The organism is Allobosea sp. 10L422 (assembly GCF_056395345.1).
Genome location: NZ_JBFTJI010000001.1, coordinates 843,550 through 893,269 on the forward strand (window position 1 = coordinate 843,550; position 49,720 = coordinate 893,269).

Genomic DNA, 49,720 nt, shown 5'->3' on the forward strand with positions numbered 1-49,720 from the left:
TTCGTGAAGGGGCTGGTGGATAGCGGCAAGTAACCGACCAATAGGCAAGCAGGGCTCATCGACATGCGGATCATCGGTCATCGCGGCGCGCGCAACATCTGGGCGGAGAATAGCCTGAGCGGCTTCCGCAATGTCTGCGCCTTGAGCGTCGACGCGGTCGAGCTCGACGTCCACCTGTCCAGCGATGGCGAGATCATGGTGATCCATGACCCGCTGCTCGATCGCACCACCGATCACAAGGGGCCGGTCGCGAATCTCTCGCGCGAGGCCATCGCCAAGGTGAAGCTTGACGACACGCTCGGTGAGACGATCCCGACGCTGTCGGAGGTGCTCGACATCTTCGGTCCGACTGGGATCGAGCTCGAGATCGAGATGAAGATGGATGCCTTCGGCAATCCCTATCCCGGACTGGTCGACAAGGTCATCGCGCTGGTCGAAGCCCGCAAGATGGCGTCGCGCATCGTGCTGACCTGCTTCGTCCCGGAGGTTATCGAGGACATCAGGGCCAAGGCGCCCGCCATGCGCAGGCTCGCCTCGGTGGACCGCCGCTCCTGCGAGGCTTTCGGCGGCGTCGATCGCATCTTGCAGCGTTTCGTCGATCTCGGCTGCATCGTCGCGGTCGAGCAGTCGCTCCTGCGGCTGAGCGTCGATCGCGCCGTCGGCATCGTCGGCCGCGACAAGCTCGGCGCCTGGGTGCCCAATACCGTGGGCGAACTCGATTTCTGGCTCGGCCAGCCAATCTCGCAGATCACCAGCGACCGCCCCGATCTCGCCCTGCAATTGCGCGCTGCGAGGAAGGGCTGAGAGATGGCGGTGCGCCTGTCTCGCGCCACGCTCGGACAGCTCGGGCCGTCCATACGCGTCCCCCGCTACTATGCAGACGAGTTGAGCCCCGGCCTCGTCCATATCGGTGTCGGCAATTTCCACCGCGCCCATCAGGCCGCCTATCTCGACGAATTGTTCGAGTGCGGACTTGATCGTGACTGGGCGATCGTCGGCACCGGCGTGCGCGAAAGCGACGCCGAGATGGGCCGCGATCTCGCCGCGCAGGATTTCCTGACCACGGTGGTAACGCAGGAAGCCCAGCACTCGCAGGCGCGCGTCACCGGCGCGATGATCGATTTCGTGCCCCCCGGCGACAGTGCCGTGATCATCGAGCGCCTGGTCGATCCCCGCACGCGCATCGTCTCGCTGACCGTGACTGAAGGCGGCTATTATATCGACCCGGCGACGCAGGCTTTCGATCCCGGCCATCCCGACATCGTCGCCGATGCGGCGGATCGCCTTGTCTCGCCGAAGACCGCTTTCGGCCTGATCGCCGCCGGACTGCTAAGGCGGCGCGCGGCCGGCCTGCCGGCCTTCACGGTGATGTCCTGCGACAACCTGCCGGGCAACGGCCACGTCACTGTGGACGCCGTTGCCGGCCTCGTCGATCTCGTCACCCCCGACGGCGCGCGCTGGATCCGCGAGAACGTGGCCTTCCCGAATGGTATGGTCGACCGCATCACGCCGGCGACGTCAGAGCGCGAACGCAAGGCGCTGCGCGACGATTTCGGCATCGACGACAGCCGCCCGGTCTTCTGCGAGGATTTCCGGCAATGGGTGCTGGAGGACAATTTCCCGGCCGGGCGCCCTCGCCTCGAAGAGGTCGGCGTGCAGTTCGTCGCCGATGTCGCGCCGTTCGAGCTGATGAAGATCCGCATCCTCAACGGCGGCCACGCAGCGATCGCCTATCCCGCCGGCCTGCTCGACGTCCATTTCGTCCACGATGCGATGCAAGACGCCCAGATCGCCCGCTTCCTGTCCGCACTTCTCGACGACGAAGTCATTCCCGTCGTCCCCCCTGTCCCCGATACCGATCTCGCCGATTACAAGCGCACGATCGAACGGCGCTTCGCCAATCCGAAGATCGGTGACACCATCCGTCGCCTCTGCCTCGACGGCTCCAACCGCCAGCCGAAATTTATCCTGCCGACGCTGCGCGATGCCTTGCAGGCGGGGGGGCCAATTGACGGTCTCACATTGGTGAGTGCCCTGTGGTGCCGCTACTGCTTTGGCGAAACAGAAAGCGGACAAGCCATCGCGCCGAATGACCCCAGTTGGGCGCGGCTCAACGCCCAAGCACGACGAGCACGCCTCGAACCGGAAGCCTGGCTGCAGATGCCGGACATCTATGGAAACTTGCCGGACGATCGACGCTTCCGGGAAGCGTTCGGCCGAACACTGCAGAGAATCTGGCAATCAGGAACCCGCGCGAGCATCGATCACTATCTCGCATCGCGTAGTTCCCCTTAGGCATGTCCAGCTCGGGGCGGGATACCTTGCCACTGCGGGCCCTGGCCTATGTCGAAATTTGAAGGCGCTTCACCCTGGTGTCGTACCTTGAGCAGATCGTCTATTCGGGCCCGGAACTGGGCTTTCCCAATGTCTGAGGAGGGCACAACTGCCCTCCTCACTTCCATGCAAAATGCGCCACTTCCGAATATTGGCTGAATTCCCGAAAGCGGACATGCCCTTGCGATAGTTAGGCCATTCCGATTAGGCGGTCGATTTCGGCATCGTTTGCAGCGAGGTAGTCGATCAGTTGTCCAGCATGAGGCACGCGTTGCCCGGCGCCTGCATAGGGAACGGCGCGTCTGACGAACGCAAGGAGCTCAGAAGTTGCTAGGCCGAGTGGCTTGGCCCTTCGCATCTCGACGGCTTGCGCCGCCACCATGAGTTCCATGCCGAAGATGGAGCGGCAGAGTGTGGCCATGTCCGCCGTACGGCGGGCTGCAAGTCCAGCCATGCTGGCGCGATCGAGATTGCCGTTGGAATGACTGGAGCTCGCGATTTCGCTCACCACGGGAGCGCCGAGAAGCCGTGCCTCCGAGGTGATCGATTTGTGAAACTGCGCGAGGCCGTTGAAGCCCGGCAGGCCGACGCCGTCTTCCTCGATCAGGCCGACGCTCAAGCCCGACCAGAATGAGTCCGCCTGCTTGGCCAGCCGTTCGGTCGAGCTGGTTACCACCGGCACCATGGCGAGCCGGGCGGTATCCAGCGCCATCGCCAGCGCGACCATGTCGAAATTGGCGACCGAGACCAATTGGCGTTGCTCGATCGCCACGATCGGATTGGTCGGGCTCGCGCTCAGTTCGATGGCGAGTTGCCTGCCTGCAAAAGCGAGGCTGTCTGCAGCGTTCCCGTGAAGAAGCGGCAGCGAGCGGAAACTCAGCGGATCCTGGAGATGACGCGGCCCGCCGGGCTGCATCAGGTAGCTGCCGGCCAGATAGTTTCGGATCGCGCGGCCATGACGTAGCACGCCGTCGAAGGGACGCGAATTCAGTGCGGCTTCCGAAACGATCGAGGGATTGGCGGCGAAGCCCTCCATGCTGAACGCGCCGGCAAGCGTCGCGAAATCGAGCATGCGCGCGAGATCATGGAAAGCGAGAGCCGCCGTACCGATCGAGAGCGCACTGGAATTCAGCAGGGCAAGGGCTTCCCCGGCGGCGAAGTCATGGTCCTTGTAAATTTCCAGCGCGAGATCGGCGATGGGCGACATGTCGCTCTGGCCCATCGAGCCCCAGAGGTGGACGTCGATCCGGCGATCCGTGTTCAGCGCATCGACCAGCATCTCAGCCATCACCGGCCTGACGCCGAGATAGCCGGTCGCCATGCTGTTGAGCAGCACGACCATCATCGCCCTCACCGTCTCGTGCGCGGCAAGGGGGCCGTGCCCCATATTGTGGGTCAGGAGCAGGCGGCGATTGAATTCGGGAATGCGCTCAAGGGCGAGCACGGTGCCGGTCTTGGCTCCGACGCTGCTGGTGAAGCCGTAGATTTTCTCGCCCTTGCCGACAACCTCGTCGACGACCTCGCGGGCGCGGACGATGCGTTCCATCGCCTCTCTGTCGAGAGCCACCCGCGCCCCGAACCGGGCGACCTGGACGATCCCTGCCGGGTCCAGGTTTCGGCCGGAGATCTCGATGATATTCCGCATGATGATCCGTCCTGCATGCCAGCGACGACCAGCCATCCGGGCGCGAGCGTCATGCCGGGGCGAGCATCTAAAGGACAATAAGCTAGTTAATCGGATTAATATCGCGCCCCCGGCTCGTCAACTGCAGGGTATTGCGATACCCTGCCGAATATCTCAGGCCGCATTGGGAGCCGCATGATCGTCCGCAGCGTTTCTTCGAAGCCGTTGGAATTCAAACGAACGGGCATTTCCCGCTATCATCAGCTCGCCACGCTGTTTCGGCGCCGGATCGAGGCCGGGCAGTGGCAGGTCGGCGCGCAGATTCCAACCGTCGACGAGCTTTCGACCGAATGCGGGGTGGCGCGGGCGACAATCCGCCAGGCGCTCGACCTACTCGAAGACGAGCAGCTGATCGAACGCTACCGGGCGCGGGGAACGTTCGTGCGCCGGCGGCCGGCGGAGAACCTGTGGTGTGAGGTCGGCACCGACTGGTCGGGGCTGCTGCGCCCGAACTACGACGCGACGATCGAGATTCTCCATGACGAGCCCGATGCGATCCTCCATGGCTTCGAGGGGCAGATCGGGACCCTCGCTCCGGCCTACCGGCATGTCCGGCGCCGTCATTGGCGGCATGGGCAGCCCTTCCTCCTGGCCGATCTCCATATCGATGAACGGCTTCGCGACCGCATGGCCCAGCGTGATCTCGAATCGAAGACGGCCCTGCGCCTGGTCTCCGAAGTCGAGGGGGTCGAGATCATGGATGCGCGCCAAACGCTGACCATAGGCACGGCCGATATCGAGACCAGCGAGGCGCTCGGGATTTCCCTGGATTCGCCGGTCGCCTTCGTCCATCGGCAGGCCTTGGACCAGGACGGCATGCTGGTGCTCGATGCGAAGGGCATCTATCGCGGGGATGTCGTGAAATTCGATGTGAAGCTGCGCTAGCGCTCAGCTTCCCTTGAATTGAGGTGGGCGTTTTTCCAGAAAGGCACGCATTCCCTCTTTTTGGTCCTGCGTGTCGAAAAGCTGGACGAAGGCCTTGCGCTCCAGCGCGAGCGCCGTCTCGAGGGGTACGTCCTGCCCGAGCTGCACGACCTCCTTGATCGCCAGGACGGAGAGCGGCGGCATCGCAGCTACGGTCCTGGCAAGAGTCAGAGCCCGCTCGAGGGCGCTCCCGTCGGGCACGATCTCCGATAGCAAGCCTGCATCGAAAGCCTCTCGCGCGGTTAGGGGCTCTCCCGTCAGAGCCAGCCTCATGGTGCGGTATTTGCCGATGGTCCGCAGAAGACGCTGCGTCCCGCCTGCGCCGGGCATGATGCCGACACGGATTTCCGGCTGGCTGAAACGCGCGCCTTCACCGGCGACGATCATATCGCAGCACAAGGCCGTCTCGCAGCCGCCGCCCAGGGCATAGCCCTCGACGGCCGCGATCAGGATCTTCGGGCATCTTCGCAGCACCGTGAACATCCGGTCTGTTTCAAGCGCCTGATGTCGGGCCGGGCTCATCGACTCCATCTCGGCGATATCCGTGCCGGCGATGAAGTAGCCGCCAGCGCCGGTCAGCACGATGACGCGCACATTACTGTCGGCCTCGAGCGTCAGGACGGCGTCGGCAATGCGCGTCTTGATCTCGAGGTTCAGGGCGTTGCGACGCTCCGGGCGGTGCAGCGTGACGACCGCGACGCCATCGGAAACGTGCTCGACCGCTACGATTTCGGGCGTGCCCATCTAGCGGCCTCCGAAGACCGGCTTGCGCTTTTCGGCGAAGGCGCGCTGCGCCTCCTTCGTATCCTCGGAGGAAGCCAGCGCCACGGTCTGCGACTGCTCGAAGCGATAGCCGTCACGCAGTTCGAGACCCTCGGTGACGTTGAAGGAGCGCTTGGCAGCCTGGACGGCCGAAGGGCTCTTCGATGCGATCTCGCGCGCAATCTCCTGTGCCAGCCCGAGCAACTGCTCCGCCGGCACGCAATGCGAGGCGACGCCCATCCGGTAGAGCTCGGCGCCACGCACACGCCGCGCCGTGTAGATCAGCATCCGAGCGTCGGATTCTCGGAAGAACCGGCGGACATGGCTCACGCCGCCGGCCAGCCCGACATCGACCTCGGTCATCGCGAAGAAGCCTTCCTCCGCCACGAGGATGATGTCGCAGCACAGGGCCAGCACGCAGCCCGCGCCAATCGCGGCACCATTGACTGCGGCGATGACGGGCTTGTCGCACTCCATCACCGTATCGAAGGAGGCGCGCACGAGGCGGTTATGGCGCGGATAGGCGCCCGGCTCTTCCGCCAGACCGGGCCGCTCCTTCAGGTCGGCGCCTGCCGAGAAGGTCTTGCCGGCACCGGTCAGCACGATCGCCCGCACGTCGGCGCGGTCGCTGAGGCCATCGAAGACGGCGACGATCTCCTCCCGGAACTGGCGGTTCTGCGCGTTGACCGGAGGGCGGTCGATCGTCACCGTCGCGACGAAATCGCTGACGTCGACCGTCAGGCATTCAAGGGCGTTGGCCATCTGAAACTCCGTATCGAACGCGGCCCGGGGCCGGCATCAGAACCCGTAGAGCGCGCGGGGATTGTCGATGAGAATCTGGCGCCGCAATTCGGCATCCGGAACCCATTCCGCGAAGAGATCGAGCAGATGCCCGATATCGGGAGCCCGCTCGGCGAGGCGCAGATGTGGCCAGTCCGAGCCCCAGACCACGCGTCCGGGGTTTGCCGCGATGAGGGCGTCATGGAACGGCCGGACATCGGCGTAATCCGGAAAATCCTGCGAGCAGCGGCACAGCACGAGCTTGATCCAGAGCCAGCCCTCTTGAAGTGCGTCCAAGATCGCCCGGAACGACGGATCGCCCAGCCCGCGCGCGATCTGCAGGCCGGCCATATGGTCCAGCACGATAGGAATGCCGCTGGCGCGGTAGAGCGGCAGGTTCACGACGTGCCGGTCTATCCCGGCCCAGATTTCCGCATGCCAGCCCCTGTGCCGCATACCGGGAGCCATGGCCTCGAGATGTTCGGTGCCGACCGAGCCCGGGAAGGGACCCGTCCCACCAGGCACGGTCATGTCGTTGAAGCGCAGGCCGCGGATGCCCGCCGCGTGCCAGGCGTCGAGGTCGACCTGGGGAACCCGCTCGCTTGCAGCGGCGATGCCGCGCAGACTCCCCTCGCCTTCAGCCAAGGCATCGAGGATGGCGGAGGGGTCTTCGCCATAGGCGCCGGGCTGGACGAGGACGCCATGGGTCAGGCCGGTGCGCTCCTCCGTGTCGCGATGCGCTGCCGCCGGCGCCAGGGGCGCCGCATAATGCATCTGGTGCGATACCGGGAAACGCTCATAGGGCCCGAAGACATGCGCATGGCAGTCGCAGGCCCCGGCCGGAAGTTTCCAACCGGGGGCACGATGCGATCTAGGAGCAACTGTTTCAGTCACGGCCGGCGTCCTCGGCCACGCGTATGGAGGCAGGCAAGCGTGTCGGTCCATCCTGCAGCTCGGGCAGAGGCGGAGCCGCTCCGTCCGGCAGCGGGATTCCATGTGCATTCAGCGTCATCGACACCATCGTGTAGTAGCCGATCACGCCCGTGAGTTCGACGGCACCACGCGGTCCCCACCGATCGACGATTGCTTCATGCACGTCGTCGGGAACGGTGCCGGTCTGCACGAGCAGGCGGGCATATTCATAGATCTCCCGCTCCTCATCCGCGACGAAGACCGGCGCCTGGCCCAGCCGGATGGCCTCGATGCAGTCCGCACCCAGGCCCGCGACCTTCGCCGCTTCCGCATGGATGTGGAATTCGAGCTGGCTGTTCCAGTGGCGGCCAACGACGATGATGGCGAGCTCGTTGAGCTTGGCCGGCAACAGCGTCGAATAGCGCAGGAACTCGCCGAGCCTGGACCAGCGCGTGGCGAGTTCCGGGCTGTGAATCACCGCTCGCAGCGGCCCGATCAATCGCCCGCGCGGCCCGGATACGACCTCGTCATAGACCTTGCGCTGATCCGTCGTCAGCTCATCGACGGCCGGGAGGTGGAGGCGCCCCATTCTGTCTTCCATCAAGCTTGTTCGGCCAGGCCGATGTCACGGAGAATTTCGTCGGTATGCTCCCCCAGCAAGGGCGGGGGGCGATCGAACGAGAGGGGTTCGTTCTCGAAATTCAGCGGGCTGACGACCTGCGGGACCTTGCCACCCAGCGCGTGGGGCAATTGGCGTAGCATGCCCCGATGCCTGACTTGCGGGTCGTCGAACACTTCCGGCACCGTGTTGATGGGCGCGCAAGGAACCCCGGCAGCATCGAGCATGGCGATGAGCCTGTCGCGGTTGAAACGGCCAAAGGCCTCACGCAGCAACGGATCGAGCAGGGAATGGTTGGTCACGCGGGTCGGATTGCTGGCGAAGCGCGCGTCGCGCGCCCATTGCGGCTCGCCCAATACCTCGCAGAGCTTGGCGAACTGCCCGTCATTGCCGACCGCCAGCACGATGAAGCCATCGGCGCAGGGGAAGACGTCCTGTGGCTGGATATTGGGATGGCGATTGCCGCCGCGGACCGGCGCGCGCCCGGAGACCAGCCAGTTCATCGCCTGGTTGGCGAGGAAACCGGTCTGAACATCCAGCATGGCGAGGTCGATATTGTCGCCCTTGCCGGTCTCGTTGCGCCTCACCAGCGCGGCGAGCACGCCGACCGCAGTATACATCCCGGTCATGATGTCGACGATGGGAACGCCGACCTTCTGCGGCCCGGCGCCGGGCATGCCGTCGCGTTCGCCGGTGACGCTCATCAGGCCGCCCATGGCCTGGATTGCGAAATCATAGGCCGCAGCGGATTTGCGCGGGCCGCTCTGCCCGAAGCCGGTCACTGAGGCGAAGATCAGGCGCGGATTGATCGTCTTGAGTGCTTCGTAGTCGAGGCCGTAACGCTTGAGCGTCCCGACCTTGTAGTTCTCGACGACGATGTCGCTCTTGGCGGCCAGCCGGCGGACGACGTCCTGCCCCTTCGGGCTGGTGATATCGACGGTAATCGAGCGCTTTCCGCGGTTCACCGAAAGATAATAGCCGGCTTCGCTGGTCGGGTTTCCGGCCTCGTCCTTGAGGAAGGGCGGACCCCAGGAGCGCGTGTCGTCGCCGGCTCCCGGCCGCTCGACCTTGATGACGTCGGCGCCGAGATCGGCCAGGATCTGGGTCGCCCATGGCCCGGCCATGATCCGGCTGAGATCGAGGACGCGGACATGGCTGAGAGGGCCCTGGCGCCGGGTTTCAGCCATCGTCCCTGACCTCGGTGGCGACGGCCGACGGGCGCTGGCGGAAGGCTCCATGCCATTGCGCAAGCCTAGGATGACCCGCCCGCCAATCGAAATCCGCGTAGCGAAAGTCGAGATAGGACAGGCAGCAGCCGAGCGCGATGCCGGAGAGCTGCAGCGGTCCCGGCGCGATCGGCCCGGCCTCACTCTCGAAGCGCGCGAGAGAGGCCGCAGCCTTGGTGGCGAAGCTCGACAGCCACTCCTCCGTCTGCCGCTCGGCAGGCTTGTTGCGCTCGTTGCGCCAGAGGATGAGCAGGTCGAGAAGCCCGGTTGCGAGCGCGTGTCGGCTGAGCTCGCTCCAGCGCTCCGGCCCCTTGGCGGGAATGATGACGCCGCCACCGGCCAGGGAATCGAGATACTCGCAGATCAGGCCGGAATCGATCAGGACCGAACCATCGGCCAGGACCAGCGTCGGGATCTTGCTCAGCGGATTGTCGGGCAGCAGATCCGGGTTCGGCCTCGTCATCTGGACGACCGTGCGTCGCAGCGTCAGTCGATCGGTGAGGCCCAGCTCATGCGCGGCCACCATCACCTTTCGTACGAACGGCGATCGAGGAGACCAGTGAAGTGTCATGTCGCCCATTGCATGCTCTCGGCTCGATCGGCATCGATCTATTAAGTCAGCTTTATGGCCTATATCAACCACGATCTTTCCTGTCGAGCGCAGCGGCGGTGTCGCACAAAGGCAGAAAGCCGGGGAATCCCACTAAAATCGAAACTTATATCTCCTGAACCCACCGCGCTCCGGGGGTGTATCCTTCGGATTCGGCATTGGCCGCCCAGTTGACGGAGCGATAGGGTGACAATAGGCTAGTCTTATGGCCTTTTTAAAATGTTCGGGAGGAGAGAATGAAGGCACTGCATGTTGTTCTTGGGGTAGCGGCTGCCTTGGTATCGGCTGCGGCGGCTCAGGCCGGGACGCTCGAGAAGGTCAAGGAGCGCGGCGAGCTGATCTGCGGGACGAGCCCGGGCGTTCCCGGCTTCTCGCTGCCGAATGGGCAAGGCCAGTGGGGCGGGCTCGATGTTGATCTCTGCCGTGCCATCGCGGCGGCGGTCCTGAACGATGCCGGCAAGGTCAAGTACATCTCGCTCAACCCCAAGGATCGCTTCGCGGTCGTGCAATCCGGCGAGGTCGATGTGCTCTCGCGCCAGACCACCTGGTCGCTATCGCGCGACACGACGCTCGGCCTGTCCTTCTCGGCGATCACCTATTTCGACGGCCAGGCGCTGATGGTCAAAAAGTCGCTGGGCATCAAATCCGCGAAGGATTTGGGCGGCGCGACCGTCTGCGTCCAGGGCGGCACGACGACCGAACTGAACATCGCCGATTTCTTCCAGAAGAACGGGCTGAAGTACGAGCCAGTGAGCTTCGCCTCGGGCGATGAGGCCATCAAGGCGTTTGAGGCCGGCCGCTGCGACGTCTTCACCACCGATGCATCGGCGCTCTACGCCTACCGGCTGAAAATCGCCAACGGACAGGATTTCGTGATCCTGCCGGAGCTCATCTCGAAGGAGCCGCTTGGACCGGCCGTCCGTCGCGGCGACGAAGCCTGGGCCAATATCGTCCGCTGGACGCATTACGCGATGGTCAATGCCGAGGAGCTCGGCCTGACCTCGGGCAATGTCGACGATCAGCTCAAATCGGCCAATCCGGAGATCAAGCGCTTCCTCGGCGTCGAGGGCAATCTCGGCGACGGCCTCGGGCTGACGAAGGACTGGGCCTACCGGATCGTCAAGCAGGTCGGAAACTACGGCGAGAGCTACGAGAAATATCTCGGGCCGGCGTCGCCGCTGGGCATTCCGCGCGGCGCCAACAACCTCTGGTCGAAGGGCGGCCTGCAATACGCCCCGCCGGTTCGCTGACAGAGCACGCTGCTTCCTGAAACGCCCTGCGAAGGCAGGGCGCGATCACCCTTTCGCACCTGGTGGCGACGGGGCGCCGCGCCAAGTCGAACGCCAAGCCGATCCAAGAACGAAAACAGGAGGGGAAACGTGAAGATGAGAGCGTCGAGCTTGAAATTCCTGGCGATCATCGCCGCCTTGCTGGGCACCGCAGCGACGGAGGCCGCCGCCCAGAGCTATCCGACGAAACCTGTCCGCATGATCGTTCCTTTCGCGCCGGGCGGGCGCGTCGAGGCCGTTGCGCGCCTGATCGCGGATGCTCTCAGCAAGGATCTGGGCCAGCCCTTCCTGGTCGAGAGCCGCCCCGGTGCCGGAGGTGCCACGGGCGCGGACTTCGTCGCGAAGGCGCAGCCCGACGGCCATACGTTGCTCCTCTGCTCGGCCGGCGTGTTGTCGATCCTGCCCAATGTCGACAAGAAGCTGCCCTACGACCCCGTCAAGGATTTCACACCCGTGGCGCGGCTTATCGAAGGCTTTACCTTCATCGGCGCCTATCCCGGCCTCCCGGCCAAGTCGATGGCCGAACTCGTAGCGCTCGCGAAGCAAAAGCCGAACAGCATCGGCTATGCCTCCAGCGGCGTCGGAACCTACAGCCATCTGGCGGGCGAACTCGTCAGCATCGCATCGGGCGCTGCGCTCAAGCATGTCCCCTATCGCGGCAGCGGCCCGGCATTGAACGACATCGTGGCTGGGCATATCCCGCTGATGATCGGCGGCGAACTCGGGGAACTCGCCAAGGCCGGAAAGATCCGCATCCTTGCCACCACCAACGAGAAGCGCTCGCCGGAATTCCCGGATGTCCCGACGATGAAGGAGAGCGGCTTTCCGCAGTTCGTCGCTCATTCCTGGGTTGGCCTCGTCGGCCCTGCACACATGCCGGGAACAGTCGCGGACAAGCTGAACGTGACGCTGGCACGGGTCATGGCCGATCCTGCGACGCAGGAGAAGCTGCGCGGCCTCGGCGGCGAGCCGGCCTATCAGCCGGCTGCCGATTTTGGAAAGACGGTGGCGCAGGATCGCGACATCTATGCCGAGATCATCGCCAAGGCGGGGCTCAAATTCGATTGATCAACCGGCGCTTCACCCGTTGAACACGAGCCCCGTCCCGACACCATCCGGCACGGCGACTGTCCCCGCCTCCAGCTTCAGCCCCGAGAAAAGGTCGTTGTCCAGCAACGCCATCTCGGAGAATTCGTGCGGAAAGCGCGGAGGCGGCAGGCTCGCCGCGAGATGCAGCGTATGGGCATGAACGATGCTCGAGCCGAACACCGCGCCGAAGCGGAAGTCGACATTCGCGGCGCGGCAGATCGCGATCGCCTGTGCGGTGCGGCTCGGGCCACCATGGTTGAGAATGCGCAGATTGATCGACGCCACATGGCCGGCCTCGACGATCCTCAGGATCGACTGCAGATCCTGGGCGCTCTCATCAGCCTCGACGGGAATGTCGAGCGCAGAGGCCACCGCGATCAGGCTCCTGAAATCACGGGCCGAGGTGGGCTGCTCAACCAGTTCAAGGCCGAAGCGAGCCATGGCGTTGATGGTGCGCACCGCCAGCTTGGGTGGGTAGGACTCGTTGGCATCGATCATCAGCTCGATATCCTGCCCGACCGCCGAGCGCACATCGCGGACGCGTGCGATATCGAGTTCCGGCTCGCCGGAAACCTTGACCTTCAGGTGCCTGAAGCCGGCCTCCACCAACTCCACGGCAACCTCGGCCATGCGCTGCGGCGATTTCAGGGGAATGATCCGCGTATTGGCGAAGCGCTCCTGCCGCTTGCCGCCATACAGGTCGTGCAAGGGCACGCGGAGCGCACGGGCACGCAGGTCGAGCAAAGCGCACTCGATTCCGGCCTTTACCGGCAGCGCGCCATGCAGCCGTCGATCCAGCCCGTCCATGATGGCACCAATCGCGGTCTCGTCCTGTCCGACCAGGCCCTCGCAGAGATGATCGAAGCTCGCCTTCACCACGGCGACGGGCTCCGTCCATGGCGGCATCGCGCGGATGTAGCCATGGCCCTCCACGCCCCGCGCGTCCGTTATGACGATGGCAAAGCCCCGTATCCCCGCGAGCGGCCCCTGCGCAAAGCGCCATTCGGGATCCGTCAGCCGCTGGTCGATCGCGACCGTCCTGATTGTCTCAATGGGCATCTGGCCTCCCGAACGTTCCGCACGACGCATATGCCATCGAGTGGCTTGCCTGCCTAGCAATAGTATATAAAACTAGTCTATAGGCACAATGAGAGCAGGCGCCTTTTCCCGGAGCGAAAGGTCATGCAAGAGCAGAACGAAGTCTCCCCGCAGAGCTTGGCAGAGGCCAGCCCGGAGGCGGCGAGCTCGGGGAGCGATCTCGCGGCTGGGCTGATGCTGGGCCTATTGGGGCTCGCGGCGCTCTTCATCGGTCGGGACTATCCGGCCGGGAGCTCGCTCGACATGGGCCCCGGCTATATTCCGCGGGCCATCGCCGCGGGTTTGCTGGTCACAGGGCTCCTGCTCATTATCAAGGGAGCAGGATGGCGCCCGCGGGGATGGCCAGCCTTCCCGTTGCGCGCTGCGAGCGGTGTCTGCCTGGCGATTCTTCTGTTCGGGCTGCTGGTGGAGCGCGCCGGCCTGTTTGTCGCCTGCCTCGCTTGCGTCCTGGCGGCTGCACTCGGTGATCCGCAGGCGCGCTGGCGGGAGGTGCCAGTCGTCGCGGTGATCTTCGCAGGCGTTGCCGCTTTGCTCTTCGGTTACGTTCTCAGGCTCTCGGTTCAGGTCTGGCCGCTGTGAGCGATATCCTTTCCTCTATCGCCGGCGGGCTGGCCGTCGCGGCAACCCCGATCAATCTCTGGTACTGCTTTCTCGGCGCGCTGATCGGAACCTTGATAGGCGTCCTGCCCGGCCTGGGGCCGATCGCCACCATGGCGATGCTGTTGCCGCTGACCTATTATCTCGAGCCGACCGGCGCTCTGATCATGCTGGCCGGCATCTATTACGGCGCGCAATATGGCGGCTCCACCACGGCCATCCTGATGCGGTTGCCGGGGGAATCGTCGTCCGTGGTCACCTGCCTCGATGGCTACGAGATGGCGCGCCGAGGCCGGGCGGCCACGGCTCTGGCCACCGCCGCGCTCTCTTCCTTCCTGGCGGGGACGATCACGACGCTGCTGATCGCCTTCTTCAGCCCCGCCCTGACGACCGCTGCGCAGCGCTTCGGCCCGGCCGAATATTTCTGCCTGATGGTTCTCGGCCTGATCGCAGCCATCGTGTTCGCGCAAGGGTCGCTGCTGAAATCGATCGGGATGATCCTGCTCGGGTTGCTGCTCGGATCGGTCGGAGCCGACGTCAACACCGGCCTTGACCGCTTCACCTTCGGCGTTGGCGAGTTGCGGGACGGCATCGGCATCGCGGCGCTGTCCATGGGTGTCTTCGGCATTGCCGAGGTCGTGCTCAATCTGGCGCGGCCGCAGGAAGAAGGCGGGCGCACCCAGCCCGTCTCCGCATTGCGCCTCACCGCGGAGGATTGGCGCCGAACCTGGCCTGCCGCCCTGCGGGGCACGGGTATCGGCGCGGTGCTCGGCATCCTACCGGGCGGCAGCGCGATGCTGGCATCCTTCGCGGCCTATTCGGCGGAGAAGAAACTGTCGTCGTCGCCCGCGCAATTCGGCCAGGGGGCGATCGAGGGAGTGGCAGGCCCCGAGGCTGCCAATAATGCGGGCGCGCAGGCTTCGTTCATCCCGATGCTGGCGCTCGGGATCCCCAGCAATTCGGTCATGGCGATGATGGCCGGTGCCATGCTGATTCACGGTATCGCACCGAGTCCGAATCTGTCCTCAGCGCAACCCGCGTTGTTCTGGGGCTTGATAGCGTCGATGTGGGTCGGCAACCTCATGCTGCTCGTCATCAACCTGCCGCTCATCGGCCTATGGGTTCGCTTGTTGCAGGTGCCATACCGCCTGCTGTTTCCGGCGATCCTGCTGTTCTGCTGTATCGGCATCTACTCGGTGAACAGCAGCCCCTTCGAAGTCGCCATGCTGGCCGCTTTCGGCTTGGCCGGCATCGTGCTCACCCTCCTGGATTGCCCCCTCGCGCCGCTGGTGCTCGCCTTCATCCTGGGGCCCGCCATGGAGGAAAACCTGCGGCGCGCGATGCTCATATCCGGGGGAGAGGTTCAGATCTTCGCGAGCCCGATCTGCGTTGGTCTGCTTGTGGCGACCGCCGCATTGCTGGTGATGATTCTCGTTCCGTCGTTCAGGCGCACGCGATCGAGAATGGTCGACGCGTAACGAAGTGCCCATGCAAGGAGCGGAAACGCCAGCCGGTCAATCCGTCCTCCCGAACAGCAGCAGGCTGGTTTGGAGGCTGTGGATCATCGCTCGGAAGGTGGAGGGCCGCTTTCGCCCAAATTGGAGACAACGACATGACTAGCCCGTCTCTCTCCGCCAATCGTCTGGCGCCTCTCGCAGAGGACACGGTTGGCCCCTACTATCCCTATTCCTTTGTCGACGACGACCGGAGCGACCTGACGCAGCTCCATCACGGGCTCAGCGTTGGGCCGCAGGGCAAGCCGATCATCCTGCGGGGACGCCTTCTCGATTGCGAGGGACAGCCGGTCGACGACGCGCTGCTGGAATTCTGGCAAGCGAACGCGGCCGGAATTCTGCGGATGCCCGACGTGCTGGACCACCCTCTGCTCGACCCGTATTTCGACGGGTATGGCCGGCTAGTGACGACCCTGGAACCGTTCAGCTTCAAGACCATCAAGCCTGGCGCGATGGTCGCAGGAAATGGCATGGGCGCACGCGCGCCTCACATCACGCTGACGATCTTCTCCGACGGGATCACCCGGCTGGTCACACAGATCTTCTTCGACGACGAGCCCGAAGCGAACGCTCGCGACCCCCTGCTGGAAAGCCTCCCGGCGGAGCGGCGCGACCGACTCGTCGCCAGACTGACGGCCACACCGAATGACGGTCCCGCGATCTACGAGATCGCGATCGTGATGCGCGGTGCGGACGAGACCCCATTCTTCGACGACCTTTCGAGCTGACGAGCGGCGGAGCAAGCTCATGATCATGAACCGAGGACGCCTGATGCTGCCCGGACCGACCGACGGGGCGGCGGAACGGCGCGTGCCGATCGAACGCCTGCATCTCATTCCCCAGGCGGCGCGCCGGAGCTTCGTTCCGTGGGTCACCGATCTGCCGGGCCTCAAGATCGGCGAGAACGATCTGAGCCGCATCGCGCCCGGCCGCCCGCAGGCCGAAGGCGAGGTCATCGAGATTTCAGGCCATGTCTTCGACGAGTTTGGACGCCCCGTCCGCAACACGCTGGTCGAGATCTGGAACGCCAACAGATGGGGTCGCTACACCCATGTGAAGGATCCCGTCCGAGAACGCCTCGATCCGAACTTCCTCGGCTTCGGCCGAACGATGACGGACGATCAGGGACGCTACCGCTTCCGCACGATTCGGCCCGGCTCCTATCTGGCGCGCCCTGATATCGACCGCTGGCGGCCGTCCCATGTCCATGTCTCGGTCCGTGGCGGCTCGGCCCGCCTGATCGCGCAAATGTATTTCGAAGGCGACCCCCACCTCGCCCGCGACCCGATGTTCATTCTGCTTGGTGAAGCGCAACCGCGGCATTTCGGACAGGCCGCCGGGAAGGGCGTCGATGGCGAGGCTCTGTATCGATGGGACATCGTGATCGGTGGCCGCAACACCAGCTACTTCGAGAACTGACCGTGCGGCAGATAGCGGCCTGGCCCGGCCGCAGCAGTGTCAACCGAGCTCGTGCCCGCTCGGTTGACACTGGTTTCCACGTCTTGAACGCGACACTCGCCAGCGAAGACGTGATGGTCGGGCAAGCCCGACCATGACGCCAGGGAACCGGCGGCGGCTACACCGCCAGCCCCTTCGCCAATTCGCTGACCTGCTTTTCGAACAGCGCGCGATAGGCGCCGTCCTGACGGGTCAGCAGAGTCTCGTGCGGCCCCTCCTCGACCACCCGGCCGCGATCGAAGACCAGGATGCGGTCCATGGCCCGCACAGTCGAGAGACGGTGCGCGATCACGATCGTGGTGCGGCCTTCCATCAGGCGCTCGATCGCCTGCTGGATCAGCGCCTCCGATTCCGAATCGAGGCTGGAGGTCGCCTCGTCCAGGATCAGGATCGGCGCATCGGCCAGGAAGGCGCGGGCCAGCGCGACGCGCTGGCGCTCGCCGCCCGAGAGCTTGATGCCGCGCTCGCCGACGAGCGTGGCGTAGCCCTTGGGCAGGCGCATGATGAAGTCATGCGCGTTGGCGAGCCGCGCCGCCTGCTCGATCTGGGCTTGGCTGGCGCCGGGCCGTCCATAGGCGATGTTCTCCGCCAGCGAGCGGTGGAACAGTACCGGCTCCTGCTGCACGATCGCGATCTGCCGGCGCAGGCTGTCCTGCGTGACATCGGCGATGTCCTGCCCGTCGATCGCGATGCGGCCCGCAGTGACGTCGTAGAGCCGCTGCACCAGCTTGACGAAGGTCGTCTTGCCGGAGCCGGAACGCCCGACGAGGCCGACCTTCTCGCCGCCACGGATGGTCAGCGAGAAGTCGCGGTAGAGCGGATCGTGATGGCCTCCATAGTGGAAGGTCACGTCCTCGAAGGCGATCTCACCCGCCGTCACACCCATCTCCACCGCGCCTTTCCGGTCCGGCACGCCATAGGGAAGATCGTGCATCCAGACGAGCTCCTCCATGTCGTTGACCGAACGCTGCAGGTTGTGGACGTGCTGCCCGACGTCGCGCAAATAGCCATGCACCACCGCATAGGCCGTCAGCACGAAAGCTACATCGCCCGCGCTCGCCTGCCCGTTCAGCCAGAGCCAGATCACGAGGCCGATCACCGCAGCCCGCAGGAACAGCAGCACGATGAGCTGCCCGGTGCCGGACCAGGTGCCGCGCACCCAGGCGCGCTCCGTCCGGCGGCTCCATTTCGCCATCACGGCGGCGAGGCGATAATCCTCGCGCGCCTCCGCCCCATAGGCCTTTACCACCGGGTTGCAGGTGATGGCGTCCGCTAGCGCACCGCCAAGGCGGGTGTCCCAGGCATTGCCCAGCCGCGCTGCCGGTGCGACGAAGCGCAGCGAGAGCCCGAGCGTCAACCCGATATAGGCCAATGCTCCCAGCGCCACGACAAGCCCCATCACCGGCCAGTGCCAGGCCAGCAGTGCCGTCATGCCGAGCAGGATGACGAGCGACGGCAGGAGCGCGATCAGGACGGTGTCGCTGAGCAGGTCGAGCGCCCACATGCCGCGCGTGATCTTGCGGACAGTTGAGCCGGCAAAGTTATTGGCGTGCCAGTCGGTCGAGAAGCGCTGCAGGCGCGCGAACGCCTCCTGCGCCACGTCGCGCATCGTGCGCAGCGTCATGGTGGTGATGCCGATATAGGCGAAGTGCCGCCCGAACACAGTGACGGCGGCGAGCACCATCATCGCCCCCAAGGCCCACAGCGCCGCATCGGCAGCGTCGACGCCTGTCGCCACCGCATCGACGAGACGGCCGGCATAGACCGGCGTGAACAGCTCGGCGAGCGTAGCGACCACGGTGACGCCCGCGACCCAGGCGACCTGCCCGGGCTGACGCGCCCAATGACGGAAAGTGAAGCCGAGAACGGCCCGGAACGGCTCCCGCCGCCCGGTTTGATTATCAAGAGACATAGCGTCATTCGGCACCGAGGCGGCACCGACTCCGGATCAGGCGGAGACGACGACGCGCGCCGACTCCGGCAATGAAAGAAAATAGTCTGGAAAAGGCTCAGGAGACCGCCGGTTGGCGGGCCTCGTGCAAGACCGACCTAGTGTTTAGGTGGTCGCATGGGAGTGACAGCGGTGGTGACGATTACCATTCAGCCCTCCCTTTCTTGACTTGGAGCCAGATAGCCAAGATGCCTGATCTGTAGGCATGGCGCAAGCCGCCCTCCCATGCGCCGGCCGCACGGGGCACCCTCGCCCATTTCAAAACGGGCGACGGGCCGTCACCAGAACAGCGCGAGGAGCCGGGCTGCGATCACCAGAAGAAAAGCGGCGATGATCGTCGCCAGCACCTGCTGGCGCTTGCCGCGATTCGGAAATTGTCGCGCGAGCAGCTTTCCGAGCGGCTTGCGGAAGATAAAAGCCGCAACCAGCAGAACGATGACGATATGGGACAAGGCTCGAGACTCAGCCCTTCCGGTCGGCGGCGGAGGTCTCGACCGGCGCACCCGCCTTTTTCCAGGCCGAGAAACCGCCGGCGACATGGGCGACCGGCTTCAGCCCCATCTCCTGCGCCGTCTTTGCCGCCAGCGCCGAACGCCAGCCGCCACCGCAGAAGAAGACGAAGCGCTTGTCTTCCTGGAAGACCGGCTTGGCATAGGGGCTTTCCGGGTCGATCCAGAATTCGAGCATGCCGCGCGGGCAATGGAAGGCACCGGGCATGCGCCCTTCCCGCTCCAGCTCGCGTGGATCGCGCAGATCGACGAAGACCACGTCGTCGCGGCCGTGGAGTGCCTGCGCCGCCTCGATCGACAACGTCTCGACGTTGCTCTCAGCTTCTGCGACCAGGGCCTTGTAGCCCTTCGTGATGGTCTGCGGCATCGCTGCGCCCTCCCGATTCCGCGCGCACCGTGGCGGCTTGCCGCCGCAGCGTCAATGCCGTGTCTCTTGTCGTCAGCGCGGCCTCGGCACAAGCTGCTTGCCTGTTTGGCAAGTGAAGTGGCAGAGCGATGGCATGCTCGGTTTCAGCAATCTGGACGTGATCGCCCTGGCGTTCTTCGCCGCCTCCTGGGTCGGCTATCACTATGCCGTCGAACTCGGCCCGCACGCGGGCAAGACCCTGAATATGCGGATGAACCTGCGCCGCGCCCGCTGGATCAACGAATCAATGGCGCGCGACAATCGCATTGTCGACACCCAGGTCATGAACGGCCTGCAAAACGGCACGGCCTTCTTCGCCTCGACCTCGCTGATCGCGATCGGCGGCACGCTCGCCCTGCTGCAGTCGACCGACCGTGTCGTCGCAATCTTTTCCGATCTCCCCTTCGTGCCGGTCACGCTGCGCGCGGTCTGGGAGATGAAGGTGATTGGGCTTGCCGGCGTCTTCGGCTACGCTTTCTTCAAATTCGCCTGGAGCTACCGGCTGTTCAACTACTGCGTCATCCTGCTCGGCGCCCTGCCGCCAAAGGACGAACCCAACGCGGTCGCGAAGGCTCATGCCGTGCATGAGGCGATCGAAATGAACATCGCTGCTGGCCGCCACTTCAACCGCGGCCAGCGCGCCTTCTTCTTCGCGCTCGCCTATCTCGGCTGGTTCCTTGGGCCGGTCACCTTCCTGGCCTTCACCGGCGCCGTGCTCGTGGCGATGTATCGCCGCCAGTTCGCCTCCGACGCCGCCCGCGTCTTCAACTATCCGAGCCAGCAATGACCATCGAAGCAGAGGCGATCGAGCGGGCGATTCTTTCGCTGCTGGCGCAGCAGGGGCCGGGACGGACGGTCTCCCCCATGGACGTGGCCCGCGCCCTCGGCAGCGATCACCCCGACGATTGGGGACCGCTCATGCAGCCGGTGCGCCGCGCCGCGGTGAAGCTGATGAAGGAAGGCCTGCTCGTCATCACACGCAAGGGGCGGCCGGTCGACCCCGACGATTTCCGCGGCGTCTACAGGCTGACGCTCCCCGCCGACGACATCTGAGTTCACGGCGCCGGAAAGAGCGCGTCGGTATAGCCCGCCAGCCGATAGGCGACGAGCCCGACCCATTCCTTGAAGCCGTTATCGGAAATCTCCAGAGCCCTGTGCGCACGGCTATAGGGCCGGATGAAGTCGTCGGGCTCGCCCTTGGTCCAGTAGTCGACCGGAAAGGCCTCGACCGGAAAGTTCGCGCTCCGGAAAACGCCCATCGCGCGCGGCATATGCCAGGCTGACGTCACCAGAAGCCAGCGCTCGCCCGGCTTCGGATCGACGAGACGGCGCGTGAAAGACGCATTTTCGCGGGTATTGCGCGACTTATCCTCGAGAATGAGCCGCTTTGGATCGAGTCCGAGGCCCTCGAACAGCAATTTGGCCCCGTCCGCTTCCGTCGTTGTCGCTTCCGATAGCAGGTTGGCTGAGCCGCCCGTGAAAACCACCTTGGCCTCGGGATGAAGCCTGGCGAGTTCCACCGCCTTGGTCATGCGCGCACCCGCTGAATTCAGCACCGCATCGCCCCGCGCCACACCGACTGCGCCGCCGAGGACGACGATGCCGGTCACCGGCCCCTTCGCCGCCTGCTGCTGCGGGAAGCGGTCCTCCAGCGGCCGGACGATGATCCGCGACAGCGGGCTGAAAGCCATCAGCCCGAGCGCAACCACCGACAGGAGCCCGAGCCACCGCGCCGGACGGGCAAAACGGGTGAAGGCGAGCAGTGCCGAAACGCCCGCAAGCAGGATGACGAAATTGACCGGCGAGAAGACGAACCAGACCAGTTTGGACAGGACGAAGAACATTGCTGGCTCGCGGCTTCAGGCGGATGGCGGACAACCACCGCCCTCCACCCTATAGTCGCAGGCGGAGGCGGCACTCCAGCGCTTTCGGATCGCCACCATCCGCCGCCCGATGGTCACGACGGCCACAGGCGATCCGCCTAGCGGATGATCTGCGGCGGCGATTGCGGCTGGCGCCCCGCCTGCGGAAGCCCCTTGGCCAGCTCGATGGCGCGCTCGGCGACCTCGCGCAGCTCGCAACCCGCCTGCCGCCCGGCCTGCAGTTCCTCGCGCTGGCTGGCGCCATAGAGCGCGCATTTCTGCGAGACATAACTTTCCCAGGCGAGTTGCACGGCAGCAAGCCGGCTACGCTGGCCCGCATCGAGCGAGCGGCCGCTCACCTGCAACGCGAGCGTCAGACGTTCGCGCCAGACCGCTTCCTCGCGCCGGGCACAGGCCGCTTCGGCTCCGCGGGGATTGCTGCTGGCCGCCCGGACACAGGCGATGGCTACGGTTCCGATACAGGCCGAGGGCGACGCACCATTGTCGCGCAGGCAGCCCGCCAGGGACAACAGGTCGCCGCGCGGCCTCGGCGCGTCCTGCGCCACGGCTGCGCCGGCAGCGCCGAGCGAACATAACAGCAGAGCGGCGCGCAGAGCGTTCATGCAGGGCATCATGACAGGGCTGCGGCGCGGATCAAGCACCGCGGCAACGCCTTACGTGATCGGCAATGGCAGCGCCGCCTGAGCTGCCGGCCGCGCAAAAAGCGCCTCGTACCAGCGCCGCACCACCGGCCGCTCGGCCCGCTCGACAGGCATGTTGAACCAGCGATGCGCGCCACAACCGACGGTAATATCGGCAACGCCGAAGCGCTCGCCTGACAGGAACGGCTTGTCCGTCAACTGCGCCTCGAGGATCGTCATCAGCGCCTCGGCCCGCTTCATGCCCTCGGCGATGACCTTGGGATCGGTATAACCCGGTGCCTTCCGCACCACGCCCCAGAGCACCGGCGCCAGCGCCGGCTGCAGCTCGGACAGCATCCAGTCCATCCAGCGCTCGGCCTCAGCCCGCCGCACCACGTCCGCTTCCCAAATGTCCGCGGCGCCGTAGCGCGCCGCCAGATAGCGCACGATGCTGTTCGACTCCCACAGGTGGAAGTCGCCGTCCTCCAGGACCGGGATCTGGCGATTGGGGTTCATCGCGCGATATTCCGGCGTGTCGAGCCCGCCGAAGGGCCCGCCCACATCGATGCGTTCGAAAGCCTGCCCGACCTCGCCGGCCGCCCAGACGACCTTCTGGACATTGATCGAGCTCAACCGCCCCCAGATCTTCAGCATGTCCCGTCTCTCTCTCAGGCGAATTCCATGATGACGGCATCGACGGCAAGCGAGTCGCCTTCCTTCGCCAGGATCTTGGCGATGGTGACGTCCTTCTCGGCGCGCAGCACGTTTTCCATCTTCATCGCCTCGACCATGGCGAGCGGCTCACCCGCCTTGACCTCCTGCCCGACGGCGACCGAAATCGCCTTGACGAGGCCGGGCATCGGGCACAGCAGGAACTTGCCGGTATCGGCCGCAACCTTCTCCGGCATCAGCGCCGCGAGTTCGGCCTCGCGCTGCGTATAGACATGGGCATTGGCATAGGCGCCGGCCTGGCCGAGCGAGACGCCGTTCAGGATCGGTCGGACCTGCGCCGCGACCTTCACCCCGTCGAGCGTGCCGTGCCAGACCGGCTCGCCCGGCACCCAGTCGCTGGCGACGCTGACGCTGCGGCCCGCGAACGCGATGACGACCGCCCCGCCCTGTTCCGTCACCTCGCCCTCGAAACGCTCCGCGCCGAGCTGAACGATGCGCTGCCGGTCGAAGGAGACCTTGCGCCAGCCTTCCATCTGCGCCGAGACGTTGCGCTTACGCTGGTTCAGCTTGTGGTCGCAGGCGATGGCGATCGCGGCCATGCGCTGCGCTGTCTCACCCTTGGGCTCGGGGAGTGAAAAGCCCTCCGGGAATTCCTCGGCGATGAAGCCGGTCGAGAGATTGCCGGCGATCCAGCGCGGATGCTGCATCACCGCGGCGACGAAGGGAATGTTGTGGCGGATGCCGTCGATCGCGAAGGCATCGAGCGCACGCGCCTGCGCCTTGATCGCTGCCTCGCGAGTCGGCGCATGCGTCACCAGCTTGGCGATCATCGGGTCGTAATAGATCGAGATTTCGCCGCCTTCGAACACGCCGGTATCGTTGCGGACGGTCGCCTCGCCGTCCGGCCCTTCAGCCGGCGGCCGGTAGGTGACGAGCCGGCCGGTCGAAGGCAGGAAATTGCGGGTCGGATCCTCGGCGTAGACGCGGCTCTCCACCGCCCAGCCGTCGAGCTTCACATCCTCCTGGCTGATCGCCAGCTTTTCCCCATACGCGACACGGATCATCTGCTCGACGAGGTCGATGCCGGTGACCATCTCCGTCACGGGATGCTCGACCTGGAGGCGCGTGTTCATTTCGAGGAAATAGAACGACTTGTCCTGGCCGGCGACGAATTCGACCGTGCCAGCAGAATCGTAGTGCACGGCCTTGGCCAGCGCGACCGCCTGCTCGCCCATCTTGCGCCGGGTGGCCTCGTCGAGCAGCGGCGACGGCGCCTCCTCCAGCACCTTCTGGTTGCGGCGCTGGATCGAGCATTCGCGCTCGCCGAGATAGATGACGTTGCCGTGCTTGTCGCCAAGAACCTGGATTTCGATATGGCGGGGGTCGACGATGAACTTCTCGACGAAGACGCGGTCATCACCGAAGGAGGACGCGGCTTCCGACTTGGCGCGGGCAAAGCCTTCCGCGACCTCGCCGGCCGAATGGGCGATGCGCATGCCCTTGCCGCCGCCGCCGGCCGAAGCCTTGATCATCACGGGATAGCCGATCTCGTCGGCGATGGTCACGGCATGCTCGGGGTTCTCGATGATGCCGAGGAAGCCGGGAACGGTCGAAACCTTGGCTGCAGCAGCCGCCTTCTTCGATTCGATCTTGTCGCCCATCGCGGCGATGGCGCCGGGATTGGGGCCGATGAAGACGATGCCGTTGTCTTTGAGCGCCCTTGCGAATGCCTCACGCTCGGACAGGAAGCCGTAGCCGGGATGCACGGCCTCGGCGCCGGTCGCCTTGCAGGCGTCGATGATCCTGTCGATCAGCAGATAGGACTGCGCCGCGGGCGCCGCGCCGATATGGACGGCCTCATCGGCCATCTCGACATGCAGCGCGTCGCGGTCGGCATCGGAATAGACGGCGACCGTCTGGATGCCCATGCGCCGCGCCGTCTTGATGACACGGCAGGCGATCTCGCCGCGGTTCGCGATCAGGATTTTCGAGAACATGCGCAGCATTCCCCCGGCTTCAGACCAAACTGCAATAGCCGGGGTGTATGGGACGCCGCAACCGTCGTCCACCGATGCGAAAGTCGGCAATCGCATCGGTCCGACAGGTGGAAGCCTCGTTTCGGCCCGATGCTTTGACAAACAGATAGCTCACCGCACGCCTGGACGAGCGCGTGGTGAGCGATAGGCCAGACCGTTGTGCGCGGATGCGCAGCTCAGTTCGCGAGCAGAGCCCGCGTCGTGTTGCCGGCAGCGACCCGCGCGACCTCCTTGGCTGCGCCCTTGGCGAAGGCGAAGGCAAGCAACGCCTCGTCGCAATGCTCGGCTTCGCGAGCGATCTCGAAGGCGATACGCTGGGCCGTCACCGTCGGTCCCTCGCCGGCCGAGAGGGTCGTCACCAGCCAATGCGCCTTGTCGCGGTCGATCACGCCGGTCGGGCGGTTCTCCCACACGGCGAAGTCGACGACAACAGCCACGAGATAATCCGCATAGGCCTTGCAGCTTTGCGCCACGGCCCGGTCGAGTGCCACCAGGACATCGATGATGTCGCGCGTCACGACGATGTCGTTCAAGATGTTACGCTGAAGCATCTTGACGTCTTTATCGTCGATCGCGCGACGATCCATCACGCGATCGACGAATTCACGAAACTCATGATCCATCATGCTTGAACCCCTGTCCGGCGTTGTTGTGTGCCGGTACGTCCCTGTTGTGGGAACACCATGCACCCGCCTCCCGCATCAGGTGGTTAACGCGCAAATCTGAACGGTTATTCAGGTTAAACAGAACTGAGTCGGTTTGGTTGCGAGGATCTTACTGCTGTGCGCGGAACCGCTCCGGCAGGGCCGCAGCCGGCGATATCGTCGCCGCCCGTTTCAAGCGCCGGGCCTGGCACTCTCCTGGCTTACCGGTGCCCCGCGCGGCCGCCGCCCGGCGAGCGGACGCGCGGTTCCGCAGGGTCGGCGCAGCGGGATGTCCGTCGCGTATCCGCGCAGCTCCGAAAAGCGGCTTCCGCCGTCTGGCCGGATGCGAGATCGCCGTGCGTCCTATCGGACGCAAAATGGCGATCTATCTCTTTGTTTGAGCATCGGATTTCTCCGAAAAGTGGATTCCACTTTTCGGCCCGGTGCTTTAGGCCGAGACGGTCTTCGGCAATCCCAGCGCTCCCGGCAGTTCGGGGAACTCGCCCAGCACATGCCGGGCGCCGAGTGCGACCAGCCGGTCGACCGGCTGGAAGCCCCAGGATACTGCGACGGGCACCACGCCGGCCGCCACCGCCATCTCGATATCGAAGGAGCTGTCACCGACCATCGCCGTGCGCGTGGGTGCGGCGCCGGTCTCCGCCATGGCGCGCTGGATCATCCCGGGATGCGGCTTCGAAGGCGCGTCGTCGGCCGACTGCACCGTGTCGAACAGCCCCTCCCAGCCATGCCGGGCGACGATGAACTCGGCGCCCTTGCGCGACTTGCCGGTGGCGATGCCGAGCTTCAACCCGGTGTGGCGCTTCAGGTCGGCAAGAGTCTCCGCCACTCCCGGAAACAGCGGCTCGTCCAGCGAAGGGTCGCTCTCGGCCTGCTGGCGCATCGCACCGAAGACCTGGCGATAGGTCTCGGTGAGCACATCGTCGGGCTGGTCGAGCCCGGCGAGCCGCGCCATTGCGATATCCAGCGTCAGCCCGACGATGCCGAGCCCGGCCTCGCGGCCCGGATGCACCCGGCCGCAACGCCTGAACGCCTCGTACTGCGCCCCAAGGATGATCGCCTCGGAATTGATCAGGGTGCCATCGAGATCGAAGATGATGAGATCCATGACGGCGCTTTAGCGCAACCGGGCGCCGCAAGCCATTGCAGCACCGTCATGGCATTGTCCCACCGGCTATGCGGCCTCACTTCCGGCTCAGCCCTTTGCCTCCCGCGCGCAGGCATCCACGGCCTTGCGCAGATCGGTTCCGTCCAGCCCCTTTGCCCGCGCCTCCTTGCGGCATTCGGAGCGCTGGGCGAGATCGGGCCGCTTGGCGTTGAAGCAGGCCGTCAATGATGCGACTCGCTCCGATCCCTGCAGATTGCGGCCGTCGACCTCCTCCTTGCAGGCGGCCCGCGCCGCGACCGCCGTCGGCTTGCCGTCGCGGGTGACACCGTCCTGCGCGTAGAGCCGCACACCCGGAAACTTGGCCTGAAGGCACAGGCGCATGGCAGCGCGCAGATCGTCTCCCGAGAGCGCGACATTCTCGGAGAGGCAATCCTGCCGCGCCTTGGCGCGCTCCGCCTGCGGGATAGGCTGGTCAGTGGCAGCAGCAGCCGTGGTAGTCGGGGCCACGGGTTTGGCCGGCGCGGCCGTCTGCGCTTGCGCGACCCCGGCCAGACCGAAAAGGAACGCGGAAACAATCAAAAGCGAACGCATGGGACCCCCTTCCGATGACGAGAACATAATTAGAACAGAATGCGGTTTGTTCCGCAACTGTTCTCTTACGTTTCGTCACCTCGCGGCGCGCCCTATTCGTCCGGCGCTTCAACGATCGGATCGTAGGGCGCGTCGTCGAAGCCGAGCAGATTCCAGCTCTGGCGCATATGCGGCGGTATCGGCGCGCTGACGTCGATCGTGCCCTTGCCGCGCGGGTGCGGCAGCACGATCCGCCGTGCCAGCAGGTGCAGCTTGTTCTGGATGCCGCCGGGCAGCTCCCAGTTCAGGATGTTGAAGTATTTGGGGTCGCCGACGATCGGATGGCCGATATGGGCCGCATGGGCGCGCAGTTGGTGCGTGCGTCCGGTCACCGGCTTCAGCGAGAGCCAGGCCAGCTTCTGCGCCGCCGTCTCCACCACCGCGTAATAGGTCACGGCGTGCATTGCGCCGTCCTCGCCATGCTTGGCGACAGCCATGCGCTGATCGCCGTCATAGGCCTCCTCGCGGGCGAGATAGGTCGAGATCCGGCCCTGGCGAACGCGCGGCACGCCGGCGACGAGCGCCCAGTAGACTTTGCGGGCCGAGCGCGAGCGGAACGTTTTGGCGAGCGTCGCTGCCGCGAAGCGCGACTTGGCGATGACGAGGCAGCCGGCGGTGTCCTTATCGAGGCGGTGGACGAGGCGCGGCTTCTGCCCGTCCTTGCCGGTCAGGGCGGCGAGCATGCCGTCGACATGCCGGGTCGTGCCCGAGCCCCCCTGCACGGCCAAACCTGCCGGCTTGTTGAGGACCATGACGTCGTCGTCCTCATAGAGCGTGATCGAGCGCAGGAAGCCGATCGTATCGGCATCGGCCTTGGCCGAGCGCGGCCGCTCTGCCTGCTGCTCCAGCTTCAACGGCGGGATGCGCACCGTCTGCCCTTCGCTGAGCCGGTCCTTGCTGTCGGCGCGCTTGCCGTCGACGCGCAGCTCGCCCTTCCGGACGATGCGCTGGATATGGCTGAAGGAGAGCTGCGGGAAGCGCGTCTCGAGGAAGCGGTCGATCCGCATCTCGTTTTCGTCAGGCGTCACCACGAGCTGCTGCACGCCGGTCGAGAGCACCTGCGCCGTCTCGGCCTTGACTTCGGCACGCGTCGGCTTGGCGGCGGCGCGGGCCGGGCGCTGAGCCCGCTCCTCGCCCTCGGCCGGCCGGGCGGCGGCGCGGCGCCTTGCGTCATGGCTCGGCCTTTTGCCGCCCGGCGCCTCCGCCGCGCGCGGCTGCCTGCCGCCACGTCCGGGGCCGGTGCCCGGCCCCTTGCCACCTGTCCTCATGACAGCCCCCGCATCACCGCAAGCCCGCCGACCAGCGCCGCGAGCGACACCATCACGGATCCCAAAACATAGACCATCGCCGCCATCGCCTCACCGCGGTCCCAGAGCAGCACCGCATCGAGAGAGAAGGCCGAGAAGGTCGTGAATCCACCGAGCACGCCGGTCGCCAGGAACAGGCGCAATCCGTGAGGCGTCCCCTCGCCCGCCCTGAAGGCGAACCAGCCGACGACCACGCCCATCAGGGCCGAGCCGAGAATATTGATCGCCATGGTCCCGTACGGAAAATCCATGCCGAACCAGCGCGACGAGACAAGGTTCACGCCATGACGCAGCACGCCGCCGATGCCGGCGCCCAGAAAGACGAGTGCGGTGGAAGTCATTCCTGTGAAATAGAGTGCACCGCCGCCGTGCACAAACGAAATCCGCCGCAATTGACTGTGCTTCTGCGGAAGCCTCGCCTCGATGCCGCGAGGCGGCAGAGGCGATGGCGATGAATGGACGGAATTCGGCTGCGGCACCGGCTCACCGGTCGCTGCTGCGGGCAGTGGCTGCGCTCGTCTTCTTCAGCATCGGGGGCACTTTCGCGGCGGCGCAGCAAAGCCCGGCTTCGGACTGGCCGACGGAAAAATGCAACCGCTACAGAAAGGCTTACGAGCAGGCCTTGAATCGCCAGGGCAAGCAAGGGCTGGGCCCTGACTTCCTGGCCGGCCACGATGCTTTCCTCGCCTCGAACTGCCAGAGCCGCGCCGAGGTCTGCGCCCGCAGCAAGGAGGAACTCGAGCTTGCCAACAAGCTGGTGCTGATGGCGATGAACAGCGGCATGTCCGGCACCTTCCTGCCGTTCAACTGCCGAAGCTGAGTTGTCATCGGCCAGCCCATTCCGTCTAGCGGGCGACGATCAGTCCTCGCCGCGCTCCTGGCGCAGCCGCTCCCAGTATTCCAGCCGCTTGCGGATCTCGCGCTCGAAGCCGCGCTCGGGCGGATCGTAGAAGCGCTGGCGGCCGAGCGCGTCGGGCCAGTAGTTCTGGCCTGAAAACGCGTCCGGCTGATCGTGGTCATAGGCGTAGTCGGCGCCGTAGCCCTCCTCGCGCATCAGCTTCGTCGGGGCGTTGAGGATCGTCTTCGGCGGCATCAGCGAACCGCGGTCCTTCGCCACCCGCGTCGCTGCCTTGTAGGCCATATACGCAGCGTTCGATTTCGGCGCCGTCGCCAGATAGATCACGCAGTTGGCGAGCGCGAGTTCGCCTTCCGGCGTGCCGAGCTGCTCATAGGTCTCGGCCGCGGCCCGGGCATGGAGGAGCGCCTGCGGGTCGGCGAGCCCGATATCCTCCACCGCCATGCGCACCAGCCGCCGCGCCAGGAAGCGCGGGTCCTCGCCGGCATCGAGCATGCGAGCAAAATAATACAGCGCGGCATCGGGATCGGAGCCGCGGATCGTCTTATGCAAGGCCGAGATCAGATTGTAGTGGCCGTCCTGCGCTTTGTCGTAGATCGGCGCCCGGCGCTGGATCACCTCCGAAAGGCCGTGCTCGTCAAGAATCTCACTCGGCTTGGCCGCCCGCCAGATCTCCTCGGCCAGCGTCAGCACGGCGCGCCCGTCGCCGTCGGCGAAGCGCGCGAGCGCGAGCCGCGCCTCCGGCGTCAGCGGCAACTCCCTGCCCTCCAGCACCTCGGCCCGGCCGAGCAGGAAGAGCAGCGAACCCTCGTCCAGCGATTTGAAGGTCAGCACCCGCGCCCGCGACAGCAACGCCGCATTCAGCGCGAAGGACGGGTTTTCGGTCGTCGCGCCGATCAGCGTGATCGTGCCGTCTTCCATAACGGGCAGGAAGGCGTCGAGCTGGGCGCGGTTGAAGCGGTGGATCTCGTCGACGAAGAGCAGAGTGCCACGGCCGCCGAGCCGGCGCCCTCGCGCCGCCTCGAACACCTTCCTGAGGTCAGCGACGCCCGAAAAGATCGCGCTGATCTGCTCGAAGCCGAGATCGACGAGGCCGGCGAGCAGCCGCGCCACGGTGGTCTTGCCGGTGCCGGGCGGGCCCCAGAAGATCAGGCTGCCGACCGTGCCGGAGGCGACGAGCCGCGTCAGCGCCCCGTCCGGTCCGGTCAGATGCTCCTGCCCGGCCACCTCTGCAAGCGTCGTCGGCCGCAAGCGGTCGGCGAGCGGGCGCGGGCCGGACTTGTCCAGCCCCGAGGCGGAGAAGAGGTCGCTCACCCCGGGAAGACCGAGGTGATCGTCTGGCCGTTGCGGGTGATCGTGACCTCCCAGGCGCGCTTGCGCTCCTTGAGGGCAGTCTCGATCTCACGCGAATTGGTCATGCGCTCGCCGTTGAGCGCCATGATGATGTCGCCCTTCTGGAAGCCGATATTGGCGGCCGTGCTGCCTTCTTCGATCTCGCTGACGACGACGCCCTCGTTGCCCGTCTCGATCGACAGCTCCTCGGCCAGCGCCGGCGAAAGGTTCGCGACCGTCAACCCCGAAAGCGGCGAGCGGCTCGTCAGCTTCACAGTATCGCGTGGGCGCGTCTCCGGCGCCGCGACGAGCTTGACCGGAATCTCGATCTTCTTTCCGCCGCGGAGCAACATGAGGACGGTCGACCCGCCGATCGGGCGCGTCGCGAAGCGGTAGCCGAAGGCTTCGGGATCGTCGACTGCGAGCCCGTCGACCATGAGAATCACGTCCGAGCGGCGCAGCCCCGCCTGGTCGGCCGGCCCCTTCTCGACGATGCTGGCCACGACCGACCCCGCCGGGCGATCCAATCCGAGGCCATCGGCGACATCGGCGGTCAGGCTCTGCAGGCGCGCCCCGAGCCAGGGGCGGCGCACGGTCTTGGCGCCGGCCTTGGCGCTGTCGACGACGAGGCGCACCATCGCGGACGGAATCGCGAATCCGATGCCGACACTGCCGCCGGAGCGAGAATAGATCGCCGTGTTGATGCCGACGACACGGCCCTTCATGTCGATCAGCGCCCCGCCGGAATTACCGGGATTGATCGCGGCATCCGTCTGGATGAAGGACTGGGCATCGCCCACGCCGATCTGCGTGCGGGCGAGCGCCGAGACGATGCCCTGCGTCACCGTCTGGCCGACACCGAACGGATTGCCCATGGCGAGCACGATATCGCCGACCTGAAGCTCGTCCGTATCCGCGAGTTCGATCGCGGTCAGGTTCTTGGTGTCGGCGACCTTCAGAACGGCGAGATCGGTGCGCGGATCGCGCAGCAGGATCGTGGCCTCGACCTCGCGCTTGTCGGCAAAGGCAACCTTAACCTCGCTCATATTCTCGATGACGTGGTTGTTGGTCACCACGAGGCCGTTGCCGGCATCGACGACCACGCCCGAGCCGAGCGAACGCTGCACCCGCTCCCGCGGCACGCCGAAGCCGCCATCGCCGAAGAAGCGGCGGAAGAAGGGATCGTCCATGAGGGCGTTCTGCGGCCGCTTCTCGACGCGGGCGCCATAGACGTTCACGACGGCGGCCTGCGTGCGCTTCACCAGCGGCGCGAAGGACAAGGTCACCTGCTCGCGCGATTCGGGCACCTGCCGTTGCTGGGCGACAGCTGGCAGCGTCGCGGCGCCGGCCATCAGGACGCTGGCGAGAGCAGCTGCCGCCAAGGCCGGCCTACCTGCAAAGCGATGGGTCATGCTCATCCTCGTCCTGACGGCCCGCATCACCGGGGCATCTGTGCTGCATTCTTCCGGAGCTATACCGCGCGGCGACGCTCCGGTTCCGTACCGACATGTCGTGCAATCGCGCGCCGCCGACAAGAGCCAAACCTGCCTTTCCCGAGAAGCGCCAGGATCGGGGCAGTGTTGCGGCGAAGACGGCTTCGCCGCCAAGGCAGACAAAAAAAGAGGCGGCCCGGAGGCCGCCTCTTCTGTGATTCGCTTGAGCGAGGCCGATCAGGCCGCTTCTTCTTCCGCCGTGAACACCGGGCCGGAATCCTTGCCCTTGGCCTCGACGTCGCGGTCGACGAACTCGATGATCGCCATCGGGGCATTGTCGCCGAAGCGGAAGCCGGCCTTCATGATGCGCAGATAGCCGCCGTTGCGCTCCTTGTAGCGCGGGCCGAGGACCGCGAAGAGCTTGCCGACGAGCTCGACATCCTTGATCTGCGAGATCGCCTGGCGGCGGGCATGCAGGTCGCCGCGCTTGCCCAGCGTGATGAGCTTCTCGACGACCGGACGCAGGTCCTTCGCCTTCGGCAGGGTGGTGGTGATCTGCTCGTGCTTGATCAGGGCCTGGGCCATGTTGGCGAACATCGCCTGGCGATGCTCGGCCGAGCGGTTGAAACGACGACCGCGAAAACCGTGACGCATTGTTTGGCTCCTTCGTTGCTTACGGCCGCCGTGCCACGGAACGGCCGTTCCTTATGCTCCGGCTCGGATGAGCCGGGCGGGATGGCGCGGGATGCCTCCCGCGCCGGTTGAGGCTCAGTAGTGCTCTTCGAAGCGCTTGGCCAGCTCTTCGATGTTCTCCGGCGGCCAGCCCTGGACGTCCATGCCCAGATGCAGGCCCATGGTCGCCAGCACTTCCTTGATCTCGTTCAGCGACTTGCGGCCGAAGTTCGGGGTGCGCAGCATCTCGCCCTCGGACTTCTGGATGAGGTCGCCGATATAGACGATGTTGTCGTTCTTGAGGCAGTTGGCCGAGCGGACCGAGAGTTCGAGCTCGTCCACCTTCTTGAGCAGCGCCGGGTTGAAGGGCAGCTGCGGCGCGGTCGAGACGGCCTCTTCCTTGCGCGGCTCCTCGAAGGTGATGAAGACGGCGAGCTGGTCCTGCAGGATGCGGGCGGCAAGCGCCAACGCGTCCTCGGGCGAAACCGAGCCATTGGTCTCGATCGCCAGCGTCAGCGCGTCCTTGTCGAGGTTCTGGCCCTCGCGGGTGTTCTCGACGCGGTAGGAGACCTTCTTGACCGGCGAATAGAGGCTGTCGACCGGGATCAGGCCGATCGGCGCGTCCTCGGGGCGGTTCTGCTCGGCCGGGACGTAGCCCTTGCCGGTGTTGACCGTGAACTCCATGCGGATCTCGGCCCCATCGTCCAGCGTGCAGAGCACGAGGTCCGGGTTGAGGATCGAGACGTCGCCGATGGTGTTGATGTCGCCGGCGGTGACGGTGCCGGGGCCGGACTTGCGCAGTGTCATGCGCTTCGGGCCCTCGCCCTGCATCTTGACCGCGATGGCCTTGATATTGAGGACGATATCGGTGACGTCCTCGCGAACGCCCGGGATCGAGGAGAACTCGTGCAGCACGCCGTCGATCTGGACGGCGGTGACGGCCGCGCCCTGGAGCGACGACAGGAGCACGCGACGCAGCGCATTGCCGAGCGTCATGCCGAAGCCGCGCTCGAGCGGACGCGCGATCACGGTGGCCAGACGCTTCGGGTCGTCTCCGACCTTGACTTCGAGCTTGTTCGGCTTGGAAAGATCCTGCCAGTTCTTGCTGATCACGACCGCACTCCTGGTGCTGAATTCATCTGGCGGCTTACGCCGCCCCGGACAGGCGCCCGCCCCTGCGGGCGCCTCTTGCAATGGTCAGACGTCAGACGCGACGGCGCTTGCGCGGACGGCAGCCATTGTGCGGGATCGGCGTGACGTCGCGGATCGAGGTCACGGTGAAGCCCGCGGCCTGCAGCGCGCGCAGCGCCGACTCGCGGCCCGAACCCGGACCGGTCACCTCGACCTCGAGGGTGCGCATGCCGTGCTCGGCAGCCTTGCGGGCGGCATCCTCAGCCGCAACCTGCGCGGCATACGGGGTCGACTTGCGCGAGCCCTTGAAACCCATCGTGCCGGCCGACGACCACGAGATCGTGTTGCCCTGCGCGTCGGTGATGGTGATCATGGTGTTGTTGAACGAGGCGTTCACATGCGCGACGCCGGAGACGATGTTCTTGCGTTCGCGACGACGGACGCGCTGGGCTTCCTTGGCCATATCTCTTCTTCCATCCTTCAGGCGCGCCCGTCATGCCAGGCGCTGGGGATGCCGGCGGCCCGTGAGCGGACCGGCCGGCGTATAGACAGCGGGCCGAACAAGCGGCCCGCGGAAATCACTTCTTCTTGCCGGCGATCGGCTTCGCCTTGCCCTTGCGGGTACGGGCGTTGGTGTGTGTGCGCTGGCCGCGAACCGGCAGCGAGCGGCGATGACGCAGGCCGCGATAGCAGCCGAGGTCCATCAGGCGCTTGATGTTCATCGAGACCTCGCGGCGCAGATCGCCCTCGACGAGATAGTCGCGGTCGATCGTCTCGCGGATCTGCAGGACTTCGGCGTCGGTCAGCTGGTTAACGCGGCGCTCGGGCGCGATGCCGACCTTCTCGACGATCTCCTGAGCCTTGGCCGCACCAATGCCGTGGATGTACTGAAGGCCGATGACGACGCGCTTGCCGGTCGGAATGTTAACGCCCGCGATACGAGCCATGGTCTCATCTCCATGTCGGCCGAAGCACCCGATGGCACCCCAGCGGTGGGAAAAATCCCGCGTCCGGTGGAGGCCGGCTCATGCAGGACGTTGAACGGCTCCACGCGATAACGCGACGTCGTCCCCTTTCACAAAGGCAACGGCATCGCTCGCATGAAACCGGATTGCGGCTCGTTAACGGGTTGCCCGTCCCGAGTCAACCGGTGCAACCAAGAAACATGCCAAGACTGTTGGCATCGAGGTTGGACTGGATATTCGCCGTCATGCTCGGGCTTGGCCCGAGCATCTCGTGACGAAGGAGATTCGCAACCCCTCTCCCAGGGGTTTCTCGGGTCTCCGCTTCGCTGCGCCCGAGAATGACCCAGCTTCCGGTGTGCGCCCTTACTTCTTCACCAGATTGCATTTGCTCTCCGAAAGCGGGGCGATGATCTCGGCCGCGGGGATCCTGCGGACGACCTTGAAGTAGTCCCACGGCGCCTTCGAATCGGCCGGCGCCTTCACCTCGACCAGCAGCATGTCGTTCATCAGCCGGCCGTCCTCGCGGACCTTTGCACCGGGCGCGTAGAAGTCGTCGACCGGCAGCTCCTTCATCTTGGCCGCGACTGCGGGGCCTGCGGCCGTGCCCACCGCCTTCACCGCCTTGAGATAGTGCAGCACCGAGGAATAGACGCTCGCCTGGATCATGCCCGGCATCTTCTTGGTCCGCGCCATGTAGCGGTCGGCGAAGGCGCGGCTCGGCTTGTCCGCGTCATGGTAATAGGCGGTCGTCGTGATCAACCCCTTGGCCTTGTCGAGCCCGAGGCCGTGGACGTCGCTGAGCACCACGACCATGGCGGCGAGCTTCTGGCCGCCATCGACCAGGCCGAACTCGCCGGCCTGCTTGATCGAATTGATCGTGTCCGTGCCGGCATTGGCGAAGGCGACGATCTTGGCCTTTGAGGCCTGCGCCTGCAGCAGGAAGGAGGAGAAGTCCGGCGATCCGAGAGGTGCGCGCACCGTGCCCAGCGTCTTGCCGCCATTGGCCGCGACGATCGCCTCGATATCGGCTGTGAGCTGATGGCCGAAGGCGTAGTCGGCGGCAATGATGTACCAGCTGTTGCCGCCCTCGCGCAGGACGGACAGCGCCGTGCCCTTGGCCGAGGTCGCGGTGTCGAAAGTCCACATGAAGCCGGTCGGCGAGCAGTCCTCGTTGAACAGCCTCGTCGTCGCCGGCCCGTTATAGAGCGCGACCTTCTGCCGTTCCTTGGCGATGCCAGCGACGGCGAGCGCTACAGCCGAATTGGTCAGATCCGCGATCGCGGTGACCCCGTCGGCATCGTACCAGCGCCTTGCCAGGCCGGCCGCAATGTCGGGCTTGTTCTGATGATCGGCCGCGACGATCTCGATCGGCTTGCCGAGCACGGAGCCACCGAAGTCCTCGATCGCCAGCTTCGCAGCCTCGACCGAGCCGAGACCGCCGAATTCGGCATAGTTGCCCGACTGGTCGTTGAGGATGCCGATCTTGACCGCATCCTGCGCCCGCGCCGCCGCCGGCATCAGCGCCAGCGTACTCGCGAACAGCAATGCACCCCACCTCGTCATGCGCCTGCTCCCTGTCCTGCACCGGACCGGACTGGAAGGTCGCTTCGCCTCCCGGTCGAAGGTGCTCCACGCCGCTTTTCACGACTTGTGTCCAGCACATCCGGCGGCCCGGCACCTGTCAACGCACGGGCGAAGCGAGAAAAGGCAAAGGCAGGCGCGCAAAAACGCACCGGAATCGAAAAACCCGGACGGGCATCGCCCATCCGGGTTCGAATTTCTCTTCGCTGCTTGCGGATCAGCCCTGAGCGGCCACCGACAACGCGTTCGCGATCGCTTCCGAGACGCTGTCGATCGGCTGCATTCCGTCGATCGCCGTCAGCTGGCCACGCTTCTCGTAGTAAGGCGCGACAATCGCCGTGTCGCGGTTATACGCCTCAAGCCGGGTCTTGAAGACCTCCGGATCATCGTCCTTGCGGACCGGCTGGCCAGCCGCCCTCGCCTCTTCGGCGCGACGGACGATGCGGTCCACGAGCTTGCTCTGGTCGACCGTGAGTTCGAGCACCGCGTCGAGCTTCAGCCCTTTGCCCTCGAGCATCCGGTCAAGCGCTTCGGCCTGCGCGAGCGTGCGCGGAAAGCCGTCGAGGATGAAGCCCTTCTTCGCGTCCGGCTCCTCGATGCGATCAGCGACGATGCCGATGACGATATCGTCCGAAACCAGCCCGCCCGCATCCATCACCGCCTTGGCCTTCTGACCGATCGGCGTGCCCGCCGCGACTGCCGCGCGCAGCATGTCGCCGGTCGACAGTTGAGGAATGCCGTGCTTCGCGACGATGCGCGCCGCCTGAGTGCCCTTCCCCGCCCCCGGCGGCCCCAGGAAAATCAACCGCATTTAGCGCCTCGCTCCTCGCAATTTAGCCTTCTTGACCAGCCCCTCATATTGATGGGCCAGCAGATGTCCGTGAACTTGAGCCACGGTGTCCATCGTCGTCGTCACCACGATGAGCAGCGAAGTGCCGCCCAGCAGGATGATCGGGATCTGAGCATAGGTGATCATGAACTCGGGGATAAGGCAGACGATGGTCAGATACCCGGCGCCGAGAACAGTGATGCGGCTGAGGATGCGGTCGATATGCTCGGCGGTGCGCTCGCCCGGGCGGATGCCCGGCATGAAGCCGCCATGCTTCTTGAGGTTATCCGCCGTCTCGACCGGGTTGAACACGATCGCGGTGTAGAAGAAGCAGAAGAAGATGATCAGCGCTGCGTAGAGGACCATGAACAGCGGCCGGCCATGGGCGAGATAGGTCGCGATGATCGACAGGAAGCCCGTGCCGCCCGAGGCCTGCGAGAAGCTGGCGACCGTCGTCGGCAGCAGCAGCAGCGACGAGGCGAAGATCGGCGGAATGACGCCCGAGGTGTTCAGCTTCAGCGGCAGGAACGAGGTCTGGCCCTCATACATGCGGTTGCCGACCTGGCGCTTCGGATAGTTGATCAGCAGGCGGCGCTGCGCGCGCTCCATGAACACGCAGAAGGCGATGACGCAAACCGCCATCACCAGGATGCCGAGCAGCAGCCCGGTCGAGATCGCGCCCTGGCGGCCGAGCTCGAGAGTCTGGGCAAGCTGCGACGGGAATTCGGCGATGATGCCCCCGAAGATGATCATCGAGGTGCCGTTGCCGATGCCGCGGCTGGTGATCTGCTCGCCCAGCCACAGCAGGAACATGGTGCCGCCGACGAGCGTGAGCGTGGTCGAGAGCAGGAAGAACGGCCCAGGTTCGAGGACGAGGTTGCCCGAACCCTGCAGGCCGACGCCGATCGCATAGGCCTGGAACACCGCCAGCACCAGCGTCAGGTAGCGGGTGTACTGGTTGAGGGTCTTGCGGCCCTGCTCGCCTTCCTTCTTCAGCGCCTCGAAGCTCGGGATGACGCTGGACAGCAGCTGCACGATGATCGAGGCCGAGATGTACGGCATGATCGCCAGCGCGAAAATGGCGAGGCGGCCGACGGCACCGCCGGAGAACATGTTGAACATGCCGAGCACGCCGCTCTGCGACTGGCGGAAGAGATCGGCGACCGCGTCCGGGTTCATGCCCGGCAGCGGGATGTAGGTGCCCAGCCGGTAGACGACGAGCGCGCCCAGCGTGAACCAGATTCGCTTCTTGAGTTCGTCCGCCTTGGCGAAGGCCCCGAAATTGAGGTTTGCCGCAAGCTGTTCAGCCGCCGATGCCATGCGTCCGGTCCTTGGGTCTCAAGTCAGTCAGTGAAGCACATCCCCTGCCGCGCTCGCGGTGCGTTTTCGGGTCGTGCGCTTTGCGTCAAACAGTCGAACGGCGGCCTGGGCGTTGGCCCGGCCGCCGTTCGCAAACGTCATGTAGGCGCTAGAGCCGGATGGTTCCAGATGGAAGCGCAAAGCGTTTCCATCTCGAAGCTGAATCCGTCTCTTATCAAAAAACGAGAGCAGGATTCATGCGAAAAACCGGTTCCCACTTTTTCGCATCCTGCTCGCGGATCACGCCTGCGAAGCAGCAGCCAGAATCTTGACCGTGCCGCCAGCCTTCTCGATCGCAGCGACGGCCGACTTCGACGCGCCAGCCACCTCGAAAGCGAGCTTGGTCTTGAGCTCGCCGACGCCGAGGATCTTGACGCCGTCCTTGGCCTGGCGGGTGATGACACCGGCGGCGACAAGCGCCTCGATGGTCACGGCGCCCTTGGCATCGAGCTTCCCGGCTTCCACGGCCTGCTGGATGCGACCGAGGTTGACCTCGTTCAGATCCTTGGCGAACAGGTTGTTGAAGCCGCGCTTCGGCAGGCGGCGATAGAGCGGCATCTGGCCGCCTTCGAAGCCCTTGATGGCGACGCCGGCGCGCGAGGTCTGACCCTTCACGCCACGGCCGCCGGTCTTGCCCTTGCCCGAGCCGATACCACGGCCGACGCGGATGCGCTCCTTGAGAGCGCCTTCGTTGTCACGAATCTCGTTGAGTTTCATGTGTCGCCCTCCTCAGTTCGCGTCGACGACGCGCACGAGGTGCTTGACCTTCTCGACCATGCCACGCACCGCGGGGGTGTCCTGGAGGGTCGAGCGGCGGCGGATCTTGTTCAGGCCGAGACCGATGAGGGTCTGGCGCTGGGTGGCGTCGCGGCGGATCGGGGAGCCGATCTGCTCGACGGTGAAGGTCTTCTCAGCCTTTGCCATGAATCCCTCCTCACGCTTCCGCGGCCGCATCCGTGCCGGCATCGCGGCGACGGGTCTGCAGGGCCGAAACCTTGAGCGAGCGACGAGCCGCGACCGAGCGCGGGCTGTCCTCGTTCTTCAGCGCGTCGAAAGTGGCGCGCACGAGGTTGTACGGGTTGGAGGAGCCGAGCGACTTCGACACGACGTCCTGCATGCCGACCGCCTCGAAGACGGCGCGCATCGGACCGCCGGCGATGATGCCGGTACCAGCCGGAGCAGCGCGCAGCACGACCTTGCCGGCGCCGTGGCGGCCCTGCACGTCGTGATGGAGGGTGCGGCCCTCGCGCAGCGGGATGCGGACGAGGCCACGCTTGGCGGCTTCCGTCGCCTTGCGGATCGCCTCGGGAACCTCACGGGCCTTGCCGTGGCCGAAGCCGACGCGGCCCTTCTGGTCGCCGACGACGACGAGCGCGGCGAAGCCGAAGCGACGACCACCCTTCACCACCTTGGCGACGCGGTTGATGTGGACGAGCTTATCCACGAATTCGGAATCGCGATCCTCGCTATCCCGGCGCTCACGCGGCTCTCTAGCCATGTCTTTCCTCTTACTTGCGCGGACGAAGGTCTGAGCCTCACGCCGCTCGCTCGAGCCTAACCCCGTGCCTCATTGCGCGGGGGAAGCTGAAAACGGATGCCGCCCGGCCGGCGCAAGCGCCGAACCGGGCGAAACCCGATAACCTCAGAACTTGAGGCCGCCCTCGCGGGCTGCATCGGCCAGCGCCTTGACGCGGCCGTGGTACATATAGGGACCGCGATCGAAGACCACGTCCGTCACGCCGGCCTTGACCGCGCGCTCGGCGACAATCTTGCCGATCTGGCCGGCCGCCTCGACATTGGCGCCCGACTTGATCTGGGCGCGCACGTCCTTGTCGAGCGACGAGGCCGAAGCGAGGGTGACCCCGTTCACGTCGTCGATGACCTGGGCGTAGATCTGCTTGCCGGTGCGATGCACCGAGAGGCGCGGGCGACCGTTGGCAACCGCCTTGATCGCGCGGCGGACGCGAGCCTTGCGGCGCGCAGTCACATCGTTCTGCTTGCTCATGGCTGGCGTCCTTACTTCTTCTTGCCTTCCTTGCGGAAGATGAACTCGCCGGCGTACTTGACGCCCTTGCCCTTGTAGGGCTCGGGGCCACGATAGTCGCGGATTTCCGCGGCGGTCTGGCCGACGATCTGCTTGTCGATACCGGTGACGACGATCTCCGTCGGCTTCGGCGTCACGATCGCGACACCGGCCGGAATTTCGTAGTCGATATCATGGCTGAAGCCGAGCGACAGCTTCAGCACCTTGCCGTTGACGGCGGCCTTGTAGCCGACGCCGTTGATCTCGAGGCGCTTCTCGAAGCCGGCGGTGGTGCCGACGACGAGGTTGTTGATGCGGGCGCGCGAGGTGCCCCAGAGCGCGCGGGCGCGCTTCGACTGCGAACGCGGCTGAACCGCGATCGCGCCGTCCTCCATGGCAACCGAGACGTCCTCGGGCACCTCGAAGGAGAGCTCGCCCTTCGAGCCCTTGATCTTGACGAGCTGGCCGGTGACCGTGGCGGTGACGCCCGCGGGAACCGAAACCGGCTTCTTACCGATACGAGACATTGGATCTCTCCTGAAGATGAGCGGCGCCTGTAAGGTCAGAAGACCTTGCAGAGCACTTCGCCGCCCACGTTCTGCTCGCGGGCCACATGATCAGCCATCACGCCACGCGGCGTCGAGACGATCGTCACGCCAAGGCCGTCGGCCACGCGCGGCATGGTCTCGACCGACGAGTAGACGCGGCGGCCGGGCTTCGAAACACGCGAGATCGACCGGATGACCGGCTGGCCCTCGTGATACTTCAGCTCGATGTCGAACTCCGTCCGGCCGTTGCCGAACTCGGTCTGGCTGTAGCCGCGGATATAACCCTCGGACTGCAGAACGTCGAGCACGCGGGCGCGCAGCTTCGAACCAGGGGTGGAAACGCGCGACTTGCGGCGCAGCTGCGCATTCCGGATGCGGGTCAGCATATCGCCGAGCGGATCAATGATCGCCATTGTCCAGTCCTCCTTACCAGCTCGACTTCACGAGGCCGGGAACCAGCCCCTTGTTGCCGAGCTCACGCAGCGCGACACGCGACATCTTCAGCTTGCGATAGAACGCACGCGGACGGCCCGTCACCTCGCAGCGATTGCGGATGCGGATCTTGGCCGAGTTGCGCGGCAGTTCGGCCAGCTTGAGGCGAGCGAGGAAACGCTCGTCCATGGGCTGGTTGTCATCATTGGCAATTGCGAGCAAACGGGCCCGGCGGCCGGCGAATTTCTTCACCAGCTTCCTGCGGCGCTCGTTGTTCTCGACGGAGCTTTTCTTAGCCATCGATCTCTCCTGGTTTCCGCGTATGAACGCTTAGGTTCACTGCCGGAACGGGAAGTTGAAGTGCTTGAGCAGAGCGCGCGCCTCGTCGTCCGACTTCGCAGTCGTGCAGACGATCACGTCCATGCCCCAGACCTGGTCGACCTTGTCGTAGTTGATCTCGGGGAACACGATGTGCTCCTTGATCCCGAGCGCGAAGTTACCGCGCCCGTCGAACGACTTCGGGTTGAGGCCCCGGAAGTCGCGCACGCGCGGCAAGGCGATGGTGACGAGCCGGTCGACGAACTCGAACATCTTGGTCTTGCGCAGCGTGACCTTGCAGCCAACCGCCATGTTCTCGCGCAGCTTGAAGCCGGCGATCGCGAGGCGGGACTTGGTGATGACCGGCTTCTGACCGGCGATCATGGCGAGATCGCCGGCGGCGTTGTCGACCTTCTTGCGGTCGGCCGTCGCTTCGCCAACGCCCATGTTGATGACGATCTTCTCGATCGTCGGCACTTCCATGACGTTCTTGTAGCCGAATTCGGCGATCATCGCGGGACGAACGACGTCCTCGTAATGCTTCTTCATGCGCGGCGAGAGAGCCGCCTGCTGAGCGTCAGCCATCGATCAGATCCCCCGAACGCTTGGCGAAACGGACCTTGCGGCCGTCATCGAGCACCTTGAAACCAACGCGGGTCGGCTTGCCGTCCTTCGGATCGGCCACGGCGATGTTCGACAGGTCGATGGTGGCCTCCTTCGAGATGATGCCACCCTCGGACGTCTGCGACTGCTTGGTGTGCTTCTTGACGAGGTTGACACCACGCACGACGGCGCGGGCATCCTTCGGCAGAACCTGCAGCACTTCGCCCGACTTACCCTTGTCGCGGCCCGCAAGCACGACGACCTTGTCGCCCTTCTTGATTTTCGCAGCCATCACAGCACCTCCGGCGCCAGCGAGATGATCTTCATGTGGTTCTTGGCGCGCAGCTCGCGCGGAACCGGTCCGAAGATACGCGTGCCGACAGGCTCCTTCTGGTTGTTGATCAGCACGGCCGCATTGCGGTCGAACCGGATCACCGAACCATCGGCGCGCTTGACGTCCTTGGCGGTGCGAACGACGACCGCCTTCATGACGTCGCCCTTCTTCACGCGACCGCGCGGAATGGCTTCCTTGATCGAAACGACGATAATGTCGCCGACACCGGCGTACTTGCGCTTCGACCCGCCGAGAACCTTGATGCACATCACGCGACGCGCGCCCGAATTGTCGGCGACGTCGAGATTCGTCTGCACCTGGATCATGGCCTTGATCCTTCCAATCTGTGTATCAGGCGGTTTCCGGAGCGGCCTCAGCGCTGCTCGGGACTACGACTGACGGGGGTCGATCGCCCCCTTGGCCTCAAAACAAAACACGATCCGCAAAAGTGGTTTCCACCTTTGCGGAGAGACATGTCCGGCTTCCTTCAGGCGCCCTGCCCGCCCCTGATTCGGGGCCGGGCAAAGCCGTCTCGCCTCACGCCTTAGGGGCGCCGTCGAGCACAACCCAGCTTTTCAGCTTGGAAATCGGCTTGGACTCCTCGATCCACACCGTATCGCCAATCTTGAACGAACCCGCCTCGTTATGGGCGTGATAGTTCTTCGTACGGCGAACCGTCTTCTTGAGGAGCGGGTGCGTATAACGCCGCTCGACCTTAACCACAACAGTTTTGTTCTGCTTGTCGCTGACGACGACGCCCTGGAGCACGCGCTTAGGCATTATCTTCTCCTCACGCGCTGGCCGCAACGGCCTTCGACCGCTGCAGCGTCTTGATGCGGGCGATATCCTTGCGCAGTTCGGTGACGCGCGCGGTGTTCTCGAGCTGGCCCGTTGCCCGCTGGAAGCGCAGGTTGAACTGCTCCTTCTTCAGCTTGAGCAACTCATCCTGGAGCTGGTCCGTGCTCATCGACTTCAGGTCGGAAAGACGCTGTGTGCTTTTCATGTCGCCCTCCCTTACTCGGCGATGCGCTGGATGAAGCGGGTCTTGATCGGCAGCTTGGCGGCGCCGAGACGGAGCGCCTCGCGGGCGATCTCCTCGGACACGCCGTCGAGCTCGAACATGATCCGGCCCGGCTTGACCTTGGCCGCCCAGAACTCGGGCGAACCCTTGCCCTTACCCATGCGGACTTCGGTCGGCTTCTTCGAAACCGGCACGTCGGGGAACACGCGGATCCAGACGCGGCCGACGCGCTTCATCGCGCGGGTGATCGCGCGGCGGGCCGCCTCGATCTGACGAGCGGTAACGCGCTCGGGCTCTTGTGCCTTCAGGCCGAACTGGCCGAAGTTGAGGTCCGTGCCGCCCTTGGCGACGCCGGAGATGCGTCCCTTGAACTGCTTACGGAACTTGGTGCGTTTTGGTTGCAGCATGGCTCTTCTCGATCAGCCTTACGCAGCCTGCTCGCGACGATCGCGATCGCGGTGATCACGGTCGCGGCCGCCGGAACGGCCGCCCTCGTCGGAGAGGCGCTTGTCCTGGGCCATCGGGTCGTGTTCCAGGATCTCGCCCTTGAAGATCCAGACCTTGATGCCGCACGTCCCGTAGGTCGTGAAGGCGGTGGCGACGCCGTAATCGACGTCGGCGCGCAGCGTATGCAGCGGCACGCGGCCCTCACGGTACCATTCGAGGCGGGCGATCTCGGCGCCGCCGAGACGGCCCGAGCAGTTGATGCGGATGCCCTCGGCGCCCAGACGCATGGCCGACTGCACGGCGCGCTTCATGGCACGACGGAAGGCGACACGGCGCTCGAGCTGCTGCGCGATCGAGTCGGCGACGAGCGTCGCGTCGATCTCGGGCTTGCGCACCTCGACGATGTTGATCGTCACATCGGCCTTGGTGAGGTTCGAGACCACCTTGCGGAGCTTCTCGATGTCGGCACCCTTCTTGCCGATCACCACGCCCGGACGAGCCGAGTGGATGGTGACGCGGCACTTCTTGTGCGGACGCTCGATGATGATCTTCGAGACAGCGGCCTGCTTCAGCAGCTTCATCAGGGCGGCGCGGATCGCCATGTCCTCATGCAGCAGCTTGCCGTACTCGCCCTTATTGGCGAACCAACGCGAGTCCCAGGTACGGTTGATGCCGAGGCGCAGGCCGATCGGATTGATTTTCTGACCCATCGTTCTCTCCTCAGGCCTGCGCTGCCTGCTCGCGCACCACGATCGTGATGTTCGAGAACGGCTTCATGATCCGGGCGCCACGGCCGCGGGCGCGGGCGTGGAAGCGCTTCATGACGAGTGCCTTGCCGACAAAGGCCTGGGCGACGACGAGATCGTCGACGTCGAGGTCGTGATTGTTCTCGGCGTTGGCGATCGCGCTCTGCAGGCACTTGCGAACGTCGTTCGCGATGCGCTTGCGGGAGAACTCGAGATCGGCGAGCGCCGTCGAGACCTTCTTGCCGCGGATCAGCTGAGCGACGAGGTTCAGCTTCTGCGGCGAGACGCGCAGGTTGCGGGCGACCGCAAGCGCTTCGTTCTCGGGCAGCGCACGGGGGGCGGATGCTTTACCCATGGCTTACTTCCTCTTCGCCTTCTTGTCGGCAGCGTGGCCGTGGAAGGTCCGGGTCGGCGAGAACTCGCCGAACTTGTGACCCACCATTTCCTCGGACACGGACACCGGCACATGCTTCTGTCCGTTGTACACGCCGAACGTCAGACCGACGAACTGCGGCAGGATCGTGGAGCGACGGCTCCAGATCTTGATGACTTCATTTCGGGCCGAGGTCCGGGCGACCTCTGCCTTCTTCAGGAGGTATCCGTCGACAAACGGACCTTTCCAAAGCGAACGCGCCATGACGGACCTCAGTTCTTCTTCTTGCGGGCGTGACGGCTCGACACGATAAACGTATCGGTCCGCTTGTTCGAGCGGGTCTTCTTGCCCTTGGTCGGCAGACCCCAGGGCGTGACCGGATGACGGCCACCCGAGGTCCGGCCCTCACCACCGCCATGCGGATGGTCGACCGGGTTCATCGAGACGCCGCGGTTATGCGGACGGCGGCCGAGCCAGCGCGAGCGACCAGCCTTGCCGTCGTTCCGGTTCATGTGATCCGGGTTCGAGACGGCGCCGACGGTGGCGTAGCACAGGCCCGAGATCAGGCGCTGTTCGCCCGAGTTCAGGCGGACGATGACGTAACCCTGGTCGCGACCGACGATCTGGGCGTAGTTGCCGGCGGAGCGGGCCAGAGCGCCGCCCTTGCCGATCTTGAGCTCGACATTGTGGACGATCGTGCCGATCGGCAGCGTGCCCATGGGCGCCGCGTTGCCGGGCTTCACGTCGACATTGTCACCCGCGACGACGGTGTCGCCGACTGCCAGGCGCTGCGGCGCCAGGATGTAGGCCTGCTCGCCGTCCTGATACTTGATCAGGGCGATGAACGCCGTCCGGTTCGGATCGTACTCGAGCCGCTCGACGGTCGCCGGGATGCCGGCCTTGCCGCGACGCTTGAAGTCGACGAGGCGCAGCGTGCGCTTGTGGCCACCGCCGCGAAAGCGGACGGTGATGCGGCCGAGGTTGTTGCGGCCGCCCGAGGAGCTCTTGCCCTCGGTCAGGGTCTTGACCGGCTTGCCCTTGTAGAGCTCGCTGCGGTCGACGATCACGAGCTGGCGAAGGCTCGGCGTGATCGGCTTGAAGTGTTTCAAAGCCATGATGGCGATCCTTCCCTCAGAGGCCCGTGGTCACGTCGATCGAGTGGCCCTCTTCGAGGGTCACAACGGCCTTTTTGACGTCCGAGCGCTGGCCGAGGCGGCCACGGAAGACCTTGACCTTGCCTTCGGTGACGATCGTGTTGACGCTCTTGACCTTGACGTCGAAGAGCTTCTCGATCGCCGCCTTGATCTGCGGCTTGGTCGCGGTGCGGGCAACCTTGAAGACGACCTTGTTGTGCTCGGAGAGCATCGTCGCCTTTTCGGTGATGACCGGCGCCACGATCACATCGTAGTGGCGCGGGTCGAGGTTCTTGGCGGACTGGCTCATTTGAAGCGCGCCTCCAGCGCATCGACAGCCGCACGCGTCAGGACAAGCTTGTCGCGACGCAGGATGTCATAGACGTTGATGCCCTGGACCGGCAGAACGTCGACATTCGGGATCGAGCGAGCGGCCAGGCCGAAGTTCGTATCGATCTCGGCGCCACCGATGATCAGCGCGCTCGACAGGTCGAGCTTGCCGAAGTGGCCGAGCAGCACCTTGGTCTTCGGCTCGGAGAGCGTGGCATCGTCGATCACGATGATGCCGGCATCCTTCGCCTTGGCCGAGAGCGCATGGCGCAGAGCGAGCGCGCGGACCTTCTTGGGAAGGTCGTGAGCGTGGTCGCGCAGCACCGGACCGAAGGCCTTGCCGCCGCCGCGGAACTGCGGAGCCGAAGCCGCGCCGTGGCGAGCGCCGCCGGTGCCCTTCTGCTTGTAGATCTTCTTGCGGGTGCGATCGACTTCCGAGCGGCCCTTGGACTTGTGAGTCCCGGCGCGACGCTTGGCGAGCTGATAGCGAACCATGCGGGCGAGGAGGTCAGCGCGCGGCTCGAGGCCGAACACCGCATCCGACAGCTCGAGGGAACCGGCGTTGCCGCCTTCAAGAGTGACGATATCGAATTTCATCACGCGTTCTCCTCAGCCTGGGCCGCAGGAGCCTCTTCCGCCTTGCTCTCGCCGGCAACCTTGAACTTGCCCGGCAGCGGCGCATCCTTCGGCAGGGCGCGCTTGACGGCGTCGCGGACATGGATCCAGCCGCCAGCAACGCCGGGAACGGCGCCCTCGACGAGGATCAGGCCACGCTCGGCATCCGTCTGGACGACGCGCAGGTTCTGCGTCGTGACGCGCTCGGCGCCAAGATGGCCCGGCATCTTCTTGTTCTTGAAGGTCTTGCCCGGGTCCTGACGGCCGCCGGTCGAACCGATCGAACGGTGCGAGACCGAGACGCCGTGGGTGGCGCGCAGACCGCCGAAGTTCCAGCGCTTCATACCGCCGGCGAAGCCCTTCAACCTGGCAGCTGTCGAGCTTCAGCACGGTGACCGGGATATGTTCGCCAGCATCCGTGAAGACGCGGGTCATCCCGACTTTCTGTGCAATCACACCGGAACGCATCGGTGCACACCTTCTTCTGGGGTCATGTCCATCCGGGGTCGCCGGAAACAGAGGACCCGTTCAATCGGATCAGAGCTTGATTTCGACGTCGACGCCGGCGGCGAGATCAAGCTTCATGAGGGCGTCGACCGTCTGGGGAGTCGGATCGACAATGTCGAGGACCCGCTTGTGGGTCCGCATCTCAAACTGCTCGCGCGACTTCTTGTCGATGTGCGGCGAGCGGTTGACGGTGAACTTCTCGATGAGCGTGGGCAGCGGAATCGGTCCGCGGACCTGAGCGCCCGTCCGCTTCGCGGTCGACACGATCTCGCGCGTCGAAGCGTCGAGGATGCGGTGGTCGAACGCCTTGAGGCGGATCCGAATGTTCTGACCGTTCATGGTCTTGTTTTCTCCGTGACGTGTAGAGGCGAAGGCCCGAAGGGCCCGCGCCCCTCACGAAAACGCGTTACGCAATGATCGAAGCGACGACGCCGGCGCCGACGGTGCGGCCGCCTTCGCGGATGGCGAAGCGCAGCTTCTCTTCCATCGCGATCGGGGCGATCAGCGTCACCTCCATCGAGATGTTGTCGCCCGGCATCACCATCTCCGTGCCTTCCGGGGCTTGCACAGCACCTGGCCGCGCTCGACGTCCTCGCGCTTCGTGCCGCGCAGCAGCGCGCCGATGTTGTCGCCGGCCTGGCCCTGGTCGAGCAGCTTGCGGAACATCTCGACGCCCGTGACGGTCGTCTTCACGGTGTCCTTCAGGCCGACGATCTCGATTTCCTCGCCAACCTTGACGATGCCGCGCTCGACGCGGCCGGTCACCACCGTGCCGCGGCCCGAGATCGAGAACACGTCCTCGACCGGCATCAGGAACGGCTGGTCGATCGGACGCTCCGGCTGCGGGATGTAGTCGTCGACCGTCTTCATCAGCGCGATCACCGCGTCATGGCCGATTTCCGGCGTGACGTTGTCGAGCGCGGCCTTGGCCGAACCCTTGGTGATCGGGATGTCGTCGCCCGGGAAGTCGTACTTCGAGAGAAGCTCGCGGATCTCCATCTCGACCAGCTCGAGCAGCTCGGCGTCGTCGACGAGATCGACCTTGTTCATGAACACCACCAGCGCGGGAACGCCGACCTGGCGCGCCAGCAGGATGTGCTCGCGGGTCTGCGGCATCGGGCCGTCGGCAGCCGACACCACCAGGATCGCGCCGTCCATCTGCGCCGCGCCCGTGATCATGTTCTTCACGTAGTCGGCGTGGCCGGGGCAGTCGACATGGGCGTAGTGACGCGCCGGGGTCTCGTACTCGACGTGCGCCGTCGAGATCGTGATGCCGCGGGCCTTCTCTTCCGGCGCCTTGTCGATCTGGTCATACGCCGTGAACGACGCGCCGCCGGACTCGGCCAGGACCTTCGTGATCGCAGCCGTCAACGACGTCTTGCCATGGTCGACGTGACCAATCGTGCCAATGTTGCAGTGCGGCTTCGTACGAGCGAATTTCTCTTTGGCCAT

The 49,720-nt window shown here is 65.3% G+C and carries 62 protein-coding genes and 2 pseudogenes (1 of these 64 cut by a window edge); 13 read left to right on the forward strand and 51 right to left on the reverse strand.

Translation table 11 applies throughout. The features are described 5' to 3' along the window. The 3 genes in view from AC1DEZ_RS03980 to AC1DEZ_RS03990 are tightly spaced (at most 30 nt apart) and all read left to right on the forward strand, a layout consistent with a single transcriptional unit that may run on beyond the window. Positions 1–33, forward strand: the end of a protein-coding gene (locus tag AC1DEZ_RS03980) for an ABC transporter permease subunit (RefSeq protein ID WP_476778718.1). 858 nt of this gene lie to the left of the window's left edge; only the last 33 of its 891 coding nucleotides appear in the window; its start codon lies off the left edge, out of view; it ends in the stop codon at positions 31–33. A 30-nt stretch (positions 34–63) separates the two neighbouring features. Continuing rightward, entirely contained in the window at positions 64–804 is a 741-nt protein-coding gene (locus tag AC1DEZ_RS03985; RefSeq protein ID WP_476778719.1) for a glycerophosphodiester phosphodiesterase family protein, read from the forward strand. A gap of 3 nt (positions 805–807) precedes the next feature. Further along, on the forward strand, positions 808–2,295 hold the full coding sequence (locus AC1DEZ_RS03990) for a mannitol dehydrogenase family protein (protein ID WP_476778720.1): 1,488 nt from the start codon (positions 808–810) through the stop codon (positions 2,293–2,295). Between the two features lie 229 nt (positions 2,296–2,524). On the opposite strand, the gene AC1DEZ_RS03995 is transcribed toward AC1DEZ_RS03990, so the two are convergent. Then, positions 2,525–3,979 carry an aromatic amino acid lyase gene (locus AC1DEZ_RS03995; protein ID WP_476778721.1) on the reverse strand — a complete coding sequence of 485 codons (1,455 nt, stop codon included), beginning with the start codon at positions 3,977–3,979 and terminating at the stop codon, positions 2,525–2,527. A gap of 174 nt (positions 3,980–4,153) precedes the next feature. Here AC1DEZ_RS03995 and AC1DEZ_RS04000 point away from each other — a divergent pair, with 174 nt between their 5' ends. Then, positions 4,154–4,903: a GntR family transcriptional regulator gene (locus tag AC1DEZ_RS04000; protein ID WP_476778722.1), complete on the forward strand. Its 750-nt coding sequence runs from the start codon at positions 4,154–4,156 to the stop codon at positions 4,901–4,903. A 3-nt stretch (positions 4,904–4,906) separates the two neighbouring features. Here AC1DEZ_RS04000 and AC1DEZ_RS04005 read toward each other — a convergent pair whose 3' ends face one another. From AC1DEZ_RS04005 to AC1DEZ_RS04030, 6 genes are read right to left on the reverse strand one after another with little or no spacing between them, the layout of a single operon-like run. Beyond that, complete coding sequence (locus AC1DEZ_RS04005; protein WP_476778723.1) at positions 4,907–5,686, reverse strand: enoyl-CoA hydratase-related protein; 780 nt, start codon at positions 5,684–5,686, stop codon at positions 4,907–4,909. After that, on the reverse strand, positions 5,687–6,466 hold the full coding sequence (locus tag AC1DEZ_RS04010; protein ID WP_476778724.1) for an enoyl-CoA hydratase/isomerase family protein: 780 nt from the start codon (positions 6,464–6,466) through the stop codon (positions 5,687–5,689). A gap of 36 nt (positions 6,467–6,502) precedes the next feature. Continuing rightward, positions 6,503–7,378 (reverse strand): amidohydrolase family protein, encoded by an 876-nt coding sequence (locus AC1DEZ_RS04015; RefSeq protein WP_476778725.1) that lies wholly within the window; start codon positions 7,376–7,378, stop codon positions 6,503–6,505. Next, entirely contained in the window at positions 7,371–7,985 is a 615-nt protein-coding gene (locus tag AC1DEZ_RS04020; RefSeq protein WP_476778726.1) for a carboxymuconolactone decarboxylase family protein, read from the reverse strand. The genes AC1DEZ_RS04015 and AC1DEZ_RS04020 overlap by 8 nt, the downstream gene beginning before the upstream one ends. A gap of 11 nt (positions 7,986–7,996) precedes the next feature. Further along, positions 7,997–9,202 (reverse strand): CaiB/BaiF CoA transferase family protein, encoded by a 1,206-nt coding sequence (locus AC1DEZ_RS04025; protein ID WP_476778727.1) that lies wholly within the window; start codon positions 9,200–9,202, stop codon positions 7,997–7,999. Then, the gene (locus AC1DEZ_RS04030; protein WP_476778728.1) at positions 9,195–9,821 is read right to left on the reverse strand and encodes a glutathione S-transferase family protein; all 627 of its coding nucleotides are present in this window, start codon (positions 9,819–9,821) and stop codon (positions 9,195–9,197) included. The genes AC1DEZ_RS04025 and AC1DEZ_RS04030 overlap by 8 nt, the downstream gene beginning before the upstream one ends. A 266-nt stretch (positions 9,822–10,087) precedes the next feature. Here AC1DEZ_RS04030 and AC1DEZ_RS04035 point away from each other — a divergent pair, with 266 nt between their 5' ends. Continuing rightward, positions 10,088–11,101, forward strand: coding sequence for an amino acid ABC transporter substrate-binding protein (locus AC1DEZ_RS04035; protein ID WP_476778729.1), 1,014 nt, complete (start codon positions 10,088–10,090; stop codon positions 11,099–11,101). A gap of 135 nt (positions 11,102–11,236) precedes the next feature. Further along, positions 11,237–12,208 (forward strand): Bug family tripartite tricarboxylate transporter substrate binding protein, encoded by a 972-nt coding sequence (locus tag AC1DEZ_RS04040; protein WP_476778776.1) that lies wholly within the window; start codon positions 11,237–11,239, stop codon positions 12,206–12,208. A 12-nt stretch (positions 12,209–12,220) separates the two neighbouring features. On the opposite strand, the gene AC1DEZ_RS04045 is transcribed toward AC1DEZ_RS04040, so the two are convergent. Next, a complete protein-coding gene (locus tag AC1DEZ_RS04045; protein WP_476778730.1) occupies positions 12,221–13,288 on the reverse strand; it encodes a mandelate racemase/muconate lactonizing enzyme family protein in 1,068 nt (355 codons plus the stop codon). A 123-nt stretch (positions 13,289–13,411) separates the two neighbouring features. Here AC1DEZ_RS04045 and AC1DEZ_RS04050 point away from each other — a divergent pair, with 123 nt between their 5' ends. From AC1DEZ_RS04050 to AC1DEZ_RS04065, 4 genes are all read left to right on the forward strand, one after another. Then, positions 13,412–13,906 carry a tripartite tricarboxylate transporter TctB family protein gene (locus AC1DEZ_RS04050; protein WP_476778731.1) on the forward strand — a complete coding sequence of 165 codons (495 nt, stop codon included), beginning with the start codon at positions 13,412–13,414 and terminating at the stop codon, positions 13,904–13,906. Then, a complete protein-coding gene (locus tag AC1DEZ_RS04055; RefSeq protein WP_476778732.1) occupies positions 13,903–15,402 on the forward strand; it encodes a tripartite tricarboxylate transporter permease in 1,500 nt (499 codons plus the stop codon). Before AC1DEZ_RS04050 ends, AC1DEZ_RS04055 begins: the two co-directional genes overlap by 4 nt. 134 nt (positions 15,403–15,536) lie before the next feature. After that, the gene (pcaG, locus tag AC1DEZ_RS04060) at positions 15,537–16,166 is read left to right on the forward strand and encodes a protocatechuate 3,4-dioxygenase subunit alpha (RefSeq protein WP_476778733.1); all 630 of its coding nucleotides are present in this window, start codon (positions 15,537–15,539) and stop codon (positions 16,164–16,166) included. 19 nt (positions 16,167–16,185) lie between these two features. Then, a complete protein-coding gene (locus AC1DEZ_RS04065) occupies positions 16,186–16,857 on the forward strand; it encodes a dioxygenase family protein (RefSeq protein ID WP_476778734.1) in 672 nt (223 codons plus the stop codon). A 157-nt stretch (positions 16,858–17,014) separates the two neighbouring features. Here AC1DEZ_RS04065 and AC1DEZ_RS04070 read toward each other — a convergent pair whose 3' ends face one another. The 3 genes from AC1DEZ_RS04070 to AC1DEZ_RS04080 all read right to left on the reverse strand — a co-directional run bounded on the left by AC1DEZ_RS04070 (position 17,015) and on the right by AC1DEZ_RS04080 (position 19,723). Beyond that, positions 17,015–18,808 carry an ABC transporter ATP-binding protein gene (locus AC1DEZ_RS04070; RefSeq protein ID WP_476778735.1) on the reverse strand — a complete coding sequence of 598 codons (1,794 nt, stop codon included), beginning with the start codon at positions 18,806–18,808 and terminating at the stop codon, positions 17,015–17,017. Between the two features lie 317 nt (positions 18,809–19,125). Beyond that, positions 19,126–19,299, reverse strand: a complete 174-nt coding sequence (locus AC1DEZ_RS04075; RefSeq protein ID WP_476778736.1) for a hypothetical protein — start codon at positions 19,297–19,299, stop codon at positions 19,126–19,128. A 10-nt stretch (positions 19,300–19,309) separates the two neighbouring features. Beyond that, positions 19,310–19,723 carry a rhodanese-like domain-containing protein gene (locus AC1DEZ_RS04080; RefSeq protein WP_476778737.1) on the reverse strand — a complete coding sequence of 138 codons (414 nt, stop codon included), beginning with the start codon at positions 19,721–19,723 and terminating at the stop codon, positions 19,310–19,312. Between the two features lie 133 nt (positions 19,724–19,856). Here AC1DEZ_RS04080 and AC1DEZ_RS04085 point away from each other — a divergent pair, with 133 nt between their 5' ends. Beyond that, positions 19,857–20,549 (forward strand): DUF599 domain-containing protein, encoded by a 693-nt coding sequence (locus AC1DEZ_RS04085; RefSeq protein WP_441512821.1) that lies wholly within the window; start codon positions 19,857–19,859, stop codon positions 20,547–20,549. Beyond that, positions 20,546–20,815: a DUF3253 domain-containing protein gene (locus tag AC1DEZ_RS04090; RefSeq protein WP_476778738.1), complete on the forward strand. Its 270-nt coding sequence runs from the start codon at positions 20,546–20,548 to the stop codon at positions 20,813–20,815. The genes AC1DEZ_RS04085 and AC1DEZ_RS04090 overlap by 4 nt, the downstream gene beginning before the upstream one ends. Positions 20,816–20,817: 2 nt before the next feature. Here the strand turns inward: AC1DEZ_RS04090 and AC1DEZ_RS04095 are convergent, their stop codons facing one another. From AC1DEZ_RS04095 to crcB, 9 genes are all read right to left on the reverse strand, one after another. Continuing rightward, positions 20,818–21,606 (reverse strand): YdcF family protein, encoded by a 789-nt coding sequence (locus AC1DEZ_RS04095; protein ID WP_476778739.1) that lies wholly within the window; start codon positions 21,604–21,606, stop codon positions 20,818–20,820. 137 nt (positions 21,607–21,743) lie between these two features. Continuing rightward, positions 21,744–22,247 (reverse strand): lysozyme inhibitor LprI family protein, encoded by a 504-nt coding sequence (locus tag AC1DEZ_RS04100; protein ID WP_476778740.1) that lies wholly within the window; start codon positions 22,245–22,247, stop codon positions 21,744–21,746. Positions 22,248–22,298: 51 nt separating this feature from the next. Continuing rightward, complete coding sequence (locus AC1DEZ_RS04105) at positions 22,299–22,919, reverse strand: glutathione S-transferase family protein (RefSeq protein WP_476778741.1); 621 nt, start codon at positions 22,917–22,919, stop codon at positions 22,299–22,301. A 14-nt stretch (positions 22,920–22,933) separates the two neighbouring features. After that, on the reverse strand, positions 22,934–24,934 hold the full coding sequence (locus tag AC1DEZ_RS04110; protein WP_476778742.1) for an acetyl-CoA carboxylase biotin carboxylase subunit: 2,001 nt from the start codon (positions 24,932–24,934) through the stop codon (positions 22,934–22,936). A 215-nt stretch (positions 24,935–25,149) separates the two neighbouring features. Then, positions 25,150–25,599, reverse strand: a complete 450-nt coding sequence (locus tag AC1DEZ_RS04115; protein WP_476778743.1) for a hypothetical protein — start codon at positions 25,597–25,599, stop codon at positions 25,150–25,152. 466 nt (positions 25,600–26,065) lie between these two features. Then, positions 26,066–26,743, reverse strand: coding sequence for an HAD-IA family hydrolase (locus AC1DEZ_RS04120; protein WP_476778744.1), 678 nt, complete (start codon positions 26,741–26,743; stop codon positions 26,066–26,068). Between the two features lie 87 nt (positions 26,744–26,830). Then, entirely contained in the window at positions 26,831–27,250 is a 420-nt protein-coding gene (locus AC1DEZ_RS04125) for a hypothetical protein (RefSeq protein WP_476778745.1), read from the reverse strand. 176 nt (positions 27,251–27,426) lie between these two features. Continuing rightward, positions 27,427–28,701 carry an RluA family pseudouridine synthase gene (locus tag AC1DEZ_RS04130; RefSeq protein ID WP_476778777.1) on the reverse strand — a complete coding sequence of 425 codons (1,275 nt, stop codon included), beginning with the start codon at positions 28,699–28,701 and terminating at the stop codon, positions 27,427–27,429. Next, entirely contained in the window at positions 28,638–29,021 is a 384-nt protein-coding gene (gene crcB / locus AC1DEZ_RS04135) for a fluoride efflux transporter CrcB (protein WP_476778746.1), read from the reverse strand. Before crcB ends, AC1DEZ_RS04130 begins: the two co-directional genes overlap by 64 nt. A gap of 164 nt (positions 29,022–29,185) precedes the next feature. Here crcB and AC1DEZ_RS04140 point away from each other — a divergent pair, with 164 nt between their 5' ends. Beyond that, complete coding sequence (locus tag AC1DEZ_RS04140; RefSeq protein ID WP_476778747.1) at positions 29,186–29,500, forward strand: hypothetical protein; 315 nt, start codon at positions 29,186–29,188, stop codon at positions 29,498–29,500. Positions 29,501–29,539: 39 nt separating this feature from the next. Here the strand turns inward: AC1DEZ_RS04140 and AC1DEZ_RS04145 are convergent, their stop codons facing one another. From AC1DEZ_RS04145 to tuf, 31 genes and pseudogenes are all read right to left on the reverse strand, one after another. Next, positions 29,540–30,850: a replication-associated recombination protein A gene (locus AC1DEZ_RS04145; protein ID WP_476778748.1), complete on the reverse strand. Its 1,311-nt coding sequence runs from the start codon at positions 30,848–30,850 to the stop codon at positions 29,540–29,542. Continuing rightward, positions 30,847–32,286, reverse strand: a complete 1,440-nt coding sequence (locus AC1DEZ_RS04150; RefSeq protein WP_441512833.1) for a DegQ family serine endoprotease — start codon at positions 32,284–32,286, stop codon at positions 30,847–30,849. Before AC1DEZ_RS04150 ends, AC1DEZ_RS04145 begins: the two co-directional genes overlap by 4 nt. Before the next feature lie 252 nt (positions 32,287–32,538). Beyond that, complete coding sequence (rplQ, locus tag AC1DEZ_RS04155) at positions 32,539–32,955, reverse strand: 50S ribosomal protein L17 (RefSeq protein WP_476778749.1); 417 nt, start codon at positions 32,953–32,955, stop codon at positions 32,539–32,541. 114 nt (positions 32,956–33,069) lie between these two features. Beyond that, the gene (locus AC1DEZ_RS04160) at positions 33,070–34,086 is read right to left on the reverse strand and encodes a DNA-directed RNA polymerase subunit alpha (protein ID WP_441512835.1); all 1,017 of its coding nucleotides are present in this window, start codon (positions 34,084–34,086) and stop codon (positions 33,070–33,072) included. 91 nt (positions 34,087–34,177) lie between these two features. Beyond that, a complete protein-coding gene (gene rpsK, locus AC1DEZ_RS04165; RefSeq protein WP_043237079.1) occupies positions 34,178–34,567 on the reverse strand; it encodes a 30S ribosomal protein S11 in 390 nt (129 codons plus the stop codon). A 115-nt stretch (positions 34,568–34,682) separates the two neighbouring features. Then, on the reverse strand, positions 34,683–35,051 hold the full coding sequence (gene rpsM / locus AC1DEZ_RS04170; RefSeq protein ID WP_112581136.1) for a 30S ribosomal protein S13: 369 nt from the start codon (positions 35,049–35,051) through the stop codon (positions 34,683–34,685). A 381-nt stretch (positions 35,052–35,432) separates the two neighbouring features. Then, complete coding sequence (locus tag AC1DEZ_RS04175) at positions 35,433–36,632, reverse strand: ABC transporter substrate-binding protein (RefSeq protein WP_476778750.1); 1,200 nt, start codon at positions 36,630–36,632, stop codon at positions 35,433–35,435. Between the two features lie 235 nt (positions 36,633–36,867). Further along, complete coding sequence (locus AC1DEZ_RS04180) at positions 36,868–37,461, reverse strand: adenylate kinase (RefSeq protein ID WP_441470732.1); 594 nt, start codon at positions 37,459–37,461, stop codon at positions 36,868–36,870. Beyond that, positions 37,462–38,799, reverse strand: a complete 1,338-nt coding sequence (gene secY / locus AC1DEZ_RS04185) for a preprotein translocase subunit SecY (protein ID WP_441512837.1) — start codon at positions 38,797–38,799, stop codon at positions 37,462–37,464. Between the two features lie 279 nt (positions 38,800–39,078). Then, a complete protein-coding gene (rplO, locus tag AC1DEZ_RS04190) occupies positions 39,079–39,555 on the reverse strand; it encodes a 50S ribosomal protein L15 (RefSeq protein ID WP_441512838.1) in 477 nt (158 codons plus the stop codon). Positions 39,556–39,567: 12 nt separating this feature from the next. Continuing rightward, complete coding sequence (gene rpmD, locus AC1DEZ_RS04195; protein ID WP_441512839.1) at positions 39,568–39,762, reverse strand: 50S ribosomal protein L30; 195 nt, start codon at positions 39,760–39,762, stop codon at positions 39,568–39,570. Between the two features lie 10 nt (positions 39,763–39,772). Then, positions 39,773–40,336 (reverse strand): 30S ribosomal protein S5, encoded by a 564-nt coding sequence (rpsE, locus tag AC1DEZ_RS04200; protein ID WP_262333094.1) that lies wholly within the window; start codon positions 40,334–40,336, stop codon positions 39,773–39,775. A 144-nt stretch (positions 40,337–40,480) separates the two neighbouring features. Next, positions 40,481–40,843 (reverse strand): 50S ribosomal protein L18, encoded by a 363-nt coding sequence (gene rplR, locus AC1DEZ_RS04205; protein WP_441512840.1) that lies wholly within the window; start codon positions 40,841–40,843, stop codon positions 40,481–40,483. 11 nt (positions 40,844–40,854) lie between these two features. Further along, a complete protein-coding gene (gene rplF, locus AC1DEZ_RS04210) occupies positions 40,855–41,388 on the reverse strand; it encodes a 50S ribosomal protein L6 (protein ID WP_441512841.1) in 534 nt (177 codons plus the stop codon). 35 nt (positions 41,389–41,423) lie between these two features. Next, entirely contained in the window at positions 41,424–41,822 is a 399-nt protein-coding gene (gene rpsH, locus AC1DEZ_RS04215) for a 30S ribosomal protein S8 (RefSeq protein ID WP_400506018.1), read from the reverse strand. 13 nt (positions 41,823–41,835) lie between these two features. Next, entirely contained in the window at positions 41,836–42,141 is a 306-nt protein-coding gene (rpsN, locus tag AC1DEZ_RS04220) for a 30S ribosomal protein S14 (RefSeq protein ID WP_199085556.1), read from the reverse strand. 36 nt (positions 42,142–42,177) lie between these two features. Beyond that, entirely contained in the window at positions 42,178–42,744 is a 567-nt protein-coding gene (rplE, locus tag AC1DEZ_RS04225) for a 50S ribosomal protein L5 (protein WP_476778751.1), read from the reverse strand. Next, positions 42,737–43,054 (reverse strand): 50S ribosomal protein L24, encoded by a 318-nt coding sequence (gene rplX, locus AC1DEZ_RS04230; protein ID WP_377838317.1) that lies wholly within the window; start codon positions 43,052–43,054, stop codon positions 42,737–42,739. Before rplX ends, rplE begins: the two co-directional genes overlap by 8 nt. Then, positions 43,054–43,422 (reverse strand): 50S ribosomal protein L14, encoded by a 369-nt coding sequence (gene rplN / locus AC1DEZ_RS04235; RefSeq protein WP_055730187.1) that lies wholly within the window; start codon positions 43,420–43,422, stop codon positions 43,054–43,056. The genes rplX and rplN overlap by 1 nt, the downstream gene beginning before the upstream one ends. 211 nt (positions 43,423–43,633) lie before the next feature. Beyond that, a complete protein-coding gene (gene rpsQ / locus AC1DEZ_RS04240; RefSeq protein WP_441512842.1) occupies positions 43,634–43,876 on the reverse strand; it encodes a 30S ribosomal protein S17 in 243 nt (80 codons plus the stop codon). A gap of 10 nt (positions 43,877–43,886) precedes the next feature. Further along, on the reverse strand, positions 43,887–44,099 hold the full coding sequence (rpmC, locus tag AC1DEZ_RS04245) for a 50S ribosomal protein L29 (protein WP_400506013.1): 213 nt from the start codon (positions 44,097–44,099) through the stop codon (positions 43,887–43,889). An 11-nt stretch (positions 44,100–44,110) separates the two neighbouring features. Beyond that, positions 44,111–44,524, reverse strand: a complete 414-nt coding sequence (rplP, locus tag AC1DEZ_RS04250) for a 50S ribosomal protein L16 (protein WP_112581124.1) — start codon at positions 44,522–44,524, stop codon at positions 44,111–44,113. Between the two features lie 18 nt (positions 44,525–44,542). Continuing rightward, complete coding sequence (gene rpsC / locus AC1DEZ_RS04255; protein ID WP_441512843.1) at positions 44,543–45,274, reverse strand: 30S ribosomal protein S3; 732 nt, start codon at positions 45,272–45,274, stop codon at positions 44,543–44,545. A 10-nt stretch (positions 45,275–45,284) separates the two neighbouring features. Beyond that, a complete protein-coding gene (gene rplV, locus AC1DEZ_RS04260) occupies positions 45,285–45,665 on the reverse strand; it encodes a 50S ribosomal protein L22 (protein ID WP_441512844.1) in 381 nt (126 codons plus the stop codon). A 3-nt stretch (positions 45,666–45,668) separates the two neighbouring features. Then, positions 45,669–45,947 (reverse strand): 30S ribosomal protein S19, encoded by a 279-nt coding sequence (rpsS, locus tag AC1DEZ_RS04265; protein WP_441470739.1) that lies wholly within the window; start codon positions 45,945–45,947, stop codon positions 45,669–45,671. 8 nt (positions 45,948–45,955) lie between these two features. Beyond that, complete coding sequence (gene rplB, locus AC1DEZ_RS04270; protein ID WP_441512845.1) at positions 45,956–46,798, reverse strand: 50S ribosomal protein L2; 843 nt, start codon at positions 46,796–46,798, stop codon at positions 45,956–45,958. A 16-nt stretch (positions 46,799–46,814) separates the two neighbouring features. Beyond that, entirely contained in the window at positions 46,815–47,126 is a 312-nt protein-coding gene (locus tag AC1DEZ_RS04275) for a 50S ribosomal protein L23 (RefSeq protein ID WP_149128651.1), read from the reverse strand. Beyond that, positions 47,123–47,743, reverse strand: coding sequence for a 50S ribosomal protein L4 (gene rplD, locus AC1DEZ_RS04280; protein WP_441512846.1), 621 nt, complete (start codon positions 47,741–47,743; stop codon positions 47,123–47,125). The genes AC1DEZ_RS04275 and rplD overlap by 4 nt, the downstream gene beginning before the upstream one ends. Continuing rightward, a pseudogene (locus AC1DEZ_RS04285) lies at positions 47,743–48,229 on the reverse strand (large ribosomal subunit protein uL3). Before AC1DEZ_RS04285 ends, rplD begins: the two are co-directional and overlap by 1 nt. A 69-nt stretch (positions 48,230–48,298) precedes the next feature. Beyond that, a complete protein-coding gene (gene rpsJ, locus AC1DEZ_RS04290; RefSeq protein ID WP_043237115.1) occupies positions 48,299–48,607 on the reverse strand; it encodes a 30S ribosomal protein S10 in 309 nt (102 codons plus the stop codon). A 67-nt stretch (positions 48,608–48,674) separates the two neighbouring features. Continuing rightward, positions 48,675–49,720 (reverse strand): annotated as a pseudogene (gene tuf, locus AC1DEZ_RS04295) (elongation factor Tu); the annotation flags it as partial.

Bases quoted from the DNA above. Each gene is read 5' to 3' on its own strand.
- rpsE (WP_262333094.1), bottom strand. From the start codon at position 40,336: ATGGCTAGAGAGCCGCGTGAGCGCCGGGATAGCGAGGATCGCGATTCC.
- rplE (WP_476778751.1), bottom strand. From the start codon at position 42,744: ATGGCTGACGCTCAGCAGGCGGCTCTCTCGCCGCGCATGAAGAAGCAT.
- AC1DEZ_RS04080 (WP_476778737.1), bottom strand. From the start codon at position 19,723: ATGCCGCAGACCATCACGAAGGGCTACAAGGCCCTGGTCGCAGAAGCT.
- AC1DEZ_RS03990 (WP_476778720.1), top strand. From the start codon at position 808: ATGGCGGTGCGCCTGTCTCGCGCCACGCTCGGACAGCTCGGGCCGTCC.
- AC1DEZ_RS04010 (WP_476778724.1), bottom strand. From the start codon at position 6,466: ATGGCCAACGCCCTTGAATGCCTGACGGTCGACGTCAGCGATTTCGTC.
- AC1DEZ_RS04005 (WP_476778723.1), bottom strand. From the start codon at position 5,686: ATGGGCACGCCCGAAATCGTAGCGGTCGAGCACGTTTCCGATGGCGTC.
- AC1DEZ_RS04275 (WP_149128651.1), bottom strand. From the start codon at position 47,126: ATGAGCCAGTCCGCCAAGAACCTCGACCCGCGCCACTACGATGTGATC.
- AC1DEZ_RS04040 (WP_476778776.1), top strand. From the start codon at position 11,237: ATGAGAGCGTCGAGCTTGAAATTCCTGGCGATCATCGCCGCCTTGCTG.
- AC1DEZ_RS04100 (WP_476778740.1), bottom strand. From the start codon at position 22,247: ATGAACGCTCTGCGCGCCGCTCTGCTGTTATGTTCGCTCGGCGCTGCC.
- AC1DEZ_RS04090 (WP_476778738.1), top strand. From the start codon at position 20,546: ATGACCATCGAAGCAGAGGCGATCGAGCGGGCGATTCTTTCGCTGCTG.
- rplQ (WP_476778749.1), bottom strand. From the start codon at position 32,955: ATGCGTCACGGTTTTCGCGGTCGTCGTTTCAACCGCTCGGCCGAGCAT.
- rplX (WP_377838317.1), bottom strand. From the start codon at position 43,054: ATGGCTGCGAAAATCAAGAAGGGCGACAAGGTCGTCGTGCTTGCGGGC.
- AC1DEZ_RS04085 (WP_441512821.1), top strand. From the start codon at position 19,857: ATGCTCGGTTTCAGCAATCTGGACGTGATCGCCCTGGCGTTCTTCGCC.
- rpsM (WP_112581136.1), bottom strand. From the start codon at position 35,051: ATGGCTCGTATCGCGGGCGTTAACATTCCGACCGGCAAGCGCGTCGTC.
- rplR (WP_441512840.1), bottom strand. From the start codon at position 40,843: ATGAGCAAGCAGAACGATGTGACTGCGCGCCGCAAGGCTCGCGTCCGC.
- AC1DEZ_RS04045 (WP_476778730.1), bottom strand. From the start codon at position 13,288: ATGCCCATTGAGACAATCAGGACGGTCGCGATCGACCAGCGGCTGACG.
- AC1DEZ_RS04065 (WP_476778734.1), top strand. From the start codon at position 16,186: ATGATCATGAACCGAGGACGCCTGATGCTGCCCGGACCGACCGACGGG.
- rpsJ (WP_043237115.1), bottom strand. From the start codon at position 48,607: ATGAACGGTCAGAACATTCGGATCCGCCTCAAGGCGTTCGACCACCGC.
- rpmD (WP_441512839.1), bottom strand. From the start codon at position 39,762: ATGGCAAAGGCTGAGAAGACCTTCACCGTCGAGCAGATCGGCTCCCCG.
- pcaG (WP_476778733.1), top strand. From the start codon at position 15,537: ATGACTAGCCCGTCTCTCTCCGCCAATCGTCTGGCGCCTCTCGCAGAG.
- AC1DEZ_RS04110 (WP_476778742.1), bottom strand. From the start codon at position 24,934: ATGTTCTCGAAAATCCTGATCGCGAACCGCGGCGAGATCGCCTGCCGT.
- AC1DEZ_RS04030 (WP_476778728.1), bottom strand. From the start codon at position 9,821: ATGGGCGACATGACACTTCACTGGTCTCCTCGATCGCCGTTCGTACGA.
- rplB (WP_441512845.1), bottom strand. From the start codon at position 46,798: ATGGCTTTGAAACACTTCAAGCCGATCACGCCGAGCCTTCGCCAGCTC.
- AC1DEZ_RS04025 (WP_476778727.1), bottom strand. From the start codon at position 9,202: ATGGCTGAAACCCGGCGCCAGGGCCCTCTCAGCCATGTCCGCGTCCTC.
- AC1DEZ_RS04150 (WP_441512833.1), bottom strand. From the start codon at position 32,286: ATGAGCATGACCCATCGCTTTGCAGGTAGGCCGGCCTTGGCGGCAGCT.
- secY (WP_441512837.1), bottom strand. From the start codon at position 38,799: ATGGCATCGGCGGCTGAACAGCTTGCGGCAAACCTCAATTTCGGGGCC.
- AC1DEZ_RS04050 (WP_476778731.1), top strand. From the start codon at position 13,412: ATGCAAGAGCAGAACGAAGTCTCCCCGCAGAGCTTGGCAGAGGCCAGC.
- rplO (WP_441512838.1), bottom strand. From the start codon at position 39,555: ATGAAACTCAACGAGATTCGTGACAACGAAGGCGCTCTCAAGGAGCGC.
- rplV (WP_441512844.1), bottom strand. From the start codon at position 45,665: ATGGGTAAAGCATCCGCCCCCCGTGCGCTGCCCGAGAACGAAGCGCTT.
- rplD (WP_441512846.1), bottom strand. From the start codon at position 47,743: ATGAAATTCGATATCGTCACTCTTGAAGGCGGCAACGCCGGTTCCCTC.
- AC1DEZ_RS04105 (WP_476778741.1), bottom strand. From the start codon at position 22,919: ATGCTGAAGATCTGGGGGCGGTTGAGCTCGATCAATGTCCAGAAGGTC.
- AC1DEZ_RS04115 (WP_476778743.1), bottom strand. From the start codon at position 25,599: ATGATGGATCATGAGTTTCGTGAATTCGTCGATCGCGTGATGGATCGT.
- AC1DEZ_RS04120 (WP_476778744.1), bottom strand. From the start codon at position 26,743: ATGGATCTCATCATCTTCGATCTCGATGGCACCCTGATCAATTCCGAG.
- rpsS (WP_441470739.1), bottom strand. From the start codon at position 45,947: ATGGCGCGTTCGCTTTGGAAAGGTCCGTTTGTCGACGGATACCTCCTG.
- AC1DEZ_RS03985 (WP_476778719.1), top strand. From the start codon at position 64: ATGCGGATCATCGGTCATCGCGGCGCGCGCAACATCTGGGCGGAGAAT.
- rpsK (WP_043237079.1), bottom strand. From the start codon at position 34,567: ATGGCCAAGGAAGCCCAGCGCGTCCGTCGTCGCGAACGCAAGAACATC.
- rpsC (WP_441512843.1), bottom strand. From the start codon at position 45,274: ATGGGTCAGAAAATCAATCCGATCGGCCTGCGCCTCGGCATCAACCGT.
- rplN (WP_055730187.1), bottom strand. From the start codon at position 43,422: ATGATCCAGGTGCAGACGAATCTCGACGTCGCCGACAATTCGGGCGCG.
- AC1DEZ_RS04035 (WP_476778729.1), top strand. From the start codon at position 10,088: ATGAAGGCACTGCATGTTGTTCTTGGGGTAGCGGCTGCCTTGGTATCG.
- AC1DEZ_RS04095 (WP_476778739.1), bottom strand. From the start codon at position 21,606: ATGTTCTTCGTCCTGTCCAAACTGGTCTGGTTCGTCTTCTCGCCGGTC.
- rpsN (WP_199085556.1), bottom strand. From the start codon at position 42,141: ATGGCTAAGAAAAGCTCCGTCGAGAACAACGAGCGCCGCAGGAAGCTG.
- crcB (WP_476778746.1), bottom strand. From the start codon at position 29,021: ATGACTTCCACCGCACTCGTCTTTCTGGGCGCCGGCATCGGCGGCGTG.
- AC1DEZ_RS04020 (WP_476778726.1), bottom strand. From the start codon at position 7,985: ATGGGGCGCCTCCACCTCCCGGCCGTCGATGAGCTGACGACGGATCAG.
- AC1DEZ_RS04070 (WP_476778735.1), bottom strand. From the start codon at position 18,808: ATGTCTCTTGATAATCAAACCGGGCGGCGGGAGCCGTTCCGGGCCGTT.
- AC1DEZ_RS04175 (WP_476778750.1), bottom strand. From the start codon at position 36,632: ATGACGAGGTGGGGTGCATTGCTGTTCGCGAGTACGCTGGCGCTGATG.
- rpsH (WP_400506018.1), bottom strand. From the start codon at position 41,822: ATGGCGATCATTGATCCGCTCGGCGATATGCTGACCCGCATCCGGAAT.
- AC1DEZ_RS03995 (WP_476778721.1), bottom strand. From the start codon at position 3,979: ATGCGGAATATCATCGAGATCTCCGGCCGAAACCTGGACCCGGCAGGG.
- rplF (WP_441512841.1), bottom strand. From the start codon at position 41,388: ATGTCTCGTATCGGTAAGAAGCCGGTTTCGGTTCCCGCGGGCGTCACC.
- rplP (WP_112581124.1), bottom strand. From the start codon at position 44,524: ATGCTGCAACCAAAACGCACCAAGTTCCGTAAGCAGTTCAAGGGACGC.
- rpsQ (WP_441512842.1), bottom strand. From the start codon at position 43,876: ATGCCTAAGCGCGTGCTCCAGGGCGTCGTCGTCAGCGACAAGCAGAAC.
- AC1DEZ_RS04000 (WP_476778722.1), top strand. From the start codon at position 4,154: ATGATCGTCCGCAGCGTTTCTTCGAAGCCGTTGGAATTCAAACGAACG.
- AC1DEZ_RS04180 (WP_441470732.1), bottom strand. From the start codon at position 37,461: ATGCGGTTGATTTTCCTGGGGCCGCCGGGGGCGGGGAAGGGCACTCAG.
- rpmC (WP_400506013.1), bottom strand. From the start codon at position 44,099: ATGAAAAGCACACAGCGTCTTTCCGACCTGAAGTCGATGAGCACGGAC.